55 protein-coding genes and 1 pseudogene (1 of these 56 running past the window's edge) are annotated in these 56,287 nt (G+C 64.6%); 23 read left to right on the top strand and 33 right to left on the bottom strand.

What is annotated here, in order from left to right; all coding sequences use genetic code 11:
- The 4 genes from ACLIVD_RS40125 to ACLIVD_RS40140 all read left to right on the top strand — a co-directional run.
- A protein-coding gene (locus tag ACLIVD_RS40125; RefSeq protein WP_491933527.1) for a ribbon-helix-helix domain-containing protein crosses the window boundary here: on the top strand, window positions 1-579 show its final stretch. It extends 714 nt beyond the left edge of the window; only the last 579 of its 1,293 coding nucleotides appear in the window; the start codon falls outside the window, past its left edge; it ends in the stop codon at window positions 577-579.
- Window positions 580-626: 47 nt separating this feature from the next.
- Window positions 627-959: a hypothetical protein gene (locus ACLIVD_RS40130; protein ID WP_491933471.1), complete on the top strand. Its 333-nt coding sequence runs from the start codon at window positions 627-629 to the stop codon at window positions 957-959.
- Window positions 960-1,104: 145 nt separating this feature from the next.
- A complete protein-coding gene (locus tag ACLIVD_RS40135) occupies window positions 1,105-1,452 on the top strand; it encodes a histone-like nucleoid-structuring protein Lsr2 (protein ID WP_491933472.1) in 348 nt (115 codons plus the stop codon).
- Window positions 1,453-1,468: 16 nt separating this feature from the next.
- The gene (locus tag ACLIVD_RS40140; protein ID WP_283336145.1) at window positions 1,469-1,798 is read left to right on the top strand and encodes a beta/alpha barrel domain-containing protein; all 330 of its coding nucleotides are present in this window, start codon (window positions 1,469-1,471) and stop codon (window positions 1,796-1,798) included.
- 87 nt (window positions 1,799-1,885) lie between these two features.
- Here the strand turns inward: ACLIVD_RS40140 and ACLIVD_RS40145 are convergent, their stop codons facing one another.
- Window positions 1,886-2,422, bottom strand: a complete 537-nt coding sequence (locus ACLIVD_RS40145; RefSeq protein ID WP_283336146.1) for a hypothetical protein — start codon at window positions 2,420-2,422, stop codon at window positions 1,886-1,888.
- A gap of 202 nt (window positions 2,423-2,624) precedes the next feature.
- On the bottom strand, window positions 2,625-3,572 hold the full coding sequence (locus tag ACLIVD_RS40150) for a phospholipase D-like domain-containing protein (protein ID WP_491933473.1): 948 nt from the start codon (window positions 3,570-3,572) through the stop codon (window positions 2,625-2,627).
- 379 nt (window positions 3,573-3,951) lie between these two features.
- On the opposite strand from ACLIVD_RS40150, the gene ACLIVD_RS40155 reads away from it, so the two are divergent.
- On the top strand, window positions 3,952-4,245 hold the full coding sequence (locus ACLIVD_RS40155; RefSeq protein WP_491933474.1) for a hypothetical protein: 294 nt from the start codon (window positions 3,952-3,954) through the stop codon (window positions 4,243-4,245).
- A 208-nt stretch (window positions 4,246-4,453) separates the two neighbouring features.
- Entirely contained in the window at window positions 4,454-4,819 is a 366-nt protein-coding gene (locus ACLIVD_RS40160; RefSeq protein WP_491933475.1) for a hypothetical protein, read from the top strand.
- A 194-nt stretch (window positions 4,820-5,013) separates the two neighbouring features.
- Here ACLIVD_RS40160 and ACLIVD_RS40165 read toward each other — a convergent pair whose 3' ends face one another.
- The 15 genes from ACLIVD_RS40165 to ACLIVD_RS40235 all read right to left on the bottom strand — a co-directional run bounded on the left by ACLIVD_RS40165 (window position 5,014) and on the right by ACLIVD_RS40235 (window position 19,767).
- Window positions 5,014-5,781, bottom strand: a complete 768-nt coding sequence (locus tag ACLIVD_RS40165) for an SDR family NAD(P)-dependent oxidoreductase (protein ID WP_418339224.1) — start codon at window positions 5,779-5,781, stop codon at window positions 5,014-5,016.
- A 318-nt stretch (window positions 5,782-6,099) separates the two neighbouring features.
- Window positions 6,100-6,858 carry an SDR family NAD(P)-dependent oxidoreductase gene (locus tag ACLIVD_RS40170; protein WP_491933476.1) on the bottom strand — a complete coding sequence of 253 codons (759 nt, stop codon included), beginning with the start codon at window positions 6,856-6,858 and terminating at the stop codon, window positions 6,100-6,102.
- Between the two features lie 26 nt (window positions 6,859-6,884).
- The gene (locus ACLIVD_RS40175; RefSeq protein ID WP_283335654.1) at window positions 6,885-7,379 is read right to left on the bottom strand and encodes a nuclear transport factor 2 family protein; all 495 of its coding nucleotides are present in this window, start codon (window positions 7,377-7,379) and stop codon (window positions 6,885-6,887) included.
- 216 nt (window positions 7,380-7,595) lie between these two features.
- Window positions 7,596-8,390: an SDR family oxidoreductase gene (locus tag ACLIVD_RS40180; protein ID WP_283335653.1), complete on the bottom strand. Its 795-nt coding sequence runs from the start codon at window positions 8,388-8,390 to the stop codon at window positions 7,596-7,598.
- Window positions 8,387-8,884 (bottom strand): hypothetical protein, encoded by a 498-nt coding sequence (locus ACLIVD_RS40185; protein WP_491933477.1) that lies wholly within the window; start codon window positions 8,882-8,884, stop codon window positions 8,387-8,389. Before ACLIVD_RS40185 ends, ACLIVD_RS40180 begins: the two co-directional genes overlap by 4 nt.
- A complete protein-coding gene (locus ACLIVD_RS40190) occupies window positions 8,881-10,026 on the bottom strand; it encodes a thiolase family protein (RefSeq protein WP_283335651.1) in 1,146 nt (381 codons plus the stop codon). Before ACLIVD_RS40190 ends, ACLIVD_RS40185 begins: the two co-directional genes overlap by 4 nt.
- A complete protein-coding gene (locus tag ACLIVD_RS40195) occupies window positions 10,023-10,415 on the bottom strand; it encodes a Zn-ribbon domain-containing OB-fold protein (protein ID WP_491933478.1) in 393 nt (130 codons plus the stop codon). Before ACLIVD_RS40195 ends, ACLIVD_RS40190 begins: the two co-directional genes overlap by 4 nt.
- 3 nt (window positions 10,416-10,418) lie before the next feature.
- Window positions 10,419-11,573 carry an acyl-CoA dehydrogenase family protein gene (locus ACLIVD_RS40200; protein ID WP_491933479.1) on the bottom strand — a complete coding sequence of 385 codons (1,155 nt, stop codon included), beginning with the start codon at window positions 11,571-11,573 and terminating at the stop codon, window positions 10,419-10,421.
- 17 nt (window positions 11,574-11,590) lie between these two features.
- Window positions 11,591-13,273: an AMP-binding protein gene (locus tag ACLIVD_RS40205; RefSeq protein ID WP_172652449.1), complete on the bottom strand. Its 1,683-nt coding sequence runs from the start codon at window positions 13,271-13,273 to the stop codon at window positions 11,591-11,593.
- Entirely contained in the window at window positions 13,270-14,205 is a 936-nt protein-coding gene (locus ACLIVD_RS40210; protein ID WP_158289224.1) for an SMP-30/gluconolactonase/LRE family protein, read from the bottom strand. The genes ACLIVD_RS40205 and ACLIVD_RS40210 overlap by 4 nt, the downstream gene beginning before the upstream one ends.
- The gene (locus ACLIVD_RS40215) at window positions 14,205-15,338 is read right to left on the bottom strand and encodes a CaiB/BaiF CoA transferase family protein (protein ID WP_054713541.1); all 1,134 of its coding nucleotides are present in this window, start codon (window positions 15,336-15,338) and stop codon (window positions 14,205-14,207) included. Before ACLIVD_RS40215 ends, ACLIVD_RS40210 begins: the two co-directional genes overlap by 1 nt.
- Entirely contained in the window at window positions 15,335-15,739 is a 405-nt protein-coding gene (locus ACLIVD_RS40220; RefSeq protein ID WP_054713540.1) for a Zn-ribbon domain-containing OB-fold protein, read from the bottom strand. The genes ACLIVD_RS40215 and ACLIVD_RS40220 overlap by 4 nt, the downstream gene beginning before the upstream one ends.
- Entirely contained in the window at window positions 15,736-16,914 is a 1,179-nt protein-coding gene (locus tag ACLIVD_RS40225) for a thiolase family protein (protein WP_491933480.1), read from the bottom strand. Before ACLIVD_RS40225 ends, ACLIVD_RS40220 begins: the two co-directional genes overlap by 4 nt.
- A 211-nt stretch (window positions 16,915-17,125) precedes the next feature.
- Window positions 17,126-18,238, bottom strand: a complete 1,113-nt coding sequence (locus ACLIVD_RS40230) for an NDMA-dependent alcohol dehydrogenase (RefSeq protein ID WP_105417685.1) — start codon at window positions 18,236-18,238, stop codon at window positions 17,126-17,128.
- Window positions 18,239-18,264: 26 nt separating this feature from the next.
- A complete protein-coding gene (locus tag ACLIVD_RS40235) occupies window positions 18,265-19,767 on the bottom strand; it encodes an aldehyde dehydrogenase family protein (RefSeq protein ID WP_132476506.1) in 1,503 nt (500 codons plus the stop codon).
- Between the two features lie 365 nt (window positions 19,768-20,132).
- Here ACLIVD_RS40235 and ACLIVD_RS40240 point away from each other — a divergent pair, with 365 nt between their 5' ends.
- Entirely contained in the window at window positions 20,133-20,768 is a 636-nt protein-coding gene (locus ACLIVD_RS40240) for a GntR family transcriptional regulator (protein ID WP_418339227.1), read from the top strand.
- Between the two features lie 94 nt (window positions 20,769-20,862).
- On the opposite strand, the gene ACLIVD_RS40245 is transcribed toward ACLIVD_RS40240, so the two are convergent.
- On the bottom strand, window positions 20,863-21,192 hold the full coding sequence (locus ACLIVD_RS40245; RefSeq protein ID WP_491933481.1) for a helix-turn-helix domain-containing protein: 330 nt from the start codon (window positions 21,190-21,192) through the stop codon (window positions 20,863-20,865).
- A gap of 347 nt (window positions 21,193-21,539) precedes the next feature.
- Here ACLIVD_RS40245 and ACLIVD_RS40250 point away from each other — a divergent pair, with 347 nt between their 5' ends.
- The 3 genes from ACLIVD_RS40250 (at window position 21,540) to ACLIVD_RS40260 (ending at window position 25,317) form a co-directional block, all read left to right on the top strand.
- Window positions 21,540-22,859 (top strand): MFS transporter, encoded by a 1,320-nt coding sequence (locus ACLIVD_RS40250; RefSeq protein ID WP_491933482.1) that lies wholly within the window; start codon window positions 21,540-21,542, stop codon window positions 22,857-22,859.
- Window positions 22,860-22,985: 126 nt separating this feature from the next.
- Window positions 22,986-23,765 carry an alpha/beta fold hydrolase gene (locus ACLIVD_RS40255; RefSeq protein WP_054715088.1) on the top strand — a complete coding sequence of 260 codons (780 nt, stop codon included), beginning with the start codon at window positions 22,986-22,988 and terminating at the stop codon, window positions 23,763-23,765.
- A 187-nt stretch (window positions 23,766-23,952) separates the two neighbouring features.
- On the top strand, window positions 23,953-25,317 hold the full coding sequence (locus tag ACLIVD_RS40260; protein WP_491933483.1) for an MFS transporter: 1,365 nt from the start codon (window positions 23,953-23,955) through the stop codon (window positions 25,315-25,317).
- 43 nt (window positions 25,318-25,360) lie between these two features.
- On the opposite strand, the gene alr is transcribed toward ACLIVD_RS40260, so the two are convergent.
- Window positions 25,361-26,554 carry an alanine racemase gene (gene alr / locus ACLIVD_RS40265; protein WP_491933484.1) on the bottom strand — a complete coding sequence of 398 codons (1,194 nt, stop codon included), beginning with the start codon at window positions 26,552-26,554 and terminating at the stop codon, window positions 25,361-25,363.
- A 242-nt stretch (window positions 26,555-26,796) separates the two neighbouring features.
- On the opposite strand from alr, the gene ACLIVD_RS40270 reads away from it, so the two are divergent.
- Complete coding sequence (locus ACLIVD_RS40270; RefSeq protein ID WP_491933485.1) at window positions 26,797-30,276, top strand: protein kinase domain-containing protein; 3,480 nt, start codon at window positions 26,797-26,799, stop codon at window positions 30,274-30,276.
- 6 nt (window positions 30,277-30,282) lie between these two features.
- On the opposite strand, the gene ACLIVD_RS40275 is transcribed toward ACLIVD_RS40270, so the two are convergent.
- The 3 genes from ACLIVD_RS40275 to ACLIVD_RS40285 all read right to left on the bottom strand — a co-directional run bounded on the left by ACLIVD_RS40275 (window position 30,283) and on the right by ACLIVD_RS40285 (window position 33,786).
- Window positions 30,283-31,542, bottom strand: a complete 1,260-nt coding sequence (locus ACLIVD_RS40275) for an MFS transporter (protein ID WP_491933486.1) — start codon at window positions 31,540-31,542, stop codon at window positions 30,283-30,285.
- Between the two features lie 102 nt (window positions 31,543-31,644).
- Window positions 31,645-32,385: a GntR family transcriptional regulator gene (locus tag ACLIVD_RS40280; RefSeq protein ID WP_491933487.1), complete on the bottom strand. Its 741-nt coding sequence runs from the start codon at window positions 32,383-32,385 to the stop codon at window positions 31,645-31,647.
- 15 nt (window positions 32,386-32,400) lie between these two features.
- Window positions 32,401-33,786 carry an MFS transporter gene (locus tag ACLIVD_RS40285; RefSeq protein ID WP_491933488.1) on the bottom strand — a complete coding sequence of 462 codons (1,386 nt, stop codon included), beginning with the start codon at window positions 33,784-33,786 and terminating at the stop codon, window positions 32,401-32,403.
- A gap of 446 nt (window positions 33,787-34,232) precedes the next feature.
- On the opposite strand from ACLIVD_RS40285, the gene ACLIVD_RS40290 reads away from it, so the two are divergent.
- From ACLIVD_RS40290 to ACLIVD_RS40310, 5 genes are all read left to right on the top strand, one after another.
- Window positions 34,233-35,603, top strand: a complete 1,371-nt coding sequence (locus ACLIVD_RS40290) for an MmgE/PrpD family protein (protein ID WP_491933489.1) — start codon at window positions 34,233-34,235, stop codon at window positions 35,601-35,603.
- A 111-nt stretch (window positions 35,604-35,714) separates the two neighbouring features.
- Window positions 35,715-37,232, top strand: a complete 1,518-nt coding sequence (locus ACLIVD_RS40295) for an aldehyde dehydrogenase (RefSeq protein WP_132476524.1) — start codon at window positions 35,715-35,717, stop codon at window positions 37,230-37,232.
- Window positions 37,233-37,253: 21 nt separating this feature from the next.
- Window positions 37,254-38,405 carry a zinc-binding dehydrogenase gene (locus tag ACLIVD_RS40300; protein ID WP_054714297.1) on the top strand — a complete coding sequence of 384 codons (1,152 nt, stop codon included), beginning with the start codon at window positions 37,254-37,256 and terminating at the stop codon, window positions 38,403-38,405.
- A 1-nt stretch (window position 38,406) separates the two neighbouring features.
- Window positions 38,407-39,573, top strand: coding sequence for a CaiB/BaiF CoA transferase family protein (locus tag ACLIVD_RS40305; RefSeq protein ID WP_054714295.1), 1,167 nt, complete (start codon window positions 38,407-38,409; stop codon window positions 39,571-39,573).
- A 396-nt stretch (window positions 39,574-39,969) separates the two neighbouring features.
- The gene (locus ACLIVD_RS40310) at window positions 39,970-40,677 is read left to right on the top strand and encodes a GntR family transcriptional regulator (RefSeq protein WP_491933490.1); all 708 of its coding nucleotides are present in this window, start codon (window positions 39,970-39,972) and stop codon (window positions 40,675-40,677) included.
- A 332-nt stretch (window positions 40,678-41,009) separates the two neighbouring features.
- Here ACLIVD_RS40310 and ACLIVD_RS40315 read toward each other — a convergent pair whose 3' ends face one another.
- On the bottom strand, window positions 41,010-42,464 hold the full coding sequence (locus ACLIVD_RS40315; protein WP_491933491.1) for a Na+/H+ antiporter: 1,455 nt from the start codon (window positions 42,462-42,464) through the stop codon (window positions 41,010-41,012).
- A 220-nt stretch (window positions 42,465-42,684) separates the two neighbouring features.
- Window positions 42,685-43,461, bottom strand: coding sequence for an SDR family oxidoreductase (locus ACLIVD_RS40320; protein ID WP_491933492.1), 777 nt, complete (start codon window positions 43,459-43,461; stop codon window positions 42,685-42,687).
- 628 nt (window positions 43,462-44,089) lie between these two features.
- Here ACLIVD_RS40320 and ACLIVD_RS40325 point away from each other — a divergent pair.
- A pseudogene (locus ACLIVD_RS40325) lies at window positions 44,090-44,497 on the top strand (hotdog family protein); the annotation flags it as partial.
- 65 nt (window positions 44,498-44,562) lie between these two features.
- Here the strand turns inward: ACLIVD_RS40325 and ACLIVD_RS40330 are convergent.
- Entirely contained in the window at window positions 44,563-45,531 is a 969-nt protein-coding gene (locus ACLIVD_RS40330; protein ID WP_491933493.1) for a helix-turn-helix transcriptional regulator, read from the bottom strand.
- 23 nt (window positions 45,532-45,554) lie between these two features.
- On the opposite strand from ACLIVD_RS40330, the gene ACLIVD_RS40335 reads away from it, so the two are divergent.
- A complete protein-coding gene (locus ACLIVD_RS40335) occupies window positions 45,555-46,121 on the top strand; it encodes a flavin reductase family protein (RefSeq protein ID WP_491933494.1) in 567 nt (188 codons plus the stop codon).
- Between the two features lie 80 nt (window positions 46,122-46,201).
- On the opposite strand, the gene ACLIVD_RS40340 is transcribed toward ACLIVD_RS40335, so the two are convergent.
- Window positions 46,202-47,059, bottom strand: a complete 858-nt coding sequence (locus tag ACLIVD_RS40340) for a helix-turn-helix domain-containing protein (RefSeq protein ID WP_491933495.1) — start codon at window positions 47,057-47,059, stop codon at window positions 46,202-46,204.
- A 164-nt stretch (window positions 47,060-47,223) separates the two neighbouring features.
- Here ACLIVD_RS40340 and ACLIVD_RS40345 point away from each other — a divergent pair, with 164 nt between their 5' ends.
- Complete coding sequence (locus ACLIVD_RS40345; protein ID WP_491933496.1) at window positions 47,224-47,628, top strand: SRPBCC family protein; 405 nt, start codon at window positions 47,224-47,226, stop codon at window positions 47,626-47,628.
- Between the two features lie 504 nt (window positions 47,629-48,132).
- On the opposite strand, the gene ACLIVD_RS40350 is transcribed toward ACLIVD_RS40345, so the two are convergent.
- The 4 genes from ACLIVD_RS40350 to ACLIVD_RS40365 all read right to left on the bottom strand — a co-directional run bounded on the left by ACLIVD_RS40350 (window position 48,133) and on the right by ACLIVD_RS40365 (window position 51,628).
- Window positions 48,133-48,864 (bottom strand): SDR family oxidoreductase, encoded by a 732-nt coding sequence (locus ACLIVD_RS40350; protein WP_132476542.1) that lies wholly within the window; start codon window positions 48,862-48,864, stop codon window positions 48,133-48,135.
- Window positions 48,861-49,130, bottom strand: a complete 270-nt coding sequence (locus ACLIVD_RS40355; RefSeq protein WP_054717822.1) for an Atu4866 domain-containing protein — start codon at window positions 49,128-49,130, stop codon at window positions 48,861-48,863. The genes ACLIVD_RS40350 and ACLIVD_RS40355 overlap by 4 nt, the downstream gene beginning before the upstream one ends.
- A 1,131-nt stretch (window positions 49,131-50,261) precedes the next feature.
- Window positions 50,262-50,918, bottom strand: a complete 657-nt coding sequence (locus ACLIVD_RS40360; protein WP_491933497.1) for an RES family NAD+ phosphorylase — start codon at window positions 50,916-50,918, stop codon at window positions 50,262-50,264.
- On the bottom strand, window positions 50,918-51,628 hold the full coding sequence (locus ACLIVD_RS40365) for a hypothetical protein (protein ID WP_491933498.1): 711 nt from the start codon (window positions 51,626-51,628) through the stop codon (window positions 50,918-50,920). The genes ACLIVD_RS40360 and ACLIVD_RS40365 overlap by 1 nt, the downstream gene beginning before the upstream one ends.
- A gap of 106 nt (window positions 51,629-51,734) precedes the next feature.
- Here ACLIVD_RS40365 and ACLIVD_RS40370 point away from each other — a divergent pair, with 106 nt between their 5' ends.
- Window positions 51,735-51,905, top strand: a complete 171-nt coding sequence (locus ACLIVD_RS40370; RefSeq protein WP_491933111.1) for a hypothetical protein — start codon at window positions 51,735-51,737, stop codon at window positions 51,903-51,905.
- A gap of 125 nt (window positions 51,906-52,030) precedes the next feature.
- Here ACLIVD_RS40370 and ACLIVD_RS40375 read toward each other — a convergent pair whose 3' ends face one another.
- Window positions 52,031-52,387, bottom strand: a complete 357-nt coding sequence (locus ACLIVD_RS40375) for a hypothetical protein (protein ID WP_491933110.1) — start codon at window positions 52,385-52,387, stop codon at window positions 52,031-52,033.
- A 304-nt stretch (window positions 52,388-52,691) separates the two neighbouring features.
- Between ACLIVD_RS40375 and ACLIVD_RS40380 the strand changes: the two genes are divergently transcribed.
- Window positions 52,692-52,985 carry a WhiB family transcriptional regulator gene (locus ACLIVD_RS40380; RefSeq protein WP_052024068.1) on the top strand — a complete coding sequence of 98 codons (294 nt, stop codon included), beginning with the start codon at window positions 52,692-52,694 and terminating at the stop codon, window positions 52,983-52,985.
- 254 nt (window positions 52,986-53,239) lie between these two features.
- On the opposite strand, the gene ACLIVD_RS40385 is transcribed toward ACLIVD_RS40380, so the two are convergent.
- Complete coding sequence (locus ACLIVD_RS40385; RefSeq protein WP_491933109.1) at window positions 53,240-53,431, bottom strand: hypothetical protein; 192 nt, start codon at window positions 53,429-53,431, stop codon at window positions 53,240-53,242.
- 168 nt (window positions 53,432-53,599) lie between these two features.
- On the opposite strand from ACLIVD_RS40385, the gene ACLIVD_RS40390 reads away from it, so the two are divergent.
- Complete coding sequence (locus ACLIVD_RS40390; RefSeq protein WP_005572642.1) at window positions 53,600-53,755, top strand: hypothetical protein; 156 nt, start codon at window positions 53,600-53,602, stop codon at window positions 53,753-53,755.
- A gap of 593 nt (window positions 53,756-54,348) precedes the next feature.
- Here ACLIVD_RS40390 and ACLIVD_RS40395 read toward each other — a convergent pair.
- Complete coding sequence (locus ACLIVD_RS40395; RefSeq protein WP_491933499.1) at window positions 54,349-55,323, bottom strand: GlxA family transcriptional regulator; 975 nt, start codon at window positions 55,321-55,323, stop codon at window positions 54,349-54,351.
- A gap of 141 nt (window positions 55,324-55,464) precedes the next feature.
- Here ACLIVD_RS40395 and ACLIVD_RS40400 point away from each other — a divergent pair, with 141 nt between their 5' ends.
- Window positions 55,465-56,103 (top strand): isochorismatase family protein, encoded by a 639-nt coding sequence (locus ACLIVD_RS40400; RefSeq protein ID WP_491933500.1) that lies wholly within the window; start codon window positions 55,465-55,467, stop codon window positions 56,101-56,103.
- The last annotated feature ends 184 nt before the right edge of the window (window positions 56,104-56,287 follow it).

Raw genomic sequence — 56,287 nt, forward strand, 5'->3', positions numbered from 1 at the left:
CAGGCGGTGACCGAGGAGATCTATCGTGGGGACGCGAACCGGGACCTGCTGATCGCCCGGAACACCCGCCGCAGGCAGACCGCGGCCGCAAACCAGGCCACCCACCCGCCTGCCGCTCGGAGGGTGCCGAGTCCGCAGGGGAACTCGTTCGGGAAACGGCACGTGTTCCGGTTCGATGTGGACACCAGACGCCGCCTGGAGGAGCTGGCGGACGAGTACGGTCCCCGCCGGCTGTCCGCGCTGCTGCGGGTTGGGATTCGCAGACTCATCGAGAACCCGTCGGCCGATGAGGCCCTGGCGCAGGCACGCCGCGTCGCCGCCCCGCCGCGCACAGCCCGGGTCGACGTCGCCCTCGACGACGCACTCCTCGCGCACCTCGACGCCCTCGCCGACCGGCTCGGCTCGAACCGCCAGGAGCTGGTGCATCTGGCGGCCACACGCATCCTCCGCTTCCATCACAACATCGAGACCCGGATGCTCGACGAGATGTTCCGCGCCCCGAACAACCGGAAACACCTGCTCGCCAAGCATGCCCGCCGTGAGCGGATTCGTCGGGGGGACCGCGGCAGCGGCACCTGACCTGCGAGAATGGGCGGTGGGTCGGGCCCCGCACCACCGGAGGACCCATGTCTCGGTTTCTGCGCCTCGCCCTCGTCGCGTGCACCGCGGCCGCCGCCCTGTCCCTGACCGCGGCGCACGCACACGCCGCCCCAGCTCCGAGTGGGTGCGACATACGATTCTTCGCGGTCGGTGCCATGTCGACCTGTGCACCCGGATCGGTGAATACCCACCAATTGGAACTGGTGTGCGTCCCGTTTACCAATTTGATTTATCCCGTCAACACCATCACCGTGTGGGGGCCGGAGGTGCCCACCTTCTTGCCCTCCATCGCACTGTGTCCGCCGCCCCTCTACTTCGCGCTCGGCCCCCTGGGGGACACCCGGGTGCACACCCGATAGGACCCCCCGGCTGCTCCTGCGCCGTACAACCGGCATATGACCTGCGGAGATGACACGTCCCCGGGGTCGGTCTGCCCGATCGGCTGCGGCCGCCAGTAGGGTTCTGCCTGCTGTATTGGCAGAAGACGTGAGAGATCGGGGAACTGTGGCGCGCAAGGTAGTTGTCGAACTGGTCGACGACATTGACGGAACCGTCTTCGGTGAGGACGGGGAGAGCATCACCTTTTCCGTCAACGGGGTGGATTACGAAATTGATTTGAAAGGCAAGCACGCCAGCAAGTTTCACAAGCAGATCGGATTCTTCGTCGAGCACGCCACCCGGGTCGGTGGCCGCAAACGACGCTCGGATCGCCCCGTCGTCGCAGACGCCCCGGTGCGACGACGCGGGAACGGCCAGGAGATCCGCGCCTGGGCGGCCGAACAGGGCTATGAAATCTCCTCGCGCGGGCGCATTCCCGCCGAGATCGGGCAGGCGTTCCAGGACGCCCACTGAACGCGAAGGAGCGTTGATGCGATCGCTGCGTAATCCCTGGTACCGGGCCTCGGTGCGCCGAGCGGCGAGCGAGCATTGGCTGACCACCGGCAGCCGGGGGTTACGTGGCATGACCGGTGAGCCGGTGGAACTCAGCGACACCGAGGCAGCTACCGTCCTCGCTGCCCTGGTCGAAACCACCGGCGGCCGGTGGCCGGCCCACCCCGCACGCATCGCCCGCATGCTCCGCCGGCTCGGCATCGACGGCAACACCGAGCAGATGGCCGCCGCTATCACCGCTCTGGTCAGCGACCCGAACTGGTCCCACCGCGCCGACGAGATCACGTCCAGCGCATCGGACTGGTAAGCCGGATTACCTCATTCACCTGGGGAGATGACATGTCCCCATCGACCGCAGTCCGGGCCCGGCTATTGGCACAGGGAAGCTCTCTAGTCAGGCGTTCTCGCTCTGCTTGTTCGCCACTTCGCCGACTGCACTCTTGAGCCACCACCGGAGATTCCGCCTTCCGGCCAATCGCGCGCCATCCCCGAACCGGCTTCGCTCCTGCGAAATGAACGGAACCGGATTGCCCTCGACCACAGGCTCTTGTGTCCAACGGTGCGGCGACCCGTAGATCGCATTGAGGGCATCGCGGTCATTTCCCAGCTCTACCAGCTCATCTTCGGAGATTTCATGGTGATGGAGCGGATCGGGAGCACCATCAGTTCCTACTCGACGATTGAGCTCCTCGTAGAGCCTGACCAGCTCGCCAGCAGCCTCTCCCACCTCGGAATGTCCGCGCAGACGTTCGATAAGGAAGGGCAGTACAGGGATGAGGGCCCTTCCTTCTGCGCGGTCGATCCAGTCATCTTCCCAACCGAGGGTTCCGTCGGGGCTTGTCTTTGGCTCCCCGAAGAGCTGACGTGCTCCATCGACCGTATATCCCTGGTCGTACAGATCTTGGGCAGCGATCCACGACTGCTCGGGCATTTCACTCCTGTTCACTCTTGTTACGAGCTTCTCAGTCGGACAGTTGCGCGGTGCTTGGCGCGAAGACAGTGAATCCGCTAGGTGACGGTTTCTCCAAGGACCCCCGCACGCGCTCGGGCGTGTCGCTCAGCCGGACAGTAGTCGCGCCAGCTGAAAGTCAGTCCTCAATGGTCCGATCCGCCGCTGGGTCAGCGGATCCAGGTCAGAGGTTCCAGAGTCGGAGTAGCGCGGCACGCAGGCTGGCAGAGATGATCCGGTGATCGGTGGTCAGCCGGGGATTGGGGTGCCCGAGATTAGCGAGCTGCTGTTCGGCGTCCGCAACCGAGACCGGCTGCAGATCCGCTCGGACGAGCAGGAGATGGCCGAACGCCCTGTGCGTGTGAGGGATCGCGATGGCGTCGGAGTCCACGACCGCCGGAGGGTAAATCCATTCGTTGTCGTCGGTGAAGATGAGGACGTCGCCACGCTCGAGGCGGGCACGTCGGTCGCCGAGGCGGAACCATTCCAGCTGATATGTCGCTGCCGGCCCGCCGGTGGAGGCTGAGGATCGGCCCGCCTGGGTGGCCCAGGTCTGTTGCTCGGCCGGGCCGGGTTCGTATTCGACGATGTGCCGCAGGAACATCCGGGTCACCCGTGCAGGAAGGAAGTCGCGGTTGGCGCGCATCCGGCCACCGATCCCGGGGATCGGCACCGACCGACCGATCTGCCATTCGGTGGTGGCGTTGTCGAGGAACGCCTGGTCGACCTCGGTGATCTCCTCGATCCCGTCGATGAACGCCCGGACGGCGGCGACGACCTCCGGGTCGTCGGTGATGACGACGGCCTCGTCGGCGAGGGTGGAGCTGTGGGAGGCGTTGGCGGAGCCGATGACCGCCCGCCGGTCGGTGGCGATGACATTGGCGTGCAGGTTCGGTGACGACAGCACCCGCACACCGGCGTCCACGTAGTGGGCGAGCGCGACCGGGGAGGTCGCGTGGGCGCGCACCGCGGCGCGGGAGGCGTTGACGACAAGAACATCCCCGGCACGCAGCGGCAGCAGGGTGGGCGCGTCCTGGCCGAGGTGCGCGATCGCAGCACGCCGGAGACCGCGCGTGCGGATCGCGCGGGTGATGTGCGGCCACGGACTCGGCCCGTGGAACGTGGTCCCCATACCCGGAAACGGTAGCGGGTGCGAACACCCGGTTGGGTGGATCCGCGATCGGCGGGCTCACAGACAGTGCAGTGGATTCAGGCCGCTGACCTGTGAAGATGACACGTCCCTTTCCGCGGGGACCGATTCGCACAGCCCGTTACTGGTGTGAGGGGGTTGCCGTGACGGGCGCGGTCATCGGTCGATTCGGTTCGGGTGCTCGGTACCACCCATGCATGCCGAGGCCGAATACGTCGAGGTTGACCTGTGTCGGGGTGGGGTGCGTCCACGCCTGGGGTGGGTGAACGGGCCCCCTGGGGTTGCTTCAGTTCGGGCGCTGGAGTGGGCAGAGTTGTCTCTGTCACCGACGCACTTCCCCGACATCCTCAGGAGCGAATGAATGATCAACGCCCGCCGAACCTTTACCGCCATCGCCTTCACTGCCTTGACGGTCCTGAGTGCGGCCGGGGCAGCGTCCGTCGCTCAGGCCGAGCCGATCGGCCCGAACGGTCCCACCGGTGGTCCGTGCCCGATCGTGAACACGGACTCGAACGGAAATGAGACGGTGACGTACGGCAAGCCCGGCGACCGCAATGGCGCTCTGGTGTGCGGTGCGGACGGCGAATGGACGGTCGGCAAGACCAAGGCCAACCCCGGGCAGATCCAGATCCAGCCCGGACTCTCCCGCGGGTAACCGACAGCAGCCTCCGCCCTCCCCTCTCGAGGGTGAGTGCCCCGCATCGATGCCGATGCGGGGCACGTCCGGTTCCGGGCCGGTGCGTGTATCCGGTGCTGATCGGTGGCCGGTTCCCTCCCGGGTTGCAACATTGCAATGCCGAATTGTCAGGGGATGGAGTAGTGGGACCGCGACGGATGGGGGAGCCGTGATGTACGACCCGCCGATGACCAACCTGCCGGCCGCGCTGGCGCAGATCGACAAGGTCAACACCCGCCTGGCGCACACCAACATCGTCGAACGGTTCACCTACGTCCTCGACCCCTACACCCACGAGGAGACCAACGCCCTCGGCATCACCACCGCACAGCAGCGGGTGCACCTGACCCTGTCCGCCCCGCAGATCGGGTTCGACGGCTGGGTGTTCGTCGCCCGGCCTCGTCGAGGAGGAAGCCGGTTACGTGAGCTTCTGCGCACCGGGCCAGAACCTGGACGGCTGGAGTCGCCCGGACACCCCGCACTGCGACTACTGCGGCAAGTTCCGCCGCCGCGCCGCTCGATCGTTCCAGGGAATTTCGGATCGAATCCTTAGCGCTGGCTCCGGCTGCGAGACCCAGTAGCTGCGGCGACGGCATTGTCGCGACCGGAACACAGCAGTGACGGCTCCGCTACATGTCCCCGACCACCGGTGTGCATACGCCGCTCGGGCTGAGGGAACCCGAGTCTCTGTACCGTGACCGAGGCCATTGGTCGCTAACGATAGAACTGTCATGTGACCTCATACAGCTAGAGCGACAAACCTCCATCAACGACCAGTTCGGTGCCATTCATGAACGAGCATTCCGAGGATGCGAGAAACAGAACTGCCCGCGCGATCTCGTCGGCCGTGCCACGCCGCCGCAACGGAGTGGCATGGGTGACTGCATCGATTTGCTCGTCTGGCATGACGTCGATCATCGTGGTGCTGATGAATCCGGGCGCAACGGAGTTTACGCGCACCCCATACGGTCCCAGCTCGACCGCAGCGCATTTTGTCATGCCGCGTACCGCCCACTTAGTCGTGGAATAGCCGATCTGATTCGCGTAGCCGCGGTGACCGCCGATGGAGGACAGGTTGATGATCGAGCCCGAGCCCCTTTGCTTCATCTCTGCTGCCACTGTGCGCATTCCGAGGAAGACGCCGAGCTGGTTGACGCGGTAGTGGCGCTCGAAATTCTCTACGCTGGTTTCGCTGATGTCGTGACCCGGATCGAGCACGCCAGCGTTGTTGACCAGAATCGTGACGTCGCCCAAGTCATCGCGGACACGGGAGAGGAGTGTCTCCCAGGACTGTTCGGAGCTGACGTCGTGGGGCAAGTAGTGGCAGCCTAGGTCGGTGGCCAGGTCGCGGCCGTGCTTTTCCGAGCCGCCGGCGATCACGACAGTGGCGCGGGCACCTACAAGCGCTTTGACGATCGCAGCTCCGATGCCGCGGCTGCCCCCGGTGACGATGGCGGTCTCGCCGCCCAGGTTGGGCGCCGAGGCAGTTGTGTCTGTGGACGGACTGGAGTTCATGACATTCCTCCCCATAGGGGTGATCGAGTCGAGGAAGGGTGGCTAGCGCTGTTAGGAGTGCGACCGGTTGCCCTCGGGTGTCGAGATAGCTGGAGTTGGGTTGGCTATGAGTGCGGATGCGCCGTAGCGGGGAGTGCCGCGGCGGTCGGTTGCGTAAGCACTCCAGCGGCCGAGCACGCGGCCTATAGCGAGCGCCGGACCGATGCTGCTGGCGACGACGAATCGGGCGGTGGTTTCTGTGTCATCGAGCTCCGGATCAACAAGTTCTCGGCGACGGACTCGACGTGGCGGCGGCCCGCCCCCTTCCGCACTTGGTCATCATCCGGCGGCGACGCTCATCCCGCAGTCGGCCATGACGATCGATCCCACGAGATACGCTGCTTGTTCCGAGGCCAGAAATGCGATGACTTGCGCGATTTCGCGTGGTTGGGCGGCGCGGCCGATTGGCGTCCCGCTGCCGTGCTCGGCGAGGAAGCCCGATCCGTCTTCGTGTATCTCATCGAGGATGTGGGTGATCACGTCGCCCGACCCGACGGCGTTGACGCGGATTCCGTGTTCGATGACCTCGAGGGACAGTGCTCGAGTCAGCTGGGCGAGTGCGCCTTTCGAGGCTGCGTATGCTGCGATTGTGGGAAAAGCCTGGAAGCACGCGTAGGAACCGACGTTGACAATCGCACCCGACTTCTGCGGCGTCATAGCCCGCACGGCTTCTCGGGAGTGCAGAAATGCGCCCGTGGCGTTGACCGCGAGAATGGAATTCCAGTCGTCGAGTGTCATATCGGCGACGGTTTTGTTGATGATGATCCCGGCGTTGTTGACCAGAATGTCGAGCCCGCCGAATCGCTGCTGGGCGAGCGCAACGGCACGGTGGGCACTGTCCTCGTCGGTGACATCGGCGACCAGAGGGGCGACGCTCGGGCTAGCGAGCGCCTCGACGGCAACGTTGCGGTCCTCAGCGACGACCCGGACCCCGCGCTCTACCAACAATTCTACGGTGGCTCGCCCAATACCGCTGGCTGCGCCTGTGACGATTGCGACTTTGTCACTGAGATCGTTTGTTTGGACGGGAGTAGTCATGTTGATGCCTTTCGTGTTTGGTATGACTAGCGAGGGTCAGGCACCGACAGCGGAGTTGTTTCGCTGCCGTGCGCCGGCGTCCAGCTCTTGATCGGCGTGAAGTAGTGCAGGTCGAAGACACGCTCGACCATGCCCCATTGACCGTCTTGTCGCTCGAATCGGTCGTGGTAGATACCGCCCACCTGTGTAGGGCCCGACTCGATGTTGGTGACGAAGCAATCGAGCGCGGTCGTGGCTGTGGCAGTGTCGCCGTCGATGTCGATCACAGCGTTCGACATCCAATGATGCATCCGCGGGCTCTGGGACCAGAGCTGGTGGGCCGCGCCTACGATCGCATCCACACCTGTGAAGTTGCCGAAGGGTTCGCCGAGCCTCAGCGTGGCGCCTTCGTGCCAGATGCCGCGCAGCGTGTCGATGTCTTGCAGGTCAAAGGCATGGGCGTACTGCGCGATGAGGCGTTCGATGGCACGTTGGCTTTCAAGGCGGTCGATTCGGGCTTCAATGTCAGTAACTTGCGGCATCTTTTCCTCCGTGTCCTCAGGGTCGTTGGATTGCCGTGAACGATCGTGCCGTCGCCAAGACGTAATTGCCGTCAATCTCGTCGAGCATGCAGTGGCGGGTGATCATTCGTCTCGCTTTAGCTGGCCGGGCGTCGTTTATGCGCAGCAGCGAGACGATGTCATCACTCGGGAGACTCGCTGAACACTTCGGCCCTGGCCACTCTCTACCCCGTCTTGTTATGACGAAACGGTGTCTTTCCTCATCGAGCCGCTGATGCTTCGTCCTCCGCATACCGGGATGCTCTGCCCGGTCAGGTAACCGGCGTTGGCGTCGGCGAGGAACGCAACCGTGCGTGCGACATCGATGGGCTGCCCCACTCGACCGACCGGGATGGATTGGCGCACCCGCTCGATGATGTCGTCGGGCATCGAATTCGACATCGGGGTTTCGATGAACCCGGGCGCAATGCAGTTGACGGTGATGCCATCGGTTGCAAGGCTCAGCGAGAGGCTTCTACTCACGCCGGCGATCCCGCCCTTGGAGGCGGCGTAGTTGGTGGAACCGAAGTTGCCCAGCCAGGCGCGCGAGGTCAGCGAGATGATGCGGCCGGTTCCCGAGCTGCGCAGGGCCGGCAATGCGGCGGAAGTGGTGGTCAGCATTCCAATGAGATTGACATCGAGAACCTGCCGGAAGACCGCGGGATCCATCTTCTCGATTCGGGCGTCCTTGAGGATCCCCGCACAGTTCACCAGAACATCGAGCCCACCGAGCCGGGAGACGGTGGCATCGACCGCTGCTTGCACGGATTCCCGGTCGGCGAGGTCCGCGGCGAAGACGGAAACAGCGACACCGGTGGTCTCGGTGATGTCCTCCGCCACTGCTTGCAGTGCGCTTTCGGAGATGTCGGAGAGGCCGATGCTGTATCCGAGTCCGGCCAAGTGTTCGGCGATGCCTCGCCCGATACCACCGGCAGCACCGGTGATGAAGGCGACGCGAGGCCGTTCTGCAACTCTCTGGTCGTCGGAGCTCATGGGTGCAGCCTTCCGAGGTCGGTGCCGTTGGCGGCGTAGATTTCTTGACCGGTCACCGCAGCGGCATGCTCGGCGGTGAGCGCCGCGATCAGCTCGGTAACGGCTGGTTCGTTGGGATCGGTGTCGTAGAAGACTGCGTTCGCGGCGCCGCCGTGCCGCTGCAGCTCGATTGCGACAGACCGGACGAAGCTGATCAGAGCCCCGGTTACCGCGCAGTCCAACGGCCTGAGTGGGTCTCCCAGTGCCGCCGTCGCCGGGGCAAGGACGATCACCCGGCCGCGATGGCGCGCTTCGGTGATGGCCGTCCAGTGATGCTGAACGGCGGAAAAGGCCGCCATCAGCGGATGTGCCACCGCCTGCTCGAGGTCCGCGGTATCGAGCGTCTGGCCACTTTCTGTGCCGCGGTAGACGAGCACCACGACCGCGGAAGCTGGTACGTCGGCGGCATGGGTGGTGTCGGCGAGATCGAACGTGGTGAACGTCGAGGTGGTCATCGCGTCACCAGCAGTACCGTGACAGAGCCGCCGTCGGTGCCGCTGACGGTGCCGCCCTTGCAGTATGCAAGCCCGATATTCGCGTCGTCGACCTGCCGTTGACCGGCCCGGTCAGTGAGTTGCCAGGTGAGCTCGCAGATTTGCGCGACACCGGTGGCACCGACCGGGTGTCCACGACTGAGGAGGCCACCGCTTGCGTTGACGGGGAGTTTGCCTCCGATCGAGGTGTTACCGTTCTCGGCCCACCGCCCGCCCTCGCCGACGGGGACGACACCGAGGCCTTCCAGGCGGACGATCTCGGCGATCGTGAAGCAGTCGTGCATTTCTACCAGGTCGATGTCTTCGGGCCCGTATCCGGTTATGTCCCAGGCCTGTTCGCCCGCGCGGCGTGAGACGTCCTCGTCGTTGAGGTTGGTGTCGGCAGTGACGATCTTGCCGCTGACCAGCGCGCAGCCGGCGATGCGCGGAGCTGATGATCGCCCGAGTTTGGCGAGTCCGGCAGCACTGCACAGCACTACCGCGGCGGCACCGTCGCTGATGGGACTGCAATCGAGCAGTCCCAGGGGATCGGCGATGGTTCGGGCGTCGACAACTTCCTGCAAACTGATCGGCCGCTGGTATTGAGCGAATGGGTTGTGCACCGAGTGTGCGTGATTTTTCACGGCCACCGCGGCAATCTGTTCGCGGGTGGCACCGTGGTCGGACATGTACCGCCGAGCGCTCATCCCGTGATTGGCGGCCATGACAAGGCCGTTGATGGCATCGAGGTCCGTGGGGTCGGGCATGACCCCACCGGAGACACGGTCGGTCATCTTCTCCGCACCGATGACCAGCACGATGTCGTACAGGCCGGCCTTGATTGCGATCCAGGCTTCGCGGATCGCGGTGGCACCGCTGGCGCAGTAGTTTTCGTGGTTGGAGACGGGAAGGCCGCCGAGGCCCATTTGCGCCGCGACGCGTTGACCGGCGACCGGACCGCCGAAGACATGTCCGACGTAGACGGATTCGATGTCCTTGGTGGTCACGCCCGCGTCGGACATCGCTTCGCGTGCGGCGCCGACCGCAAGTTTCTCGAAGGTGACGTCGACGGGGTACTTGCCGAATCGCACCATGCCGGCGCCGGCGATGTAGGTCTCGCTCATCGGTTCTCCTCGGTGCCCCGGAAGCGGTACCACCACAGTGGTTCTCCGGAGGAATCGGTCTTCAATGTGAACAACTCGACGGCTACTTCGTCGTCGATCTCGACGGCACCTGTCGCCGCGCCCAGCAGTCGGACACCGTCGTCGAGGTCGACGGTCACCAGGGTGTACGGCGTCTGCAATGGGGGCGGGGCTTGGTGCACGACGGTCCAACTGACGATTCGACCTCGGCCGGCCAGGATGACGTTGTCGACGGCGTCAGACCCGCAATGGGGGCACAGTGGCCGCTCCGGGAAGGAGCGTCGGCTGCACACTCGGCAGGCGATACCCTTGATGCCCTGCGGCTCCAAACTGACGACATCACTTCTCAGTGGTGAACCTGTGGAAGTCATGGTCTACATTCCGCCTCTCTGAACTAGCTGCGCTGCAATGACGTTCTTCTGGATTTCGTTGGTGCCCTCACCGACGATCATCAGGGGGGCGTCGCGGAAGTACCGCTCGATGTCGTACTCGGTCGAGTAGCCGTATCCGCCGTGGATGCGCAGCGCGGACAATGCGATCTCCATCGCTGTCTCGGAGGCGAACAACTTCGCCATTCCCGCCTCCATGTCACAGCGGAGCCCGGCGTCGAATCGACTGGCCGCGAACAGGGTCAGCTGACGTGCGGCGGTGAGTTTGGTTGCCATGTCGGCGAGTTGGTGACCGATGGCTTGATGCTTCCAGATCGGCTTGCCGAATGACTGTCGATCCTGTGCGTAGTGCAGTGCGTCTTCGAGCGCGGCGCGGCCGACACCGAGGGCGCGGGAGGCGACCTGGATGCGACCGGTCTCGAGGCCCTTCATCATTTGGGCGAAACCGTGTCCCTCGGCGCCGCCGAGTACCGCCGACGAGGGAACTCGGAAGTTGTCGAAGGAGATCTCGCAGGTCTCCACACCCTTGTATCCGAGCTTGGGGAGATCACGCGAGACGGTCAGACCGGGGCCGTGCTCGACGAGCAGGATGGAGATGCCCTTGTGCTTCGGGGTGGCCTGGGGGTCGGTCTTGCAGAGCAGGGCGATGAGCCCGGACCGGCGTGCATTGCTGATCCAGGTCTTCGAACCGTTGACGAGGTAGTCGTGCCCGTCGAGGCGTGCATGGGTACGCATCGCCTGGAGGTCGGAGCCGCCGCCGGGCTCGGTCAGGGCCATGGTCGCGCGCAGTTCGCCGGTGGCCATCCGCGGAAGGTAGGTGGCCTTCTGCTCGGCGGTTCCGAAGGTGGTGAGCAGCTTCGCGACGACGGTATGACCGCCCATCGCGCCGGCCAAGCTCATCCAGCCGCGCGAGAGTTCCTCGGTGACCCGGACATAGCACGGCATCGAGACCGGGGCGCCCCCGAATTCTTCGGGAACGGCCAGCCCGTAGATGCCGATTTCCTTCATCTGTTCGATGAATTTCTCGGGGTACTCGTTCTGGTGTTCCATCTCGTTCACGACAGGCTTCACATCGCGGTCGATGAAGTCACGGACAGTCTGGATGAGGAGTTGTTCTTCCTCGGGGAGGTCGAAATTCACGTGAGAGTCCATCCGTGTCAGTGGTCGGCGAGCGGAGTGGGAACCGACGGGGTGGGCATCCCGGTGGCGTCGAGCCCGAGTTCGATGAGCGCACGTTCGCGTAGCCGGGCCTTGGGTACCTTGCCGCTGGCGACCCGCGGGAAGCCGGCGCTGGTTCCGTAGATCACATGGTGCGGGGCTTTGTATTTGGCGGCCTTGCTGCGGACGTGGTCCTGGATCCGGGTGAGGGTGACGTCGTCGCGGTCGGCGTCGACGAAGACGACGATCGCCTCACCGCGGACGATGTCGGGGATGCCTACGGCATGCACTTCACGGACGCCGGCGATCTCCCCGACCAGTAGCTCTACTTCGAGGGGGCTGACGTTGATGCCGCCGGGTTTCATCATCTCCGAGAGTCGGGAGTGGAAGTGCAGGTACCCGTGCTCGTCCAGGTATCCGAGGTCGCCGGTGCGGAAGAAGCCGTCGGTTGTCATGACCTCGCGATTGCGGTCGGGATCCTTGTAGTACCCGCGCATGACGTGTCCGCGGATCAGGATCTGTCCGATTTCACCGGCCGGTAGCGGGTCGTCGGTTTCCGGGTCGGCGATGCGGATGTCCCAGTCGGGGAGGGGGCGGCCGATGGTGCCCTCGGCCCGCTCGACGGGGTCGTGGGCATCGGTCAGCGCGCACAACCCGTAGGACTCGGTCAATCCGTAGATGCTGGTACCCAGGGTCAGGCCGAGTTCGGCACGGGCGAGTTGGCGGTCGGCTTTGCTCAGGCCGAGGACACCCTTGCGAAGGCTGAGTTGGCGGCGAGCGCGGTCGGGATGGTCGACGAGGCTTCGGGTCATGTTGCCCAGTCCGTAGTAGGCGGTGCAGCGTTCACGTTCGAGCAGTTCGAGGGCTCTGCCGGGTTCGTACACCTCCATGAGAACCACGCACGCGCCGTGGGTCCAGGTCGCGCCGAGGGCCTGGACGACGCCGAGTCCGTAGAACAGCGGCGTCGCGAGAAAGGACCGGTCCTGCTCGTCGAGCGCCTGCCGTTCGCCGATGTTGAAGGTATTAACGATGGCGTGGTGGTGTTCGAGCGCGACACACTTCGGTCGGGCCGTGCTGCCACTGGTGTAGATGAGGTACACGAGGTCGTCCGGTTCGACAGCGGCTTCGGCTCCGGCCAGTACCCCATCGCTGATCTGTTCTCCGCGCCCGAGGAACTGGTGTAGCGGTACCGCAGCCGGGAGGCGGTGCTCTCCGAGCTCGACGACCTGGCGCAACGCCGGCAATGCTGTGTCGTGGAGTACGCCGTCGGTGCCGGGTTCCTTGGTGGACGCCGCGACGGTGCCCGCGACGATGGGCACATAGTCCGTGCCGCGCAGCCGGTCGAAGAACAGCAGGGCTTTCACATCGCCGTGGTCGAGCGCGTACGAGAGCTCATCGGTCTTGTACCAGGTGTTGATCGGCACGACGGCGGCGCCTATCCGGGCCCCGGCCATCGCGGTGTACAGCCATTCGGGTCGGTTACCTGCCAAGATGGCGATCGAGTCACCGCGGCCGATCCCTATGGCTAGCAGTGCCTTCGACCATCGGCTGACCTCGTGATCGAGCTCGGCGAAGGTGACATCGGTGCCTTCGAAAGAGATCGCGGCGCGGGTGGGGAAGCGGTCGGCCATTTCGTGCAGCAATGCCCCCCAGGTGTGTGCGGTAGGAGCTGATGCGGTCATTGGGGTTCCTCGGGTTGTGCAGGCGATGAGACGATTGGGTCAGCTGCAGGCGGGGTGGGTAAGCCGGGGATTTCGACGGGAAAGGCGAGTACGCGCCCGCCCTTGGCGACGGTGACAATGAGACGGTCGAGCGCGTCGCCGGCGAAGCAGACGCTGGTGGGCATCGTTCCTTCACCGATCGCCAACTGCTCGCGCATCTGCCCGGCCGGGTCGAAGTAGGTGACGGTTCCCGATTTACTGCCCGCCACCCACAGCCCGCCCTGCGCGTCGATGGTGATGCCGTCGGGGGTTGGGACGGTGATCTCCGGGAAGTCATGATCGACGGTCGCGGTCGATGCTGTGACCAGGTAGCGGCGTACCCGGTTTCGGGCGGTCTCGGCGACGTACAGGTGTTCCGGGTAGGGCCCGAACGCGATGCCATTGGGGAAGAAGACGTCGTCGAGAACGACCGTTGCGTGATCGGCCGCGGGATCGTATCTCCAGACGCGACCTGGCAGGGCCGCGTCGCCGAAGCCGTGTCCGTTCGGGTCGGTGAACCAGAGGGCGCCGTCCGGCCCGAACGTGCAGTCCGACGGGGCGTCTACTGTTCCGCTGAAGAGGGTGCTCGGCGTGGTGGAAGCACGGTAGTCCCAGACTTGGATGGACGGAGAGACCGGCAGCTGTGATCGGGTAGGCATCACGTCGCCACCATTCTGGGTGATCCACAGTTGCCCGTCGTAGCCGAGCGTCATGCCGTTCGGTCCGCCACCAGTTTCGGCGGCCGCCACAGCCGGGCGACCGTCGAGGAAGCCCTCGTACAGCGCGCCGCGGCTGACACTCGTGACGAACAATCGGCCGTCGGTGGTCCACACCGGTCCCTCGGTAAAGCCGATGTTCTCGGCGAGGGTCAGGCCGTTGTCGACCGTTCTGGTGGTGATCGAGGGTGCCGCCATCAGTGCTGTCCTGTTCTGGTCGTCGCCGCCGTCGCGCAGATGGTCGAGGCCCACTGCGTCATCAAGGTCTCTGCGGGCTTGCTCTCGCCGCCGTTGGCGGCGCCCGGTGTTCTGCTGTATCGGGGAGCGGGCGCCGGTTCGACGCAATCCTCCCGGAGGAGGGTGCCCCGGGACTGCATGTGCGGGTCGGTCACCGCCTCGTCGAGCGTGAGGACGGGGGATACGCACGCGTCGAGTTCGGTGAAGACCACCGTCCATTCTTCGCGGGTTCTCGTCCGGAAGATACTCGCGAACCGATCCTTCATGGCCGGCCACTGCGCCCGGTCCTGTTGTGCCGGCAGGTCGGCGTCGGCGAGTCCGAGACCGCGGAGCAGCCGCTGGTAGAACTGCGGCTCGATACTGCCCACGGCCATGAAAGCGTCGTCCGCGGTTCGGTAGACGTTGTAGAAGTGCGAACCGCTGTCGATGCTATTCGTGCCGGGTTCGCTCGACCAGTTCCCGGTGGACTTCCGATTCCAGATACCGCTCATCAGCAAGCTGGTTCCGTCGATCATCGCGGCGTCGACGACCTGACCGACATTGCTCGTCACGCGCTCGTAGAGCGCGGCGAGTATTCCTGTGACCAGGAGCATTCCGCCGCCGCCGTAATCACCGACGAGGTTGAGCGGCGGAACGGGAACTTCCCCTTGGCGGGTGATGGACCGGAGGGCACCGGTCAGCGCGAGATAGTTGATATCGTGCCCAGCGGTATTCGCGAGCGGTCCCTCCTGCCCCCAGCCGGTCATTCTGGCGTAGATCAATGCAGGATTTCGTCCTAGACAGATGTCAGGCCCCAGGCCAAGACGTTCCATCACACCCGGCCGGAATCCTTCGATGAGCACGTCGGCGTGTCCGATGGCATCGAGAGCACGGTCGCGTTCGTGTGGGTCCTTCAAATCGAGACTCAGTTCGCCGGCCCGGCCTCGACCGAGGATGCCGACGTCGTGTGTGTTCTGGCCGGGCCGGTTGATGCGCAGAACTTCCGCGCCGGCGTCGGCGAGCATCATCGCGGCGAACGGTGCCGACCCGAGCGCGGCGATCTCGACCACGCGCAGTCCACGGAGCGGGCCGCGAGAGGGGGCTGTGTGGGTCATGTGCCTTCCTTGTCGGCTGGGACGAAGATCAGGTGTGACTCTCCGTCGTCGGTGGTGGTGAATTCGGCGCGGACTCGCTGCCCGATCCGGAGCGAGGTGGACGTTGGCACTCCGGCGAGGTTTCCGTAAATCTTGGCGCCCTCGTCGAGTTCGATGACTGCGACGACGTACGGGCTCGGCAGATGGAAACCGGTCAGGTAGGTCTTGTGGAAGGTTGCATACGTCCACAACTGTCCCTCGCCGCTCACCCGGTTCCACCAGGGGATCTCCGTGCTTCCGCATCGAGTGCAGACCGCTTTCGGGGGGAACTGCTGGGTTCCGCAGGCCGCGCATGCGCTGATCAACAGCTCGCGGCGGGCCAGTCCCTCGAGGTGGGCGGTCAACAGATAGCGGGGGTTCATGCCTGCGCTCCGTACACGACTGAGGTCACTACGGGAGCGGCGCACAGGTATTGGGCGATGGTCGCATCCTGTACCTGGCGGTCTCCGCAGGTTCTCCTCAGCTGGCGGACGGCCTCGACGTTCAACCCCCACCCTTGCATGTAGCTTTCCGACAGATGACCGCCGGAGGTGTTGATCGGCAGCTCACCGCGCAGCCCGATTCGGCCGTCCTGGATCCATGCTCCGGACTCGCCGGGTGCACAGAATCCGAGGCCCTCCAGGGTGAAAAGCACATTGGGGCTGAAGTTGTCGTAGGCCATCAGGACGTCGACGTCGGCCCGGCTGCAATCGGCCATTGTGTACGCCTGCTGCCCTGCGGTGGCGATCGCCTCGCGCCAGAAGTCGTCCGGGGGGAAATCGGAGTTGCGTAGCTGCCCTTGTTGTCCGAACCCCAGGACATGCACGGGCGGTTGAGCGCAGTCGCGGGCCCGGTCCGCCGAGGTGAGGATCATGGCCACCCCGCCGTCGTTGATCAGGCAGTAGTCGTAGATCTTCAACGGTTCGACGATGAATCGGGACTCGAGGTAGATCTCGCGTGAGATGGGATCTGTGAACACGGCGTGGGGATTCAGCGATGCGTGGTCTCGCAGGGTGACCGCGACCTGCGCCAGCTGTTCGGCGGTGGTGCCGTACTGCGCACAGTGCCGCTGGAACATCATCGCGTAAAAGGCTCCGGGCGAGGTCATCCCGTACGGCAAGGTCAGCGCCGGATTGGTGCCGTATCCCTCGGCGGCCGCGCTGGCGCTCGCGCCGCCGCCTCCATAGGTGTGCCCACCCGAGCGCCCATTGTTGCCGTACACCAGCGCGATGGTGGAGGCCATCCCGGTCGTTATGGCCAGTACCGCCATCTGGATGGCGATGCCGGTCATGCGTCCCTCTGCCGGCAGCTGCGCCGTCCAGCGTGGCTCGATTCCCATCCGCGAGGCCACCGTCTCGTAACTGCTCACCCGGTTCACGATCAACCCGTCGAGGTCGCGCGCGGTTAATCCGGCATCGTCGAGTGCGGCCTCGAGGGCGGCCAAGCCCAAATCGTCGGCGGAGGAACCCGTGAGATTGCCGAATTCGGTCGTGCCGACCCCGACCACCGCGGTGGCCGCGCGAAGTGCGGCGCGATATGGGCGACGGTGTACCTGCACTGAAACTCCAAATTGGATAACTGATACGTACGGACAACTTTTACTGTGCCATGTTCAGCAGTGCTTTAGCAAGGGAAGGCGGATCCCGTAGATGAGGTCGGGAATCAGTGTGTTGCTGGGGGATTGGTGTGGCGGGTTTACCGGGTGCGGGCAAGCCAAGGCGCCTCCCGGCCTCAGGAGACCGGAAGGCTGCCGAGTGCGCGGCGAGCGTTCAGAGTGAGAAGTCGATGATTCCGCGGATGTTCTTTCCGTCCCGCAAGTCCTGATAACCCTGGTTGATCTCGTCGAGCGTGTAGCGGGTGGTGATGAGCTCGTCGAGCTTGAGCTGACCGGCATCATAGAGTCGCAGGAGCCGGACGATGTCGTACTGCGGGTTCGACGAACCGAACAGAGTGCCCTTGATGGTCTTCTCCATGAACACCATTTCCTGGCCTGACACGTGGACAGTGAGGTTGGCGGCGTTGGACACGCCCGTGACCACCACTGTCGAGCCCTTTCCGATCACCTTGAAGGCCGCCGTAATGGTTTCCTCGTCCATGGTGCCGATGAGCACGAGAGCCTGGTCGGCGCCCTGGCCCCAGGTAAGTTCGGTGACCTTTTCGTGTGCTTCCTCGGCGCTGGAGAAGACATGGGTCGCGCCGAATTTGAGCGCGGTGTCTCGCTTGAATTCGACCGGGTCGACGCACACGACGTACTTCGCTCCGGCATGCACCGCACCCTGGACCGCGTTGGTGCCCAGTCCGCCGATCCCGTAGATGACGGTGGTGTCTCCGGGGCGAACGTTGCCGGCGTTGACTGCGGTGCCCCATCCGGTCGGGACGCCGCACCCGACGAGCACCGCGCTGTCGAGTGGAAGCCAGTCGTCGACCTTGACGACCGAGTACTCGGACACGGTGGCGAATTCGGAGAACGCCCCGAGCATGCAGAAGGCGCTGTAGTCGGTGCCGTCCTTGTGCAGCCGGAAAGTGCCGTCCGGCATGCTGCCCTCGAGAATTGTGGATCCGGCATCGCAGAGGTTCTGGCGCCCGGTCGAGCAGTACCGGCAGATGCCGCAACTCGGTGTGAAGCTGCAGACGACATGGTCACCGACCACGACCTTCTTCACTCCGGGGCCGATCTTCTCGACGATGCCCGCTGCTTCGTGTCCGCCCACCATCGGATAGCGCACGGCTAGATCGCCGTCCATCATGTGCAGATCCGAATGGCACAGTCCGGCCGCAGACATCCGCAACATGACCTCCCCGGGGCCGGGATCGTCGATGTCCAGCTCCACGATCTCGAAGGGGGCGTGGGGTGCGGTCAGTACGGCAGCGCGTGTCTTCATTGTTCTTCCGATCGTTCGAGGGGGATTCAGCTGTGCATGGTCCAGACGGACTTGGTTTCCAGGTATCCGTCGAGGCTGTCCGGGCCCAGGTCACGGCCGTAGCCGGACTGGTGGAACCCACCGAAGGGAGCTGCTGGATCGGTCAATCCCCAGCCGTTGACGTAGACGGTCCCGGCCTGCAGCCGGCGTGTCATCGCCTGGACAGTGTTCACGTTCTTCGTCCAGATACCCGCGGCTAAACCGTAGTCGCTGGCATTTGCTCGTTCGATGACCTCGTCGATGTGGTCGAAGGCAAGAACCACGAGGACCGGACCGAAGATTTCCTCGCGGACACATTCCATGTCGTCGGTCACGTTGGCGATGATCGTCGGGGGGTAGAAGTGTCCGGTCAGATCGGCGGGAACCTGCGCGGGCTGATAGACCGTGGCGCCCTCGTCCTTTGCCCGTTGGACGTATCCCTGGACGCGCTCGAGTTGCGCACCGTTGGCCAGGGGCCCGAAGTCGACGCCCTCGTCGATTCCGTGTCCAATCCTCAACTGCCCTGCAATCGAGGTGAGCTGCTCGACTACCTCGTCGTGAATGTCATTGTGAACGAACAAACGGGATGGGGCACTGCAGGTCTGGCCGGAGTGCCAGAAGATCCCACCCGCGGAACCGGTCACCGCCTCCTCCACATCGGCATCGGGGAGGATGATGTTGGCGGACTTGCCGCCCAGTTCCAGGGTCACCCGTTTGACGTCGTCTGCAGCTTGGCGGGCGATGTGCTTGCCGACCTTCGTCGAACCGGTGAACGTGAGTTTATTGACCCCGGGATGGGTGACCAGTGCTTGACCAGCGGTGCCGCCTGTGCCCGGCACGACGTTGAGCACGCCGGGGGGCAGTCCGGCCTCGATGGCCAGCTCCGCCAGCCACAGCGCCGACAGGGGTGTTTCCTCGGAAGGCTTGAGGACCATCGTGCACCCGGACGCAAGGGCGGGACCGATCTTCCATCCGCACAGCAGAAGTGGGAAGTTCCACGCGGTGATCGCGCCCACCACTCCGACCGGTTCGAGTTCGGTGCGTACGTGAATGTTGGGATGAGACACCGGGACGGTCGAACCGACGATCTTGGTCGGCCAGCCGGCGTAGTAGTGAAACGCCCGCGCGGCGAACTCGACATCGATGTTTCGTGCTGCGCCGAGAACCTTCCCTGCATCAAGGACCTCGAGCTGGGCGAAGTCGTCGGCGTGCCGGTAGATCAGATCGCCGATGCGGTGGAGGATGCGTCCGCGGTCTAGCGGACTCATCTGCCGCCACGGGGCGGACTCGGTGAAGGCGCGCCGGGCGGCATCGACCGCGTCGGCGACATCGTCCGCCCCACCGGACGCCGCAACCGCAATCTGGCGGCCGGTTGCCGGGTCGAAGACGGGTATCTCCTCTCCGCTGAGCGCTGAGCGTCGTTCGCCGTCGATGAAAACGTGCGGAGCGGTCTGAAGACGCTCGACGACAGCGGAGGACAGAAGGTGATCAGTCAATGCGGTGATTGTCATCGTCCCTCTCAAATGGATATGTGATACATCAGGTGTGACTCACGTTACGTCATCTAGGTGCTTCAAGTCGAGTTCGTCCAACCGCCCAGCGTGTCCGACACGCGGCCTTTACGCCGCCTCGGCGAAACATAGACTGTAGAAGAGCCTGTTCAGAGCCATTTATCTGATGCCACTGCTGGTGGGAGAAGCTGTCGGCTGGTGGCGTAACGCTGCGCCGGCGGGGCAGCGCTACACTAACCAGTGTTGATGATTGATCAAATAAGGGAGTCGATATGACAGCGTTCGACGCCGGAATCGATGTGCCGAGCCGTGCTGCACGCAACGGTGGCCGACGTGAGGACGCTCGTCCGGTTCCGCGGCGGAACATGAGTGGTCAGGTCGTCGACTACATCAAGACGATGATCTTCGACGGGTCTTTGATCCGGGGGCAGCGAGTGCCCCAGGACCAAATCGCCAAAGATCTCGGGGTGAGTCGCCTGCCGGTGCGGGAAGCGCTCATCGCCCTCGAGGCCGAGGGGTTGATCGACTCCGAACCGCATCGTGGTTCCTTCGTCGTTCCCATCCTGCGCGAGGACATCGACGATCACTACCGGATCTACGGAATGGTGCAGGGGCTCGCATCGCGCCGCGCCGCATCCCGGATCACCCAGCCAACGCTTGCCCGGCTGCACGAGCTGCACGAACTCATGCAGAAGAGCGACGATCCTGACCTTCTGCACAACCTGAACTGGGAGTTCCACGCCCTCATCAACCAAACGGGGGGCAGCCGGCGCCTACTGTCGGTGCTGCGGCAGCTTGCCAAGAATCTGCCACGGGCCGTATACGAGGCACCCCCCGGTGCGAGCCCCGAAGCCAACCGGAGTCACCAGAAGATGCTGGAGGCTTTGGAGCGGGGGGACGGGGCAGGTGCAGACGCTGCATCACGCGAACACGTTCAGTTCGAGGGGGAGTACGTGATCGCCAAGCTCAAGCGCGATGGGATCCTCGCCGACGACGACTAACGGCAGGAGAAAGACCAGTCAGTGGCCGGGAGCACCGGACTTACCCGTCGACGACGGGAAGAAATGGCCCTGGCGCTGGTGGGCGTCCGCCTTGTCAGTTAATCGGGTAGTCGAATCGCCGCTGGTTCAAGACGAGCGCAATGACTTCCGCCCGTGTCCGCATGCCCAGCTTCCGCAGGATGTGGCTCACATGAAAGCGCACAGTGCTCTCGGCAATGTAGAGCTGCTGTCCGATTTCTCGATTGGACGAGCCGTCGACCAGGCACTCGAGCACGTCGCGTTCTCGACCGCTCAATGATGCGCCGCGCGTTCCACCGCCCCCGTGATCGGTGTCGCACGGAACGGCGATGAGCTGGCCCAGGATGTCGAGAGCTGCGCCACGGGCCGCGCGGTCATCGAGCCCATCTGATCGCAGTGCCGTCACGGCACGGTGGACAGCAAGCCACCCGGAGGCGCCGAGAACTGCCTCGTTCCGCGAATGGCAGCGGTCACGATCAGGAAGGGTTGTCGACACTTGCTCCTCTTTCACTACTCGACGCCCCTCGATTGTATCAAATCGGCCTCCTTGGTCGGCGTGGCGATGACACGTTCGGAAGACCTGTGTCTCAAAAACTGCAGGTAACGGCTGTTCAGCGAGAACGCTTCGTGGAATCCCGTGCCGAAACCGCACAAAAACTTGATAAGTGATGCAAAAACCCGCAAACTATGTGGCGCACGCCACTGCGCGATCTCGCTCCTCCTTGAGCCCCCTCGACGCCACCAGGAGACCCCATGACAGAAATTGCCGTTGACGACGACGGTTTGCGCGAAAGACCCCCAACCACCACTCTTGCCGCGGATGATCGGCTGCGGCCCTATCACTGGGCTGTCATGGTGCTGGGGGTGCTCGGTTATGCGACCATCGCGGCCGACGCCGCAATTTTCCCCACCAGTTACCCACTCGTCCAACAAAGCCTGGGTTTCTCCGACAGTGCCGTCGGATACATCTATGCAGGCGGATTCTTCACCTGCGGTGTCATCGCCATGTTCCTCATCGGCCCATTGACGGACCGATTCGGCCGTAAACCTCTCTTCGTAGCGGCTATCGCGATTTGCTCGGCGTTCACGATTCTTACTGGATTTGCTTGGAACACCACGTCATTCGGAATTCTCCGGTCGATTGCAACCATCGGTTATGTCTCGTGGGGGCTGGCTACCGTCCTCATTGCGGAATCGGTACCCGCGAAGCATCGCGGATGGATGACCGGGACCGTTCCAGTGGGGTGGGCAATCGGATTCGGATCATCGGCCTTCTTCTCCGAACACATCGCCGCCAGCATGGGATGGCGGGCGGTGTTCTGGATCGTCGGCATACTCCCGTTGGCCTTCGGTATCGCCGTCTCCTTCGTCATCAAGGAAACACCGCACTTCCAGGATCTCCAGCATGCCCGTCGAACTGGGTCGAGCAGGTTCCACATCGACGTCGCCAAGACGGAGAAGAGTGTGCTCTCCCAGCTGTGGGCGGCCGATATGCGTCGCCGCACCATCGGGGTGACCCTGTTCTTCCTCTTCATCGTGCCCCAATACGCCATCATGTCCTACTTCGGACTGAGCTTCCTGCAGGGTAAGGACATTTCGTTCCTCGAGGCCAACCGGGCGATCACCTGGGCAAACTGGCTCGGAATCGTCACCATCCTCGCCGCCAGTTTCGTCACACGGGGCAAGGGTGCCCACTACACCCTCACCGCCGTCGGGGTGCTTGGATCCGTATGCGCACTCTTCATGGTGTACCTGGCGACACCGTCGACGATCGTGCCCTGGTTCATCATGTACGTCTTGATCACCATCGGTCTCTGGGGCGGGTCCTCGAATTTTCTCCAGGAAGCCTTCCCCACGCGTATTCGTGGCACGGGCGGAGCATGGGGTTCGGGCATGCTGTGGACCAGCTACGGGACTCTCGCGCTCATTGTCGCCCCTCTGCTGACCGTCTACAGCTGGAATGTGTTGGTCATCGTCTTCGGTGCCGTTCTACCGCTGATCGCGCTGGTCGGCCTGTGGATGGTCCCACGGCCGAAGGCACTCAACTCCAACCTCGAGGACCTGGTGCACTGACATGCGCTGCCGCGCAAACGGAACCAACCGGAGCCTTGCACCCCCACTGTCGAATGCAACTACCCCGCCTCGCCCCACCTGCCTCCGGCCGAGCGACACGACGCACTGGCCAGAAGGGAGAACACAATGAAAGTTTTCGACGTCGCAGACCAGGGGCACGGCCCACCCGTGCTCTTCAGCCACGGCACGCTCCTGGACCGGACCATGTTCGCCGAGCAAACCGCTGCTCTGGCTGATCGCTATCGAACCGTCGCCTACACCAGCAGGGCCGGAACGTCGGAATACGGCACCGAATACGACCTCGACTCCCTGGTCACCGATTGTCTGGAAGTGGCCGCCCGAGCAGAAATCGACCGATTCGTACTGGTGGGAATGTCGGTGGGCGGTTTCATGGCGATCGAGCTGGCCCTGAAGTACCCGGAACGGCTGGCCGGGCTCATCCTGATGGACACGATGGCCGACGCCTATACCAGCGAGGAGAAGACGCAGTTCGCAGAGGTGTTCCGCCCCATGAAGAGCGAAGACCCCATCCCCGCGAGCTTTTCGCAGACCTTTGTTCCGATCATTTTCGGCCCGCAGGCCATCGCGAACCGTCCCGCCTTGATCGATTCGTGGGTGCACAAGTGGCGGACTAGACCATCACGGTCGGTATGGGGCGAATACAACTCGTGGATCAGCAAGAGTGAACGCCTCTCCCGCCTGTCCGAGATACAGATTCCGACCCTCATCGTGCACGGTGAGGACGACAACGGCATCGACATTTCCGCCGCCGAACGGATGCACGCCCGGATACCGGGATCGGCTTTCGCGCGAATCCCTGGTGCGGGTCACTTGGTGACCGAGGAGAACCCCGATGCCGTGACAACGGCGCTGACCACCTTCCTCGATGCGCTCCCGCGTTGGTAGACCCAGCGATGCAGTTTTGACCAACCATGAACTACCTGCCCGCCCCGTCGAGCGGCTTCGTCATCGACGCCGCGCCGAACTGATGATCGACGGCGAGCTATCCGCATGAGAGTTTCTCGACTCCAGCCACCGTGTACCACGCCGTGGCCCACCCCCGCACGTTTACTGCTTCTCTGGAGGAACCATCATGAGCGTGTCTGAAAAACGCTCCACCACAAAGATGTTGCGCGTGACCGCAGCAGGATTCGCCGGCACTGCCCTCGAGTACTACGACTTCTTCCTGTACGGCACCGCCGCAGCCCTCGTGTTCGGGCCCTTGTTCTTCCCGTCATACAGCCCGCTGGCGGGGACCCTCGCCTCCTTCGCGACTTTCGCGGTCGGATTCCTCGCTCGGCCGTTGGGCAGTGTTCTCTTCGGCGGAATGGGGGACAAGGTCGGTCGGCGCAAGACACTCGTGTTCTCGTTGTTGATGATGGGCACCGCGACGGTTCTGATCGGCGTACTTCCGACATTCGAGCAAGTCGGTTGGTTCGCTCCGCTCCTTCTGGTCACCCTCCGATTCGTGCAAGGCATCGCGATGGGCGGAGAATGGGGTGGAGCTGCTCTGATGCTCGTCGAGCATTCACCCCCGCACCGGCGCGGGCTGTTTGGCAGCACCGTCCAGATGGGGGTACCTGGCGGACTCCTGCTGTCGACCATCGCCATCACCGTCAGTGACCACATTTCCGGCGACGCTTTCGACACCTGGGGATGGAGGATCCCGTTCCTGCTCAGCGCAGTCCTCTTCGCCATCTCGATGTTCATCCGCCTCGGCGTCGAGGAAACTCCGGACTTCACGGCACTGCAGACCGCGTCCGCCCAGCAAAGCACCCCGGTGCGCTCACTACTGCGCAATCAATGGCGGGAAGTCGCACTGGCCGCGGGCGTCATCGCTCCTGGAGGCATCCTGTTCTATCTGGTGTCCACCTACGCCGTCTCCTACGGCACCACCATCTTGGACCTCAGCCGCACCACGATGCTCAATGCGCTGCTCGCCGCATCGCTCGTCTATCTGATCAGCCTGCCGGTATCCGGCCATCTGAGTGACCGGTTCTCACGCCGCATCGTCATTCTCACGGGGTGCTTCACCTCTCTGTTCGGAGGTTTTGTGCTGTTCGCGCTGATGGATACCGGGTCGGGGTGGGCCGCGTTCTTGGGCATCACCTTCATGCTGGCGGTGGTGCACTCGGCACTGCAAGCCCCGCAACCGGCGTTCCTTGCGGAGCGATTCAGTGTCGATGTCCGGTTCAGCGGCGTCGCGTTGAGTCAGGCGCTGTCAGTCAGTGTCATCGGAGGCACCGCCCCGTTCATGGCGACGCTGTTCTACAGCTGGACACACTCCACCTGGCTGATCTGTACCTGGCTCGCACTCTGGAGCGTGGCTGGGGCCGTCTCGACGATCGCGCTCAGCAGGAGACCATGCGCGATCGACGATGCCGAACAGCGACCGGCCGATACCGACCGGGACCCCCGACTCGGTGCGTCACGACAACTGACCGGCACCCACGAATAGTTCCGCGGATGCCCGTAGCTCCGCGGATAGCACATCCGCGGAGCTATGAACCGGGGGTGCCCGGCGCGCCACCGACATAACGCCACTCGATCCGACCACGCAGTCCGCCGAGAATCTCATCCGGTGTCGTCCCGAGCGCGTGAGCCCACCGCTGCGCACCCGCGGTGCTGCCCACAGTTCCCCCGAACAACACGGCGCGATCTCCTTCGACCACATCGGTGTCGGTCCCGAGGTAGACCAGTATCTGATCCATGCATACCCGCCCGACCTGAGGGCGCCACCTGCCGCCCAGCAGCACCGACATGCGGCCACCCAGCGCACGCGGAATCCCGTCCGCGTACCCCACAGGCAGCAGTGCGATCGAACAGTCCCTCTCTGCCACCCACCGGAATCCGTACGAGACCCCGTCTCCCGCCGCGATCTTCTTCACCAGCGCCACCTCCGCCGACAACGTCAGGGCCGGAACCAGTTCCGCTTCGAGGGCAGAACCCGTCGGCGCGACGCCGTACAGACCGAGATCGGCGCGGACCAGGTCGAAGCGTAAGTCACTGCGACGCAGCGCCTGCGCGCCGGCGAGATGGGCGGATTCGAAGGTCACCCCGGCTGCGCGTGCGAACCGTAAGTACTCGAGAAAATGGGCGCGGTCTCGATCCACCACAGAGTCGGCATTCGTGTCGTCGCCGGTCGACGAGTAGATGCCGCGAACGTGCACCGTCCCCTCCGATTGAGCGGCGCGTAGCGACCGGAGCAGATCTGCCCAGTGCGGGACCCGCTGGGGGGGACGTCCGCAGTCGACGGCCACCTGGACCGTCGCAGTTGTCCCGCACCGTGCCGCCGCCCTCACGGCCGCCACCTGATCGGCGGATTCAACCGTTACGGCGATGCCGGTTCGTATTCCCGCGTCGAGGCAGTCCTCCCCGTACCCACGTACCGGCGCGAACGCCAGGATCGGGGCGCCGATACCGGCCCGGCGAAGCGCGCACCCTTCATCGATCGTCCGAACCCCCAGTTCCCGCGCCCCAGCCGCCAAGGCGGTGACCGCGACCGGCACCGCACCGTGGCCGTACGCGTTGGCCTCGACTACCGCCATCAACGACGCCGTCCCGGCCCGAGCGGCCAGGGCCCTCGTGTTCTGGGAGGTGGCGTCCAGGTTCACACAGGCCTCGATCGCCGGTCGACGGCCCTCCAGAGATCGGGCGCCGGGAGCGACATCGGTCTCCGTGTGGATGGCTGACACGGTTCTGGCCCTCGATTCAATGGCAAGTGGCCACCCACATATTGGGTGGTGGAGGAGGAAAAGTGCCTCGGACGAGGCTGCGAATTCTGCCTGACACCTTACTCGGCCACAGCCTCGGTCATCGGGCATGTAATTTGACCGCGTTCAGCCCGGTTCGGTCGACTGCCAGATTATCCTCGATTCAGTAGGCGAGGTGGGTGATGAGCCGATTCAAGGCACCAGATGCCGGTCCGAGGTGATAGATGGCCGAGACCGATCCGGGGGCAACACAGCGCGACCAGACTCCAGACATCGCCACGGAGCTGGCGGCGGAGGGATTCGAGTGCGCCATCGAGATCGGACGGGGCGGCTTCGGGGTGGTGTACCGCTGCGAAGAGCGGACTCTCGATCGCGTCGTCGCGGTCAAGGTGCTCACCACCTATCACGACTCGGAAGGTGTGGCCCGCTTTCTCCGTGAGCAAAAAGCAATGGGACGCCTGTCCGGGCACCCCAACATAGTCACGATTTATCGCGTCGGAACGACGGGCGCCGGCCAACCGTACATCGTCATGCACTACCACGAGCCGGGCTCCCTCCAGGCACTGATCGAGTCGGGTCCGATTTCCTGGACCCGTGTCCTGCACCTCGGGATCAAGGTGGCCGACGCGCTCGAGGCCGCCCACCAGCAATCCATCCTGCACCGAGACATCAAACCCGCGAACATCTTGATCGACACCTTCGGAGAGCCGCAGCTGACAGATTTCGGCATCGCCCGCATCACCGGCGGATTCGAGACCACGGCCGGTGTCGTGACCGGATCACCCGCCTACACCGACCCCGACGTGCTGCTCGGGCATCCCCCCAGCCCAGCCGGCGACATCTATAGCCTCGGAGCGACCCTGTTCAGCGCGCTCACCGGACACGCGGCCTTCGAACGGCGCAGCGGTGAGCCTCTGATCGCTCAGTTCCGGCGCATCACAAATCCGACCGGTCCCTTGCTACGTGACGTGCGGGGAGACATCCCCGAGGAACTCTGCACTGCGATCGAGCATGCCATGGACCGCGATCGCGGCAACCGTCCCCGCGCGGCAGCCGAATTTGCGGACCAGTTACGCCGCGTCCACCACAACTCCGAGAGCAGCGCACCCGAGGGGATCGCGCCAGAATTGAGCGCCGACCCGGAACACCATTCATCAGCATCCGGTTTCCAATCCCCGTCACCGCACTCGCGGACGCCGACACCCTCCGGTCGGTATTCGGCACCTCCCACGCCCGCCACCAGATTCCGACCACCACCGAGCCGCACCCTGGTCCCCCGTGCCCGCCTGATGCAGGCTCTCCACACCGATCGACGGCGGCGCCTGGCCGTGATTCACGCACCCACCGGCTACGGAAAAAGCACCACGGCGGCACAGTGGCTCCGTCAGCTCGCCGACGAGGGCATCGCCACCGCATGGTTGACCGTCGACCGAGACGACAACAATCCGCTGTGGTTCCTCGCGCATCTCATCGAAGCCGTCACCACCGCATTGCCGGCCGTGGCGACCGACTTGCGGGACACCTTCGAAGCACACGGTGACCACGCATGCCCGCACGTGCTGACAACGCTGATCAACACACTGCACGGTCAGGACCAACACCTGGCCCTCGTCGTCGACGACTGGCATCGGGTCTCGGATCCCTCGAGTGTGGCGACGCTGACGTACCTACTGGACAACGGGTGCCACCACATCCAGGTCATCGTGACCAGTCGCAGCAAAACAGGACTGCCGATGAGCCGAATGCGCGTTCTCGACGAACTGGTCGAGATCGATTCGGCAGTACTGCGATTCGACGAAGAAGAAACACGCACCTTCCTCACCGAAACATCGGGAGTGGACCTGGCGACAAGTGACATCGCCAACCTGGCGAGGTCGACCGACGGGTGGGCCGCCGCCATCCAGCTGGCGTCGCTATCTCTGCGCTCGTCCGCGGACCCCGCCGGTTTCATCGAACACCTCTCGGGCCGCCACCAAGCGATCGGAGATTTCCTCGCCGAGAACGTCCTCGACTCCATCGACACGGACACACGCGCATTTCTGCTGGCCACCGCCATTCCCGACCGCATCTGCGCCGACCTCGCCTCCACCCTGACCGACGTGCGACGCGGCCAGGCGATGCTCGAGCTGATCGAAGAACGCGACCTGTTCCTGCGCCGAGTCGACGACGAAGGACACTGGTTCCGCTACCACCACATGTTCGCCGAATTCCTACGCGGCCGCCTCGACACCGACTTTCCCGGACGATCGGCGCAGTTGCATCGCTCCGCCTCCACCTGGTTCGCCGAGCACCACTTCCTCAGCGAAGCGGTCGATCACGCACTGCGTGCCGGCGATACGACCGGTGCGGTGGAACTGATCGAACGCGACGGGACGTATCTGCTCGAGCATTCGCAGATGTCGACGTTGCGTGGACTCGTCGACAAGCTGCCGATCGACAGCGCGGTATCGAATCCGCGGCTGCAGCTCGCCGCCGCCTGGTCGAACATCCTGCTCTACAACCCCGACCCGGCTCTGCAGGCACTCGACCGCGTCGATACCGCGCTCACCCACCGCAGCGACCCGGACACCCCCGCGCTGGCCGCCGAAGCGTCGGTGGTCAGAGCAGTCGTGGAATTGCGCGCCGACCGCGCCTTTCGCATCGACGACTTGGTGCGTCCGTGTCTCGATCGACCCGATGACCTCAGGCCGTGGGTCGTATCCGTCGCGGCGAACGTCGCGACGTTCGCCGCAATCTGCCAAGCGGACTATCGCGCCGCCTATGCCCTTCAGCAATGGGCCGCAACGTATCACCAGCGGAACAACGGGCCGTACAACTCGGTGCACGGACACTGTTGGGTGGGTATAGCCGCCTTCGAGCAACTCGACGTGAGCTTGGCGGAATCGAGTTTCCGAACCGCGATGAAGATCGCTCAGCAAGTGGATGGACGTCGGTCGTACACAGCTCGGCTGGCCGGGGGCCTGCTCGGTGAAGTTCTGTACGAGAAGGGTCAGATCGTCGAGGCCGAGCGACTGCTCGACGACGGATTCGACCTCGGGCCACACGCGGGGGCCGTCGACTTGAAGATCACCCGGTACGTGGTGGGAGCCCGAATCAAAGCGATTCGCGGTGACCGTTCGGCGGCGGTTCAACGGCTGGACGAGGGCGCACGATTCTCCATGCAGATGCAGATGCAGCTGCCGAGGCTCCACAGCGCCATCGTCAACGAAGCGGCGCGCCTGGATCTCGTCCTGCCGTCCGCAGATGCACAACCTGAGGACCTCACCTATGCCGAACGCGCCGAGCAAGTGTCCGGTCTCGACGAGGCGATCGCGCAGTACCGGGAGGAGGCGGCAATCCGGGGATTGGTGCGAACCGGATCCCCGGCGAATACCGACCTCGCATGCCAGTGGGCCAGAGAGTGGGTAGAGCGCCTCGCGGACAGCGAACGCCACCGGGCCGCGCTGCGGGCCCGCCGACTGCTGGCCGGCTGCCTCGCCGCATCCGGCCGCAGCGAAGAGGCCGGAGAGGTGCTCACCGAGGTGATAGCCCGCTGCTCGCAGGCCGGGTTGGTGCGGTTCCTCGCCGACGGGGGCGAACACGTCATGGACACCCTCCAACACATCGTCGACACCGACCATCCACCAACTCATCCGCCGCAATCGTCGGACGTGCCCCGCGACTTCTTGTTGGCGGCGCTCGCGGCTGATGCCGGCCTGACGTGAGACCCCTTACCGCAGGGGTGACACCGCATCGTCGGTGTCGTGTTGAACTGACCGTCGGGCCACGGTTCCCGCGGTAGAGAAGAGGATCAGGCCCGCCCCGATGGCGAGCCAGATGGCCGCCGTAAGCATGCCGATGCCAAATCCCCACGGGCTGACCCCCGAAGCGAGTGCCGGACCGGCGCTGGCACCGAGGAAGGTAAAGGATCCGTACAGTGCCGTCGCGCCGCCCGTTTCCTCCGGATGTGCTTGCGCCAGAAGTGATTCGACGATGGCCGACGCCGTAATGGCGATGGCCGCCACGAGCACCAGCACCGTGATCGACAAGGCAACCAGGGAACCTGACAGAACCGATCCGCCCGCAGACATCGCCGCCACACCCATTGCCGCCGCGCCCCGGTGGGCCGGTCGGCACCGCCTCAGCACCCGACCCAGAAATGGAATGACGAGCAGCGCCGGCACGGTGGCCAATCGCAGCACCTGCAGGGCCTCGGGATTTCCGGCAATTGAAGGCGGCCCCACCAGCGAGATGGTGGTGAAGACGCTGACATACGCCCCGAGGAAAGTGGCTGCAGCACCAAACAGCGCGACCAACCGCCACCTGCCCAGAATCGTCACCAGGACTCCGAAAAGCCGCGTACCACCGGGGTGGTCCCTGGGCAGCGCCCTCGGAACCAACGCAGCAACTGCCACGGTTGCCACCACGAGCGCGCCTGCGCCGACCACAAAGACCGCGCGCCAGCCGGCTGCAGCGGCGATCATCTGCGCGGCGACGGGAACGACCGCCGCAGCGGCGAGAAAACCGCTGGTCAAGCAGCTCAAAGCGAGTAGGCGGTGGCGCGGATCGATGCTCTCGGCGATATACGTGAACGCGGCCGGGGCGAAGGCGGCGGCTGCGCAGCCCTGCCCCGCGCGAGCGATCAACTCCAGAAGGAGCGTGGACGGCAGCGCTGCCAGCAGTGTGGTGACCGCGGCGGAGAACAGGCCGACCGTCATCACGGTATGCGGCCCGAACCGCGACGCCAGCGGCCCCGCGGCGAGGAAGCCGAGAGCATAGGCGACGCCGAACACAGTGGAGGTTGCCGTCACGTGCGCAGGGTCGACACCGAAGGTAGCGGCCATCTGCGGAAGTAGCGCCAGTACCGAGTACATCTGTCCGACCGCGGTGATGGCCGCAGCGGTGAGGATGACGATTACTCGTCCGGACGGGGCATATCGATCCCAGACTACGTTGATCGGACCGATGTCGGTGTTCGGCTGTAGGCCCACACCGCCTCCTTCGTGCGTTCCTGATGGGTGAACCGTGTGATGGTCGCGCCTTTCGCTTCCTGGTGGCCCAGTAGCACACCGGGCACGGATCGTGGGCCCGCATCAGCGGCTCCGGCGCAGGTCCATCCGGTAGCTGTAGCGGCGGGGATTGAGTCGCGAGGTGGTGAACTCGACCGGCCGCCCCCCGGCGTCGTGGTAGAGCCGCTCGATGAGCAAGACGGCGTCTCCCGCCGAGCATCCGATCAGTTGGCTCTCCGCCTCTTCGGCTTGGGTGGCGTGGATATTCTGAGTTGCGGAGACGATGCTCTCGGGTAGTAGTCGCTCTGCCGATTGAATGATCGTGCTGTCGGTCTCCCACAGTCCCCGCTCGATCACGTTGTCCGCCAATGAAGAAACCATGTAGTGCCGGGTCAAGGCGAAAGGCGCATGGTTGTAGCAGCGTTGGACGAGTGCGCAGCGGATGTCTGAGATATCCGCACCGAGGTGGCGGGCGATCGCGGGCTCGCTCACTCCCCGTCGGAAAGGCTCGAGTAACCGGGTGGTGGTGCCGGGCCAGCTCATGATTTCGTCGAGCGATCCGATTGCACGCTGGTAGCGACCTGAGTTCGTTTCGTGCCCAATCAAGTACGTGCCGCTGCCCTGGACGCGGTGCACCATGCCCTCCTCGACCAGGTGACTGATCGCTTGGCGGATCGTGTGTCTGCTGACGCCGAAACTCTGCCGAAGTTGGTCTTCGGTGGGCAGCTTGTCACCCACGGCGTACTCACCGCGTTCGGCTCGCCGCCGAAGTTGTTCGGCGACGAGCCGGTACGCGGGACGCCTGAGATACGAATGCGTCTCCACAATCTGGCCTGTCTGTCATTTCCTCGCGGAGGGTGCTTCCTCGCTGAACAGCGACACCCCGCTGGTCTCGGGCAGATACCGCAGCAGAAGCACGAACGACAGCGCTGCAATCGCGACCAGGTAGAGAGCGGGGGCGACGATGAGCGCTGCGGCAGCTGCGATGGCGGTGGCGATGAACGGGCCGGGCCCGCCGATGAGGGCCTGCGCGACGTTGAAGCCGATCGAGCTACCCGTCACCCGCAGTCGGGCCGGGAAGAGCTCGACCATGAGAACGCCGAGCATGACATTGGCCAGGGCCTCGAAGGCCGCGAAAATCACCAGGCCGATCAGGGCGAGGTACCAGGTGCCGGTCGAGAGCAGAACGAAGCAGGGGACCGCGGTCAGAGCAATGCCACCGGCGCCGAGCAGCATTGTGCGTCGGCGGCCGATGCGGTCGCCGATCATCCCTGCCACGGGGCACATGAGCGAGTAGATGAGCAACCCGAGCACCGCGAGTTCGAGGGCGGCGGTCTTGGTCATGTGGACCTCGACAGTGAGGAAGGTGACCACGAAGGTTGCAAGGTAGTAGAAGCCGAGGCCGGTCACCGCGGTGCAGACGAACACCAGGAGGATTCCGGATCGGCTGTGCTTGCCGGCGTTGCGCAGGGGGGCGTGCTCGACCTCGTGAGCGCGCTGGAGCTCCTGGAATACGGGAGTGTCCTCGAGCCGGAGCCGGACGTAGAGGCCGAGGACGGCCAGCGGGCCGGCGACGAGGAAGGGGACGCGCCAACCCCAGGTCGTCATCTGGTCGTCGGACAGCAGGGTGGTCAGCAGCAAGGTCACTGCACCCCCGGCCATGACCCCGATGCCGGCGCCGGCGGAGACCACACTGCTCCAAAGCCCGCGTCGGCGGGCCGGTGCATATTCGACGAGGAAGGCAGCTGCGCCGGCGTACTCGCCACCCGCGGAGAATCCTTGGGCGCACCGAAGGAGCACCAGAAGGGCGGGAGCGGCAAGGCCGATCGTGGCGTAGGTCGGCAGGATGCCGATGCCGATGGTGCAGATACCCATGACGACGATTGCGAGTGAGAGCGCCGCGCGGCGACCGGCGCGATCGCCGAAAGCTCCGATCAGCAGCCCCCCGAGCGGACGAAAGAGGAACGCGACGCCGAAAACGGCGAGGGAGGCCAACAGCGACGTAGTGGCGTTGCCGGACGGAAAGAACAGCGTCCCGATGGTCGCGGCCAGAAATCCGTACACCGCGAAGTCGAACCACTCGAGGAAGTGGCCGATGCCCGCGGCGATGGCGACGCGTCGGGAGACCTTGGGTGCCAGGGTCCCCGATGAGGTCAGCGCATCAGTCGTCGGTGCATCTCCCGCAATCGTGGGGGGTAACGGCGATACAGGGGGTGGGTTCGTCATCGAGGTCTCCTCGGGAAGCGTCGTGGACTTCTTTCGCCACGACGTGAATTTGGTCCTGCGGGAATCTGATCGGTGTTTCGGCGCGCCCATGATCCTCCGCCTGGCAGCTCGCAGTGAAGTGGGCCACAGTTGTACGGATGACTTGAAGTTAGTCAGGGTTGGTGCGTGCGTCAACCCCTCGTAGGTTGCGGGCCGGTTCCAGCATGAAAACTAGACGAATGAAATGCTTTTGCCTGGTTATTTACTGTAAATGGAGTCTAGGTCATAAGCGGAACGGGGAGGGTTGGGTTCGATTCGCATCGCGATTGACAGATGCGAGGGTTCACAATAGTGTTTCAAGTCATACGGACAAATTTTTGCGACGGCGGTGATTGGATCCGCGTCCGCGGGCCCCTCCCGCAGCAACCGCAACTGACGTGTCCACGAATCATGGAAAGGATGTGCGCATGGCTGGCAGCACGATCGCCGAACGACTCGGCGTCTTCGCCGCGGGTCTGGAGGTCGATGCGCTTCCACTACCGGTCATCGAGCGGGCCACAGGGTGCCTCCTCCACGCCTTGGCGGTGGGAATGGCCGGCTCGGCCGCCGGCTTCGGGCGACAGGCCGAGCAGGCCAGCCCTGGTGTGAGCTCGCCGCCGAACAACGAGGGGTACGCCCGCTCGCTGGTGACCGGGCAGTGGCATCCGGCCTCGACGGCGGCCTTCATCAACGGAGTGCATCTGCATGCCCGGGCGCAGGAAGACACACACGGCACGTTCCATCCAGGTGTAAGCGTCATACCCGCCGCCCTGGCGGCCGCAGAGTCCAGCGCTGTCGACGGCCGCACTCTGTTGGCGGCGGTTGTCGCGGGTTACGAGGTGGGCATTGCCCTGTCGGAGCCGCTCACGGACCTGACCACCCCGCCCTTTCGCGCGACGGCGGTGTTCGGGCCGGTGGCTGCCGTAGCTGCCGTCGGACGGATCCGCGGGCTGAGCGGCGAACGTATGACCTCCGCACTGGCGATCGCCGCATCGATCTCGGGTGGCACGTCCGAATCGTTCGGTGCGGGAACCGACGAGTGGCACTTCCAGTCGGGGATCGCGGCGACGAGCGGGCTGATGGCGGCGCAACTCGCCGAAACCGGGGTCACGGGGTCCCGGACGGCGTTCGAGGCCGAAGCGGGATTCCTCGACTGCTTCTCGCGATCGCGGGAGGCTACGGAATCACTCGCCCGCGAGCTCGGGCGGTCCTGGAACACACTCGCAGTAACATTCAAGCCGTACCCGGTGTGTGCGTTCAATCAGGCACCGGCCATGCTCGCAGTGCGGCTGCGCGAGTCCGGTCTCCGCGCCGACGAGGTCGCGTCGATCCGGCTGCGGATGAACGAACGCGAAGCCACCTATCCGGGCATGCCCTCGCGGGGGCCCTTCACCCGTACCTCACAGACACTGATGAGCGCCAGATTCGCCTTCGCGACCGGTCTCATCCACGGCGACATCAGCTACGACCTGCTGCAACACTTCACCGATCCCCAGGTACTCGACCTCATCGGCAAGATCGACCTCGTCGCCGAGCCGGGACGCCCAGCGAAAACCGCACACGCAACCACGGTGCTGGTCGACGGGACCACGGTCCACGACGCCATCGAGGACTCCGACGCGATGCTGTCGTGGGACATGGACGGCGTCGTGCGCAATGCCGAACGCCTCGCATCCGAGACCCCGCTGTCCACAGAGGAATTGGAGACCCTGATTGACAGCGTGGCCACACTGCCGCAGGCGTCTTCCGTCGACCCGTTGATCCGGGCGACATTGGCGGGAATCTCCGTCGGAACGTGAGGGCGCCATTCCCTCACCCGCTTAACGTGCGCGGTACATCGAAGCCCGCCACCGCCCTCCCATGTGACAGTGCCGGGCACTCGGTCCGGCCGTGAAACGAGAAAGAGCACAATGACCGAGAACGTCGTCGCCATCGCCGAAAGGCGAAACAGCGAACTCCAACACCGACAGATGTACATCGACGGCAATTGGGTCGATGCGATCTCCGGTGAGGTTTTCGAGACCATCAACCCATACAACGGGCAGGCTTGGGCCACTGCGCCACTCGCGGGATCGGCCGACGTGAAGAAGGCTGTCGACGCCGCGCGGCGGGCGCTGTCCGGGCCGTGGGGATCGATGTCCGCGGCGCAGCGAGGTGTCCTGATCCGCAGGCTGGCGGCGCTGATCGAGCCCCACGCAGACGATCTCGCGCGCATCGAGACCACCGACAACGGCAAGGTCATTCGCGAGACCCGCGGTCAGATGGCCGGGCTACCGGCGACCTACGAATTCTTCGCCGGCGCTGCCGACAAGATTTTCGGTGACACCATCTCCGCACCCCAGACGAACTTCTTCACCTACACCCGCCGCGAGCCGATCGGCGTGGTCGCCGCAATCCTGCCCTGGAACAGCCCACTGTTCCTTTTGGCAAGCAAGCTCGCGCCCGCCTTGGCCGCCGGTTGCACATTTGTCGCCAAGCCGGCGGAGCAGACGCCGTCCTCGACCCTCGAGTTCGCCAAACTCGTTGATGAAGCCGGTTTCCCGCCGGGAGTGTTCAACGTCGTCACCGGCGCCGGAGACACAGGAGCCGCGCTGACCGCCGAACCCGGCGTGGACAAGGTCACCTTCACCGGATCGACTGCCACCGGAATCGCGGTCATGAAGAGCGCCGCCGACCACATCGCGGAGGTCACCCTCGAGCTCGGCGGCAAGTCCCCGAACATCATCTTCCCGGACGCGGACATCGATGCGGCCGTCAACGGGGTGATGGCCGGAATCTTCGCCGCCACCGGCCAGACCTGCATCGCAGGAAGTCGGTTGCTGGTCCACGAATCCATCCGCGACGCCGTCGTCGAACGGCTCGCCCAGCGCGCACCCCAGATCAAGATGGGCGATCCGCTCGACATCGAAACCGAGATGGGCCCCATCGCTTTCGCCGAGCAACTCGAGAAGGTCCGCTTTTACGTCGACCTGGGTGTCAGCGAAGGCGCCACGGTGGTGTGCGGCGGCAAGCGTCCACAGGACGCCGACCTGGCCGACGGGTACTTCTTCCAGCCCACGATCCTCAGCGGCGTCGACAATTCGATGCGCGTGGCACGGGAAGAAATCTTCGGACCGGTGCTGTCGGTCATCACCTTCACCTCGGAAGAGGAGGCGGTCCAGCTCGGCAACGACACGACCTACGGACTCGCCGCGGCGGTGTGGACCAAAGACGTCCAACGCGCACACCGCGTCGCACACCGCCTCAACGCCGGCACGATCTGGGTCAACTCCTACCGCGTGCTCGCCAACAACGTGCCCTACGGCGGCTTCGGGCAGAGCGGCATCGGCCGCGAAAACGGCATCGAAGGCCTCGACGCCTACCTGCAGACCAAATCCATCTGGGTCGAACTCACCGGCGAAAGCCGCGACCCCTTCAAACTCGGCTGAGCGCACAAGGAGCACAAACTGATGACTACCACCTTCGACATCCCCAAGACCAGCCAGGCGGCGGTGCTCACCAAGCACAGCGAGCCGCTCGAGATCCGCGAAATTCCCGTGCCGCAAACACTCGAACCGGGCGCACTCCTGGTCCGGGTCGAAGCCGCGACGGTCTGCGGATCAGACCTGCACCTGTGGGATGGCTCCCTTGGCGGCAGCCAGGCCCTGGATCTGCCAGTCATCCCCGGACACGAAATGGTCGGCAAGGTAATCGCATTCGGCGATGGGGCCGAGCGAGACACCTTCGGTACACCGCTCGAGGTCGGCGATCGCATCTGCTTCACCCACGCCTCATGCAACCAGTGTGACCACTGCCGGTTCGACAACCAGCCCACCCTGTGCACCAACCGCCAGTACTACATGTTCACCAACTGCGAGCGACCCCCCTATCTGGTCGGCGGGTTCGCCGAATACGCCTACGTCTTCCCCAACTCGGGACGCGTGCGCGTGCCGGACGAAGTGGAAACCTCCTGGGCATCAGCGGCCAGCTGCGCATTGCGAACAGTCGTGCACTCCTTCGAGCGCATCGGCAAGATGAACCCGTGGGAAACCGTTGTCATCCAGGGCGCCGGCCCGCTCGGTCTGTTCGCGACCGCCCTCGCCGATCACCTCGGCGCCGGGCGAATCATCACCATCGGCGCTCCCGACAACCGCCTGGCCATCGCCAAGCAATACGGCGCCACCGACCTCGTCTCCGTCGCCGAACATCCCGAACCCGAAGACCGGATCGCCGCGGTCCGCGACCTGCTTGGCGGCCACGGCGCCGAAGTGGTGTTCGAGTTCTCCGGCGCACGCACCGCATTCCCGGAAGGCTTGGGAATGATCAAGGAAGGCGGCCGCTACATGGTCACCGGCCAGATCGACGGCCCCGGCAAGGAAGTCCCGGTCCGGCCAGGCTTCATCACCCGACAGCAGCTGACCATCATGGGGACCTGGTCCGGACACATCGCCGAGTACCGCAAGGCTCTCGAATTCATGAAGAACACGCACGGCAAGTACGACTTCGGTGCACTGGTCCCGAACCGGTACCGCCTCGACCAGGCCACCGAGGCGCTGACGCGGATGCGGGCGCAGGAGGACATCAAGCCGATGCTCGTCCCGCACGGAACCGAAGGAATCTGACGTGAGGCCCCTCGACGGCATTCGTGTGCTCGAGATGGGCCAGTACATCGCCGCCCCCTACTGTGCGATGATGCTGGCCGACCTGGGTGCGGAGGTCATCAAGATCGAGCGGCCCGACGGCGGCGATCCGCGCAGAATCTATGATCCGCTCGAGCAGACCGAGACCGGGTCCATGAGCGGCGGGTTCCTGAGCTACAACCGCAACAAGAAGTCCGTCACCCTGGACTTGAGCGCGGAGAGTGACCGAGCACGGTACCTGGCTTTGGCGGCGACCGCCGACGTCGTCGTAGAGAACCTTCGCCCCGGGGCAGTCGACCGCATGGGAGTGGGATACGACGCGCTCAAGGAGATCAATCCACGCCTGATCTACTGCGCCATCAGCGGATACGGGAGGTTGTCGACACATCGGGGTGTATTCGCCGAACGGCCGGCCTTCGACACCGCAATCCAGGCGATTGGTGGGCTGATGGCGGTGACCGGAGAACCGGGGGGCCCGCCGTTGCCGACGGTGACCGGTTTCGCGGACGTCTTCACTGCGGTGCAGGCCACCGTCAGCGTGCTCGCCGCTCTTGAGGGACGTCACCAGTCCGGTACGGGTGCGTTCGTCGATCAGAGCATGTACGACTCGGTGGCGTCCCTGCTCGAACGCGAACTCATGCTGTGGGATTTCACGGGCGAGCATCGAGTGCGCGGGGTGGATCGTTATTCTCCACTCGGGGCCCTCGAAGCCGAGGACGGTTATGTTGCACTGATTCTGCCCACCCATGAGATGTGGCGGCGGCTGTGTGTGGCAATCGAGCGGCCCGACCTGCTCGAGCATCCGCTGCTGGACTCGGTCATTCACCGGGCCGAGAACTTCGCATCGGTGATCCGCCCCGAAGCCGAACGGTGGACACGGTCCCGTACCCGCCGCGAGATCGTCGAGCACTTCGCCGCGCATGGGCTTCCCGCTGGAGAAACCCAGACCATCGACGAGCTCTACCAGTGCCCACACCTCGACGCGCGTCGCATGTTCCTCGAGATCGACGATCCGCATGCCGGTCGCCGTCGGATGATCCGGACACCGTTCCTGACCGACACCTACGAGGAGCCGCGCACCGACTCCGCGCCCCAGCTCGGCGAGCACAACGACGAACTGCTTACGGAGGTGGAACCGACCACCGCGTGACGCACCCCGCCGACATGCGGGCGGCGGCGGGGACACCAGCACCGCCGCGATAAGGCCGACATCCGAATCGCGGTCGTGTTCTGGTGACAGACATCCGTCGGCGGCCTGACTCCGGCGCCGGACGGACTGAGTATGGAGGTGTGATTCCAAACGGTCACACCTCCATACTCGATTGATCAGTATCAATTTTCGAGCTACAAATGTCGAGATGGACTCTGTCGCCACGAATACTCGGGTGTCGCAGCAGATCACCAATGCCGAGTGGCCCACGTTGAAGATTCATCCGGACGAGCGCTAGTGTGGTGGATGGAACCCTGCCGGCCGCATCAGGGAGAAGGAGGGCCCGTGGTGACGAACAAGGTAGCTCCCGCGGAGCGTGGTGTGCCGGCGTACAAAGTGCTGGCCGAGAAGTTGCGGACCGACATCGAGGCCGGTGTCTACTCGGTCGGACGGAAGATGCCCACCGAAAGCGTGCTGCAGTCGGTCCACAATGTCAGCCGCCACACGGTGCGCGAAGCCCTGCAGATACTGCTCTCCGACGGGCTGATCTACCGCGTGCAAGGCAGCGGAACCTATGTGAGCGGCCGCCAACAGGACACCCGGGGCCGCTACGTCCGCTCGATCGGATCCCTCGACGAAATCATCGTCTGGCCCGACACGAACACCGAGGTGATCGAACCATTCACGGTCGTCGTCGAGCCCTCCATCGCGTCCCGATTGGAATTGCCGTACATCGAGGTCAGCAAGGCCACCGTTCGCCGTTCCTTTGAGGGGATCCCCTTTGTCCTGACGCGCCACTACGTCGAACCCGACCTCGGTGCGAAACTGGCCGCGGAGGGGGTCCCGTCGGTCGGCGAGGGAACCGTGATCGGGGCCGCGGAAAAACTGCTGACCAAGCCGATCATGGGCGCACGGCAAGAGATCACCGCCATGAATGCCCCGGAGTACGAAGCCGAACTGATCGGATGTCAAGCAGGAGACGCCATACTGCTGATCGAGCGTCTCTACTACGACGCGGACGGGAAATTCGTCGAATTCACGTCCTCTCACTTCAATCCGCGCCGGTACTCGTACCGCATGGAATTGCGGCGGCGAGGAGCCTGAGCACGAAGAAGTGAACGTGTGACTCGCGGCCGTTATAGCGCATGGCGGCGAGCCGCACATTTCCTTGTCGAGTGAACGATTGGGACGCTGTAAGTGGCCCTGGTTGGCCCCTTGTGCAACCGTCCGAAGTCCGCATTGAGTGTCGACATCGCGCGCCCTCGAGCGCATCTCGACGACTAAACGCCGCCACAGAACTGTTCGCTACAGTTTTTTCGCGCTCGGCTCATCCGGGCAGGACGTCACCGTCGAGTTCAGTTTCGCCTCGGTTGTATCCAGTAGCGACTGGACCCGTAAGAACACGGCATCGTCGATCTCGTGTCGTTCAAACACGGTCAGAAGCCGACTGCGCTGGGCAGCGAGGATCGCCAGCGCATCGTCAGTATCTGGAGCGACACCGGGTCCTCCTGCCGGACAGTCAGGGCGCGCAGGTGCTCCTGCAGCTCGGCGTCGAGCCGATCGGCAGGGAGGGGGGCGGTGTCGCGCTGAGCCGGGTCCGTCACATACCGCAACACTTCCTCGGTCAGAGCGATTTCCGCTGTCCGCTGTCCGGCAGATTCGTCGATGGAGTCATAGTGGGCCCATGTGATCACGCGCGGCAGGGACATGCCCTGCCCGAACAGGGTCACAACGATGACACCAGCTGTGATGAACACGATCAGGCTCTTGTACTCGAAGGGACGCCCATCTGCCATGGTGTCGGGAACAGCGAGCGCGGCGGCCAGCGATACCCCGCCACGGACACCGGACCATGCGAGCGGAAAACGCTCACGCGCACTGATCCGGCGTGAAACTTGACTACCGCGGCGGTCGATGGCCCGAAACACGGAAGGCATCGTGTAGAAGTACAGCAGCCGACAGCCGATCACGCCGAAACCGGCCAAGGCCACCGCTGCCAACCCCACCGTCAACGATTGAGGCGCCAGATCATCTACAACGGAGGGGATTTGAGTACCCACCAAGACGAACAGTCCCGAATTGAGGACATATGTAATCAGTGACCAAAAAGGCTGAGTTTGCATTCGAGTGGCTGGCGGAATGACACGCGGTCCACGCTGGGCCAGGACACTCGCCGTCACGACGGCAATGACACCCGAGGTATGTATTTGCTCTGCAAGCAGGTACGCCACAAACGGCGTCAAGACGCTGAGCACACTCGAGAGCATCCAGTCTCGGAGAAACCGGTGAGCGACCAGTGCGGTCCCGGCGACCGCGGCACCGAACAGCACCCCGCCAAGATAGCTTGCGGCGAGGGCCCAGCTGATGTGCAGCAGATCGAGATGACGCGCGCCGATCGCGACCGGGACGGCGGTGGCCAGAAGAACCAGCGCAGTTCCGTCGTTGATCAGGCTCTCCGCTCGCAGCAACGTCATGAACCGGGGCGGTAGAAGCTGAGCCAGCGCGGCAATGGCGGCGGCATCGGTCGGGGCAAGCACGGCCCCGACGACGAACGCAACAGCCCACGGAATGTGCAGGATCCAATGCAGGCAGGCGGCCACTGCGGCGGTCGTGGCAACCACGAGCACGACCGCCAGCAGAACCACAGAGCGGGCATCACGACTCGCTGTTCGCGTAGAGGTCGTCAGAGCCTCCCAGTACAAGATCGCAGGAAGGAACAGGACGAGGACCCACTCGGGTGGCAACTCGAAAGCAGCAATAGTCGGGGTCAAACCCAAAAGGCAGCCACCGAGCAGCAGGGCGGCCGGTTGGACCATGCGAATCCGAGCGCCCCATACGGTGAAGATGATGACCGTACCGAGCACTGCGACGAGTAGTTGAATCGACTGCAATGGTCACCTCATGGCTATTGAGTGCTGCGGGGTACGTGTAAGGGCGCTGGCGGAAGGATGTGGGTCGGCGCCAGGCTGACGTTGTCGGCCCCGCCTCGAGGCGGGGCCCGGAATGAGATTGCACGACGGGGGCCGGAGACTCACGTCGTCCCTCTTTGATCCAGTGGGGACCGTTCCCGCCCTCGGGTTGCCAGGGGCGGGAACGGTGTGTGTGGGTGGGTTAGATGGCTTGTGCGGTGGGGAGGATGGTGATTTCGGTGAGGTTGACGTGCTTGGGGACGGCGGTGAGGAAGGCGACGGTTTCGGCGACGTCTTCGGATTGGAGGACATCGATCTGGTCGATCAGGTCGGCCATGAGTTTGCTGGCGTCGGGGTCGGTGACGTGGTCGGGCAGTTCGGTGTCGACCATGCCGGGTTCGATGGTGGCGACGCGGACGTTCTTGCGGCCGAGTTCGGTGCGCAGTAGGCGGGTGAGCTGGCTGATGTAGGCCTTGGTGCCGGAGTAGACCTGGAACTTTTCGAGGACGCGGGTGGCGGCGATCGAGGAGGTGGTGATCAGGTCGGCGGGTTTGTCGTCGGCGGCGGCCTGGACGAGGGGTCCGACGAACGCCTGGATGGTGTTCATCACGCCCTTGATGTTCAGGTCGATCTGGGTGTCCCAGTCGTCGACCTTGAGGTCGACGATTTCGGAGATCAGCTGGACGCCGGCGTTGGCGAAGACGAGGTCGACGGGGCCGAGTTCGGTGGTGATGCGGTCGGCGGTGGCTTGCAGGGCGGTGCGGTCGGTGACGTCGGTGGTGACGGCGATCGCGGTGCCGCCGGCGGCGTTGATGCGGTTGGCGGTGGTGGTGATGCGGTCGGTGCGGCGGGCGAGGAGGGCGACCTTGGCGCCGAGTTGGGCGAGTCGTTCGGCGGTGGCTTCGCCGATTCCGCTGGAGGCGCCGGTGACGACGGCGATGCGGCCGGTGAGGGGGGTTCCGGTCAGGACCTGGCTCATGGGGTGTGTCTCCTTGGTGGTGTTTCGAGGTGTGGTTCCTCGGGGTACGGATTCCATCGTCGGCGTGATCGGGGTGGGCGAACAGGCCGCGATTTGCCTAGGTGCACCACCCCCAGGCAAACCGCAAAACCGTTACCCAATTCATCCGTACGTATCCTCCCAATGATTAGCGGTGCGGTCACAGTGCAACCGGTGAAACTGTGTGTTAGTAGATGTTTTGACTGATCAGTGCATGTTCTCGCTCACCTCCATCAGGCGTGCTGCAAACCAAAAAACAACCGGATGAATAGCGTCGAAGGAGCCTGTGGTGAATGAGATCGCTACGCGGCGGCGGTCAGTGCTGATCGCGCCCGGTTCCGACAAACGGAAGGCGCGCCAGGCGCTGGCCTGGACCGTGAGGACTCCGTCACCCCCCCGCAAACAAGGAGCAGGCCCGCGACCTCGTGCGCCGACTGGTGACTGAGACCGACCGCGAGGGCAGTGTGTCGTTTCGGGTGAACGGGCACGGGACGACCTCGCCGCGTGCGCGGCACTGCCCGGCCTGGCGAGCGTCGTGCTCCCGAAGACCGAGACCACACGGGACCTCGAGATCGTCGATGAGGCGCTGACCGGCATCGACGCATACCACACGCGGGTGCCGGGCACGCATTTCGATGCCGGGCTCGGGGCGGTGCTCGCAGCAGCGGCGACCCGGTCTCGAGCGCCCCGGAACTGGCGCGGCTCACCGCTCAACGTCGCCGCCACCCACCACGAACGGTTTAGCGCCGCCGGCCGCCTCGTCTACGGCGGGCACACCATCGGCATCGCCCTCGGCCGGGCCACTCGCGCCCTGCCGAATCTGGTGGCGGTGGATGTCGTGGATCACACCGGTCCGGTCCCCGAGGGCGACACCCTCACCAGCGAACTCCACGTCGAAGGCGTCGACGACCTCGGCGGCGGTGAGGTCCTGCACCTTCACTCACTAGTGTTCTCACACACCGCGACCGCCACCGATATCCCCGTCCTCGACCGCCGGTTCTCCGCCCTCACGGCCTGAGTCTGAAATGCACGACCCCGATGAAGTCGCCGGATGGTACGGCGCTGCTCGGCCTGCTCTCGGATCTAATCCATTGACGCGGTGGGTCGGTTCGCCTGCCCAGCGGGCTGTGCGCTGGGCACATCGGTATCGATTCGGTGTGTCGCCAGGTCGAGCAATCGAATCTCACCGAGCGAGCCGGGTTCGACCTGGTACACCAGAAGCTGATGGCCAGGCGCGCTCGGGACACCGAACGCGTGGAATTCGATGGTGAGCTCGCCGACGGTCGAATGGCGCAGCTGTTTGACCTCGTGAGTTTTCGGCTGTACCTCGTGTCGAGCCCACAGCTCGCAGAAACGGGGGCTTGCGGCCTCGAGCCGGGCGACGAGGTCGGTGAACCGGTGAGGGGTCGAGGAGAACTTGGCGGTCGCTCGTAGACTGGCGACCGTGGATTTCGCCGACTCCTCCCAGTCGACGAAAAACTCACGGGCGGCCGGATCGCAGAAGACCATCTCGACGAGATTGGTCGTATCGGCGAATGGTTCGAACAACGCCACCGCCAGGGAGTTCATCGCCGAGATGTCTAGTACCGGATCGAGGACGAACGCGCCGGAGCGCTCCCAGGACTCCATCAAACGCAGTAACGCGGGATCGACCTCCCGTCGAAGCTCGGCACCGTCGAGTCGCCACGCCACACCTGCCAGCGAGTAGAGGTGCCGACGTTCCTCGAAAGTAAGAACCAGAGCCTTGCTGAGCCCCTCGAGGACCGATTGGGACGGGTGGCGTTCACGGCCCTGCTCCAGCCGGCGGTAGTAGTCAGGACTGACATCGGCCAGCATGGCCACTTCGTCCCGGCGCAACCCCGGCACCCGCCGAGGTCCCGCGGACGCAAACGGAACCGAATCCGGTGATGCGGCAGCGCGTCGGGCCCGCAGAAATTCCCCCAACTCAGTGCTCGCCATGGCTTGATTGTAAGGCAACCGGTCACGGTTCCAAGGGGGGTGCGAAAGGGCCAGGTGCACATCATCTGAGCCCTGAAAACTATAGGTAATCAACCTTGATCGGAAGGAAGTACCGTATGACTGGTCCGGATGAATTCTCCCCGTACCCAATTTCCAAGGTGCACAGACTGATTGAACCAGGACCTGTGATCATGATTTCGACGTCCGACGGACGGCATGACAATCTGATGACAAATGGTTTCAACATGCCAGTGCAACACGGCGGTCTCATCGGATTCGTGCTCGGACCGTGGGACTACAGCTTCGACACGCTGCGCGACACCCGAGAGTGCGTCATTGCCATCCCGGCCGTCGAACTCGCTGAGCAGGTCGTCGACGTCGGAAACGTATCCGGTGCGGACGTCGACAAGTGGGAGCGTTTCGGCCTCACCCCGCTGGCATCGGCATCCGTTGCGGCCCCCCTCGTCGCGGAGTGCTTCGCGAATATCGAATGCCGCGTCGTCGACGATCGCCTCGTCGATGACTACGGACTCTGGATTGTCCAGGCCCAGCATGTGTGGGTAGATGATTCGAAGCGAGGCACGGGCGAGATCCATCACCGCGGCGACGGAACGTTCTCCGAGAACGGTGAGGCGATCGACCTCCGTGAGCGGATGACGAAGTGGCCATCGCTGATCGACTAGTCAATATCGCGGCACCGTGTGCCACCCGGCGGACTTTGGGAGAAAGGGAGCAGGACTTGTAGTCGGCAACTGCGCGAGGGTCAGTCGGTCGAACTTGCTTCCACGTCCCGCCGCTCCCGGTCCCTGGTCGCGGTGAGCGAACCGAGCAACTTCAGTGCCTGATCACTCGGGGACCCCGGCTCCGCCTGGTAAATCACCAACTGTTGTCCCGGCTTGTCACGCACGTCGAAAGCTTGAAAGGTCAAGCTCAATGTGCCCACATCGGGATGAACGAGCTCCTTTGCATCCAGTGTCTTGCCCCGCACCTGACCCTCTTCCCAGTACTGGCGAAACGCGGGGCTGGCCGCCGACAGCTCATTGACCAACTGGGTGAGACGAGCATCATTCGGGTCGTGGCCGACGGCCAAACGTAATGTTGCGACGGTGGCCTGTGCCGCGCGATGCCACTCGGCATAGAAAGACGCTCCCGCGGGATCGGTAAACACCATCCGCAGCAGATTGTCAGCAGCGGTGAACGGCGAGAAGAGCGCTTCGGCGAGCCGGTTGCAGGCGAGAATGTCGAGTGTCCGATTCAACACGAACGCCGGAGTCGAGTCGTAGGTATCCATCAACTGGAGAAGCGTCGGACTGACCGACTCCCGTGCACTGGACCCGCGGGCGCTCGGCACCAGGCGGGCCAACCGGTACAGGTGCATTTCCTGGTCGGCATCGAGCCGCAACGCGCGCGAGAGTGCATCGAGCACCTGAGCGGACGGATTGCGTTCTCGCCCTTGCTCCAAGCGGGTGTAGTAATCGGAGCTCAGTCCCGCAAGGATCGCGACTTCCTCACGTCGAAGGCCTGAAACTCTTCGAGTGCCATAGCTGTGAAGTCCCGCGTTGTTCGGTGAAACCTGAGCACGACGTGACCGAAGGAAATCTCCAAGTTCGCTGGAAGGCATTCCCCAATGTTAGTTCTGAACCGCCTGGTAGTGGTGGGTGCACTGCACCCACGACAGACGAGCCGGCCGTCGGCGACAGTGGAACCCTCACCGACATCCAGCGTCGCTGGCGCGGAATCGGGCACCACACGACCCACAGCCATCCACGAAAGGATCCGAGGAGCATGTTGACAGTTCATGCAGAAGTTCGCACCCCGCTGGACCAGAAGCTGGTGTGGGGGAGGATCGGAGACTTCTTCGCCATCGACGGATGGCATCCCGATGCCGACCACGCTGCACGCGACGGCAGCCGGAACAGCATCCGCCGCCGCGTCGCCCTGCGAGGTGGTGGTGAGGCGATCGAAGAACTGATCAATCAGACCGAGCAGTCGTACAGTTACAAGATGGTCGGTGGGTCCATTCCCGTACGCAACTACCAGGCGGCCGTCGCCGTCACCCGGGACGTCAAGTCAGGGGAGACCGTTGTTTCCTGGGACGCCGAGTTCGACGCCGACGGTATCCCTGCCGAGCAAGCTCGCCAGCTCATCACCGCCTTCTACGAAGGCGGGTTGGCTGCCGCCGTGAGCTGACGTTCCGGAGCGATCCTCGACCGGAGAGGACATCGTTCTTCATGAACTGTCCGCAATGATCATCACTGCTGCCCCGTTCTGGGCTGGCGGTCATACCGATCTGGGCACGAGGCGGGGCACGTCAGTCTGCAACGCTCGGCCCCGCGTACGAACAGCTGTGCGCGGGGCGGGCTTGTGCAGAGCGTGATCGACGCCGTCTGTCGTAGCGAATGGACCTGGAGTATGGCCGCGGATACGTTATCAGTCTTGGGGGCAGCCAATTTCGGGTGCGTGATTCTCTGTGTTCCTACGTCCTCTTTCTGCGGGTGCGAGCGGCAGGATCAGGAGAGGACGTGTGCAAACCCGATGTCACCGACACGTCCACTACGCAACCCAGCCGGGCAGGCCGCAGCGGCAGTGAAAGGATGACGCGTTTCTTGAGGACTCCAGCGGCCGTCGGAATGAATTGGCGAGTGGATCAAGGTGGCCGTCTCGTCGGGAGACGGCCACCTCGGTCCGGCCGAACTACTGTGCGCTCGCGGCGGGGCGAACGATGATCTCGTTGACGTCCACATCCGCCGGCTGATCGATGGCGAACGCGATCGCGTTGGCGATCGCCGCGGCCGGAAGCGCGACGGCACGGTATGCCTTCATGTCCTCGCGCGCTTTGTCGTCCGAAATGCTGTCCGCTAATTCAGATTCCGTTACACCCGGCGAGACGACGGTAACACGGACATCGCCCGACGATTCTTGGCGCAGCCCTTCGGAGATCGCGCGCACCGCAAACTTCGTCGCGCAGTAGACCGCCGCTGTCGGCACCACCTCGTACGCCCCGACAGATGCGATGTTGACGAAATGTCCGCTACCTTGTGACTGCATGACCGGTAGTGCTGCGGCGATGCCATTGAGAACGCCACGAACATTCACGTCTAGCATCCGGTTCCACTCGTCGATCTTCAGCGCGGCCAGCGGCGACAGGGGCATGACTCCGGCGTTGTTGACCACAACATCGACGCGACCGAAATGCTCACGGGCGGCCTCGACGAAGGCCTGGACGTCGGCTACGTCAGTGACGTCCAACTTGCGGAATGCTGCACTGCCGCCGGCATCGCCAATCTCCTGGACCAAGTGCTCGAGTCGTCCTGTGCGCCGTGCGCCGAGAAAGACCTGGTGGCCGTCGGCAGCCAACCTCCGCGTTGTCGCCTCCCCGATCCCGCTACTTGCGCCTGTAATCAGGACTACCTTGCGCTCGCTCATGACTGTTGGTCCTCTCGGTATAGGACGAGATGCTCGTGGTATAGCACCCCGCCACAAATGTCTCCTGTTGCGGTAAAACCAAGGTCGTCGAGGTAGTCGAGATGGCTTCCTGTCACCGTGTAACTTCCGGTATATGCACACTGCCGTGCGCCACGCGCCTCGTCGTAGCGCCCATCGGCACGCAACTCCTGGCGAATGAAGCCGTCAGCTGTCACCCACATCCCAATGACACCTGCCCGGTCGATGGTGGTTCCGGATTCATCCATCACGATCCTCCCTCGCGGACTTGGTGATCTCATTCTTGCGAGACATGCGGCGGGTAGGCAGGACGCAACTCGACTAGGTGCCGCGCACCCAGTCACGCCGCGGACAATAAGTTGACGATGACCGCGAGCGTGGATGGTCTGCAGTCTCGGTCCGCTCTCAGCGCCGGCTGCGCGACCTACTGCAGTGTCGGCGTAACCTGGCGCCGAGGGCGCGCGCGTTGCGGTATTCACGGATTGCGCTCTTGGCTAATGTATTTGACGGGTCGGTGCCTTCCTGTGTCAAGAATTCTTCTTACTTCGGCGTCCAGTTTGGACGACGGCCCTAGAATGAGGTAATCGCATCGCGAGGAGACTTCATGGGTAGGTGCTGGACAGGCTCGACGCGGCGCAACGACGAACCGGTCATGGCGCGCCGAAGTCGCCATGCCGGACAACGCAGACAACTCAGTGCAGAGCACTCAACGCCAGGTCGATGCCGATATCGTTGCCGAGCTGGCGGCCGATGGTTTCGAGGAGGCGCGAATTTGGCCGGCCGCGGCGGCTTCGGCGTCGTCTACCGATGTCGGCAACCGTCTCGATCGAGTGGTCGCTCAAAGTCCTCAGCCCCGAGCCTGCAAGCCGGAATCGCCTACACCGGAAGCCTGTACATCGTGATGCCCTTCCATCGCTGCGACTTCCCTCGATTCCTGGATTACCAGGCATCGGAGCCCTGACGGCGGCAGCGGCGCTGGCGGCCGGTGTCAAACTCGCCGGCGCTCTCGAAACTGCGCGCCGCGGGGAGTACTGCATCGCGACATCAAACCGGGCAACATTCTGCTAACCGAGTACGGCGAACCGCAGTTGACCGAATTCGGCATCGCACGGATCACCGGAGGAGAGAAGACCACGACCCGACATGGGCGCGCGACCCTCGGCATCCCGATAAAAAACGATGCCGTCCTTACTCGACCAGCACGGCTTGCGCGCAGGACCTCGTGCCCAACGATCTTCGCCGAGCCGTATCTGATGGAAGTCTCCTCGGGTGCGGTCCGGCGCTCCATGTCCTGGTGGATGCGTCGCACGATTCACGATTCACGATTCACGATCGCGGTTCGTGAGCGTGTCGCTGAGCGTGCAGCACGTCTATGTGGGTCAGGTGGGGGAGAGGATGGCGCTGTGGTCGGCGATGATGCGGGCGACGAGGTCGCGGCCGGGGCCGTGGTCGAGTGGCAGGGGTGTGGTGGTGGGGTCGATGGTCAGGTCGGGGTGGGGTGTGATCGCTGGGTCGGTGGTGAGGATCCAGGCGAGGGTGTCTTCGTTGTGCCGGGGCCGGTAGGCGAGGCCGTCGAGGGCGGGGTCGGCGGTACGGATGGCGTGGGCCCAGCGGCGGGTGGTGACGTATTGCCGGGCTTCGCATTTGGTGAGCCACAGGTCTTGTCCGACCGCGGCCAGGTGCGGGCCGTGGAGTGCGGCGGTGGTGAGGGTGCGGGTGACGGTGAGGGCGGTGAGGGTGCGGCCGGTCACGGCGGAGGCAGGAACGATCCGGGCGGTGGTGGGGTCCAAGGGGAGGTCCCGGCAGATGGTTTCGGCGATCGCCCCGTCGGGGCTGTCGGCGATGTAGAGGTAGGCGTAGCTGCCGTCGAGGGAGTCGAACCGGCCGCCGGCGTACTCGTCGGGCTGCGCGGTCGGGTTCGGGGCGTGCGGGGCGCGGTGGCTGCTGTGCACCGGCCACACCACTGTTCCGGCGGTGAGCACGGTGCGGTGCGCCGGCCGGAGCAGTCCTGCGGCCGGTGGTTCGATGTTCGGCATCAGTCGGGCAGCACCGCGGCGGCGAGTCGCTCGAGCTTCCGGCCGGTCGTGGGGTCCGGGTCGGCGGCGAGGTCGGCCGGGGTCTGCCCCTCGGGCAGGCGGGTGGAGGGGGTCAGCCACCACGACGCCACACCCCAGGGGTCGGCGGCCGCACCAAGAGTCGTGTTGACGGCGGCGACGATGTCGCGGACCGAGGCGGTGGCCTCGTCGAACTGGAACGCCGGGTACCGGTAGCTGTTGCCCACGGGCAGGGCGACGACCTTGCCGGTGGTGCGCAGCCTCGAGGCGACGGTGCGATCTGATGCGGGCCGGTGCAGGACGGCGGCGACCTGGCCGGCGGTGAGCATCGGGTGGTCGAGGATGTGCCGGCGGGCGGCTTGCTCGAGGTCGGCCTGTGCGATGGCGTCGTCGACGAGGTCGGCGCCGATCCGGGCGGCCTGGGTGCGGTCGGTCAGGGTCGGTGCCATCGCCAGCAGAGCGGTCACCTGGTTGCGGACCAGGTGCATCTCGGGGCGGGCGGCGAGTTCGGAGGCGACGACGTCGATCAGTTCGGGGGTCGACAGATCCGACAAACGCCGTTCGTCCGGCGACGGAGCGGCGTGCGGGCGGTCGCCGGCGCGGGTGTAGCGGCCGGTGGCGGTGTCGCGGCGCAGGCGGTGGCCGGCGAGTTTGTGGTGTCGCCTGGGAGAGATCGATCGGTGGGTCGACATGAGCACTCCTTGCTACGTTTGCACCGCAATCTTATATCGTTGCTTTCGTTGCAGCCAGTAGAGGGGTCTGCAGCTAATCGCCGCCCACTCACGGCAGGATGAGACCGTGAGCGACCGCACGGCAGCAGACGTCGAGCGTGAACTCGCCATGCTCGCCTACGTGCGTGACCGACTGCGGGCTTCGGAGGGCAGCGACTTCCGCATCCCGACCACCGCCGTCGACCAGGTCCTCGATGAGTTCAACAGTCTCGAACTATCACCGTGGGATCCCACCTGATGCCGTGTGGGGCCCGGGGTGCTGGTCGCCGGTGTGAAGGGGTCGTGCCCCCGGTGACGTTCACTGGGGTCGGGCATGCGCTGCCACGTCACCCGCGTGCCTGGAAACCAGCCCAAGTCTCCGGGTCAGGGCACAGTCCACATACCCATCCCCGGCCAGAAGGTGGTGCTGTAGGGGATACCCAGGGTGATGGTGGCGACGAGGACACCGGACCCGGTCGCGGCGGCCGCGGGTGGCGGTGATTGCGGGGAGTTGGATGCTCGCACCTCGGCATCCCCGGCCGCGCCGGTGGTGAGGTTGCGCCAATGCACGGTCCCGGTGCATCCGGTCTCCATGCGGAAGTACGTGAGACCCGGTGTCGCGGTGTCGGTTCGCGCGATGACGCGGCCCTGGCAGATGCCCATCCACGTCGCATACTGAAACGACAGCGTGTTGCCGGCTACCGGCACTGGCAGGACCGTATCGACCGGTGCCGCGGACACGGAAGGTGCACCGACGATCGCAGCCGTCAGCGGCGCCAGGGTTGTGATTCCGGCCGCGAGAAGGCGCGGCAGACGGGGCGCGATGAATCCTTCATGACCGGTCCTCTCGGGCGATGTAGGGCCATTTTCCGCCGGACGGCGACCACGGTGTGCCGGAATCGCAGACTCCAGTGGAGACGTCGGCTGGCCGGGTCGACGTCCCGACGGGCCCGGGCGGCGCTGTTTCTGTGCACAGGGGCGGGGGTACAGGACGGGGACGAAGTCGGTCCGCTCGATATCGAGCGCGAAGTTTGAGGAGTCCGTCGTGCCGCCTGCACATCATCACCGTCTCGCGCCGATCGTGGATGTATGGGACTGGCAGTTGGAAGGCCTGTGCCGCGGAGTCGATTCCGCCGTCTTCTTTCACCCCGACGGTGAACGCGGTGGGGCCCGTGCCCATAGGGAGGCCCGCGCCAAGGCGCTGTGCCGGCGCTGTCCGGTCCTGATCGAGTGCCGCGAGCATGCCTTGGTCGCGGCGGAACCGTTCGGAATTTGGGGCGGGATGTCCGAGTCGGAGCGTGCTGCGTATCTCCGTGAGCAGCACGACGTGGCCAGCTGACGTGACCAGCGGCGGTACCGTTTCGGCGCCCTCGACATGTCGGGCACGCGCCCTGAGTGGTTGTCCCGGTGGGGTACGCGGTGGTTGTGCTTCACTCGTTCGGTGGGGTGCTGGGGTTGAATGGGCGCCATGGTGTCGTCCGCGGCAGAAGAGCTCATGCGGCCCTGAGCCGGCGTCTGGGGCCGACGGAGCGTTCGTGGATGGTGTGGCAGGCCACCTCGACGGCGTTGGCGGTCCTGGGGATCTACTCCTGGTCATTGCGATGCCAGGTCCTGGGCACCGAGCTGGCACATCTGAATCCGGTCCGGGAGGCCCTTCGCTGGTTCGATCTCGGGTGCATCCCGCGGGACGTTGCGGTCAAGCTGATCGGACAGTCGTGCGGCGGCATCAGCGGCGGCGCCGTCGCGGCTGTCGGCCGCTGCTTTCTCAGGTGTCGAACGAGGCACGAGTGACCGCCTACGAGTACGCCCACGTCGAGGCCGTTGACACCAGTACCGTCGATGCCCGCGGGAAGAGTCAGGTTCGTGGGGACAGATCATTCCAGGATCCGCGCTGAGGACAGCGCTATTGTTCTCGCGCACTGCCAGTGTCACGTCCAAGCCTTCGGTGCGAGCATGATCGCCGCGACGGATACCGCCACCGTCCGGTTGGGCGGGGCCGCTCATCTGCGGGCAAGTGCCGGCGTGTGCGTCACCGGTCCGTCGGCGGCCACGAATCTGACTATCGAACCGCATCCGATCAGCCGTCTCGCCGGTCACCTGAACCTCTGATCCGAACATCGAACACAGTTGGGTCGGTTGCCGTCGAGCAGCGGCAGCGCACCGAGGGGGTATTGGGGGCGACGACGTGAGTTTTCGTGTGGCGCAGCCAAGCGCAGCCCCCGCCAACGATGGATATCAGCTGGCAGGGGCGCTACACGGACAACCTGCACATCAGTGACGAGCAGCGCACCACTGATTTTCGTGAGCCGGCACCGGGAAGTCCAGAGACTGTGATCCACGCCATTGAACAAATTTCTGCATCCCCGAATTGCCGAGCAGTAAGTGCGCGGTCGACGCCTTCGATCGGTGTCTGTATTCGTCACGGGTATCGGCTCGGGACTCGCCGGGGATGTGCCTGGTCTGGTTGTTGTTGTGGGTGGGAGCCAATGGCGGTCACACCGCACCGAAGGAGATGGGGAGGAAACGATGTGGGAGTTGCCAGTTGAAGGTGGGGTACCGTGGCTCGTCTGGCTTATCGATCTAGTGGTCAACGGTTCCTGACACCGAACTGAGTGCGGGTCGTTGCCCTGCCCCGGGGGGCATGGCAGTGTGTCCGTGCGGACTTCGCAACGCGGCGGCAGCGTCGAGCAGCGGCCTCTGCTCTATTGGGGTCGGGCGGCGGTGGTGCCGCGCGTGTCGGCGAATTGCCGCCGGTATGCGGTGGGGGAGGTGGCGAAGGTTGCCGTAAATCGTTGCCGGAGGGTGACGCTGCTTCCGAAGCCGCATTTGGCGGCGATGATGTCGATTCCCCAGTCGGTTGTTTCGAGGAGGGCCCGCGCTTGTTGCAGGCGGTGTTCGAGGATCCAGCGTGCCGGGGTGGTGCCCGTGGATTGGTGAAAGTGGCGGACGAAGCTGCGTCTGCTCATCCGTGCCTGATCGGCGAGGCGGTCGACGGTGAGCGGCTCGTCGAGATGGGTCAGTGCCCATTGCTGGGCTTCGGCCATCGTGGTGTCGGATGCCGGCTGAGCGAGGGGGCGGTCGATGTACTGTGCCTGTCCTCCTTCCCGGTGCGGGGCGACGACCAGGCTGCGGGCGATCCGGGTGGCGACCGCGGATCCGAGGTGTGTGCGCACCAGATGGAGGCAGGCGTCGATCGCCGAGGCCGTGCCCGCGGAGGTGAGGACGTCACCGTGATCGATGTAGAGCACCGAGGAGTCCACTTCGCTGCCGATGCTGCGTTCGGCAAGTAGAGGCATCGCCTCCCAGTGCGTGACCGCGGAGCGTCCTGCGAGCAGGCCGGTGTCGGCGAGAGCGAAGGCGCCCAGGCACAGGCCGGCAATGACGGCACCGCGGGCATGCGCAGCCGTGATCGCGGTCTTCAACACGTCGTTGACAGGGGTGAGGGACTGGGGCCAGGAGGGAATGACGATGATGTCGGCCCACTCGACGGTGTCCGGACCGGCGACCTCGCCGATCGGGTATCCCTCGATGGTGCGGATGGTGCCGGCCTGATCGGACCACAACCGCGTCTGCCAGTCGTCGGCAAGGCCGAGGCGGTCCACCTCGCCGAACACCATCAACGGTGCCGCCAGGTGAAACATGGTGATGTCGTCGAACGCGTAGACAGCAATGCGCATGATGCCTCCGAGGTTGGCCTGATTCCATCGAAAGTATGCATCCATGCCACTCGTGGACGAAGCCGAGGTGCCGAACACTGGGGACGGGCCCGCGCCCACAGGGTGGCGCGACGCCACCACCACCGTTGAAGGAGAGACCTGATGACCGCACCCCGCCGCGCCCTTGTCGTCGTCGATGTCCAGCAGGAGTACTTCGAGGGGCCACTCGAGATCCAGTACCCGCCGCGCGCGGAGTCCCTCGCCAACATCGTCAACGCTATGAAGACGGCCACCGCAGGTGACCTCCCGGTTCTCGTGGTCCAGCATCAGATGCCGCAGGGCGCTCCCGTGTTCGCCGAGGGCACCGCGGGATGGTCGCTGCATCCAGAGATCGAACAGTGCATCCATCCGGCAGCCAAGCGGGTGCACAAACAGTACGGGAGCGTGTTCGCCGGAACGGATGTGGCGCAATGGCTCCACACGCACAACGTGGACACCATCACGATCGTCGGATACATGACCAACAATTGCGATCTCGCCACGGCGGTGGAGGCCGAAGGGCTCGGGTTCGCCACCGAGATCCTGTCCGACGCCACGGGCGCCATCGATCTCGCCAACGAGGCCGGCACGATCTCCGCCGAGTCCCTGCATACTGCGCTGATGGTGTTGCTGCAGTCAAACTTCGCTGCGGTGTCGACCACCGCGCAGTGGATCGAGACAGTGAGGGCCGGCTCGACGCTGCCCAAGAGCAACCTGGTGCAATCCGCCCTCGATGGACGCTCGGCGGCCGCCCTCGCCTGACGGAAGCAACACGAGAGGGCGATCGTCGGATCCGTACCGATACCCCAAACTTGTGCGGATCCGACGATCACGCCGCGCCAGCGAGACGGGGCCACTGCTTCTCCGACAGTGGCAGGGATGACTGCACCCTGGGATTTCGGGCGACAGATCTGTGGCGCTGTGCGAAGGTGCATCCCAGAGTCGC

The organism is Rhodococcus sp. G6(2025) (genome assembly GCF_058628105.1).

Coding starts and splice junctions, on each gene's coding strand:
- ACLIVD_RS40255 (WP_054715088.1), top strand. CDS start 22,986: ATGAAAGTTTTCGACGTCGCAGACCAGGGGCACGGCCCACCCGTGCTC.
- ACLIVD_RS40185 (WP_491933477.1), bottom strand. CDS start 8,884: ATGACCACCTCGACGTTCACCACGTTCGATCTCGCCGACACCACCCAT.
- ACLIVD_RS40155 (WP_491933474.1), top strand. CDS start 3,952: ATGATCAACGCCCGCCGAACCTTTACCGCCATCGCCTTCACTGCCTTG.
- ACLIVD_RS40390 (WP_005572642.1), top strand. CDS start 53,600: ATGATCGCCGCGACGGATACCGCCACCGTCCGGTTGGGCGGGGCCGCT.
- ACLIVD_RS40220 (WP_054713540.1), bottom strand. CDS start 15,739: ATGAACCCCCGCTATCTGTTGACCGCCCACCTCGAGGGACTGGCCCGC.
- ACLIVD_RS40130 (WP_491933471.1), top strand. CDS start 627: ATGTCTCGGTTTCTGCGCCTCGCCCTCGTCGCGTGCACCGCGGCCGCC.
- ACLIVD_RS40320 (WP_491933492.1), bottom strand. CDS start 43,461: ATGAGCCAGGTCCTGACCGGAACCCCCCTCACCGGCCGCATCGCCGTC.
- ACLIVD_RS40230 (WP_105417685.1), bottom strand. CDS start 18,238: ATGAAGACACGCGCTGCCGTACTGACCGCACCCCACGCCCCCTTCGAG.
- ACLIVD_RS40165 (WP_418339224.1), bottom strand. CDS start 5,781: ATGAACTCCAGTCCGTCCACAGACACAACTGCCTCGGCGCCCAACCTG.
- ACLIVD_RS40360 (WP_491933497.1), bottom strand. CDS start 50,918: ATGCCGAACATCGAACCACCGGCCGCAGGACTGCTCCGGCCGGCGCAC.
- ACLIVD_RS40290 (WP_491933489.1), top strand. CDS start 34,233: ATGGCTGGCAGCACGATCGCCGAACGACTCGGCGTCTTCGCCGCGGGT.
- ACLIVD_RS40355 (WP_054717822.1), bottom strand. CDS start 49,130: ATGGATGAATCCGGAACCACCATCGACCGGGCAGGTGTCATTGGGATG.
- ACLIVD_RS40175 (WP_283335654.1), bottom strand. CDS start 7,379: ATGCCGCAAGTTACTGACATTGAAGCCCGAATCGACCGCCTTGAAAGC.
- ACLIVD_RS40335 (WP_491933494.1), top strand. CDS start 45,555: ATGACTGGTCCGGATGAATTCTCCCCGTACCCAATTTCCAAGGTGCAC.
- ACLIVD_RS40140 (WP_283336145.1), top strand. CDS start 1,469: ATGCGATCGCTGCGTAATCCCTGGTACCGGGCCTCGGTGCGCCGAGCG.
- ACLIVD_RS40260 (WP_491933483.1), top strand. CDS start 23,953: ATGAGCGTGTCTGAAAAACGCTCCACCACAAAGATGTTGCGCGTGACC.
- ACLIVD_RS40145 (WP_283336146.1), bottom strand. CDS start 2,422: ATGCCCGAGCAGTCGTGGATCGCTGCCCAAGATCTGTACGACCAGGGA.
- ACLIVD_RS40235 (WP_132476506.1), bottom strand. CDS start 19,767: ATGACAATCACCGCATTGACTGATCACCTTCTGTCCTCCGCTGTCGTC.
- ACLIVD_RS40350 (WP_132476542.1), bottom strand. CDS start 48,864: ATGAGCGAGCGCAAGGTAGTCCTGATTACAGGCGCAAGTAGCGGGATC.
- ACLIVD_RS40240 (WP_418339227.1), top strand. CDS start 20,133: ATGAGTGGTCAGGTCGTCGACTACATCAAGACGATGATCTTCGACGGG.
- ACLIVD_RS40170 (WP_491933476.1), bottom strand. CDS start 6,858: ATGACTACTCCCGTCCAAACAAACGATCTCAGTGACAAAGTCGCAATC.
- ACLIVD_RS40190 (WP_283335651.1), bottom strand. CDS start 10,026: ATGAGCGAGACCTACATCGCCGGCGCCGGCATGGTGCGATTCGGCAAG.
- ACLIVD_RS40250 (WP_491933482.1), top strand. CDS start 21,540: ATGACAGAAATTGCCGTTGACGACGACGGTTTGCGCGAAAGACCCCCA.
- ACLIVD_RS40285 (WP_491933488.1), bottom strand. CDS start 33,786: ATGACGAACCCACCCCCTGTATCGCCGTTACCCCCCACGATTGCGGGA.
- ACLIVD_RS40365 (WP_491933498.1), bottom strand. CDS start 51,628: ATGTCGACCCACCGATCGATCTCTCCCAGGCGACACCACAAACTCGCC.
- ACLIVD_RS40300 (WP_054714297.1), top strand. CDS start 37,254: ATGACTACCACCTTCGACATCCCCAAGACCAGCCAGGCGGCGGTGCTC.
- ACLIVD_RS40205 (WP_172652449.1), bottom strand. CDS start 13,273: ATGACCGCATCAGCTCCTACCGCACACACCTGGGGGGCATTGCTGCAC.
- ACLIVD_RS40160 (WP_491933475.1), top strand. CDS start 4,454: ATGACCAACCTGCCGGCCGCGCTGGCGCAGATCGACAAGGTCAACACC.
- ACLIVD_RS40295 (WP_132476524.1), top strand. CDS start 35,715: ATGACCGAGAACGTCGTCGCCATCGCCGAAAGGCGAAACAGCGAACTC.
- ACLIVD_RS40210 (WP_158289224.1), bottom strand. CDS start 14,205: ATGGCGGCACCCTCGATCACCACCAGAACGGTCGACAACGGCCTGACC.
- ACLIVD_RS40345 (WP_491933496.1), top strand. CDS start 47,224: ATGTTGACAGTTCATGCAGAAGTTCGCACCCCGCTGGACCAGAAGCTG.
- ACLIVD_RS40215 (WP_054713541.1), bottom strand. CDS start 15,338: ATGACCCACACAGCCCCCTCTCGCGGCCCGCTCCGTGGACTGCGCGTG.
- ACLIVD_RS40340 (WP_491933495.1), bottom strand. CDS start 47,059: ATGCCTTCCAGCGAACTTGGAGATTTCCTTCGGTCACGTCGTGCTCAG.
- ACLIVD_RS40270 (WP_491933485.1), top strand. CDS start 26,797: ATGGCCGAGACCGATCCGGGGGCAACACAGCGCGACCAGACTCCAGAC.
- ACLIVD_RS40400 (WP_491933500.1), top strand. CDS start 55,465: ATGACCGCACCCCGCCGCGCCCTTGTCGTCGTCGATGTCCAGCAGGAG.
- ACLIVD_RS40150 (WP_491933473.1), bottom strand. CDS start 3,572: ATGGGGACCACGTTCCACGGGCCGAGTCCGTGGCCGCACATCACCCGC.
- ACLIVD_RS40395 (WP_491933499.1), bottom strand. CDS start 55,323: ATGCGCATTGCTGTCTACGCGTTCGACGACATCACCATGTTTCACCTG.
- ACLIVD_RS40180 (WP_283335653.1), bottom strand. CDS start 8,390: ATGAGCTCCGACGACCAGAGAGTTGCAGAACGGCCTCGCGTCGCCTTC.
- ACLIVD_RS40195 (WP_491933478.1), bottom strand. CDS start 10,415: ATGACTTCCACAGGTTCACCACTGAGAAGTGATGTCGTCAGTTTGGAG.